This is a genomic window from Chryseobacterium vrystaatense (assembly GCF_000737765.1).
In the GTDB taxonomy this organism is placed as follows: Bacteria; Bacteroidota; Bacteroidia; order Flavobacteriales; family Weeksellaceae; genus Chryseobacterium; species Chryseobacterium vrystaatense.
The window spans coordinates 57,672-115,342 of record NZ_JPRI01000005.1; the positions used below are offsets into that span (position 1 = coordinate 57,672).

The following is a 57,671-nucleotide window of genomic DNA, read 5'->3' on the forward strand; positions in this document are numbered from 1 at the left end:
TATGAAAACCTCACAATATAGTGAGGTTTGTAGTGGTGATATTTTAATAAATATGAGGTATTGTTGTTTTTGTATTACTTAAGTTTCCTTCTTAACTTCTCTTTTTTCAATCCATTCCAGTTGATAATATTGATAATCAGCAACGGAAGAAGACAGATGGGGATGATCATCAACGGTGTGAAACCTTTCTTGATCATCAGAATGAAAGTGGCGAAAAATAACAGGACCATGGATGCACCAAGCATGACCGTCAGGATCTTCAGTTTTTTTTCATTACTCAGCAGTTCTTCGTCAGTATATTCGGTGATCAGTTTGTTTCTCATATTATTTTTTGTTGATGACTTCAAGGGTATTGATGCTTCCGATAGGAGCTATTTTGACCTGTTTCTCATCTTTTTTGACATAAAAATAGTAAATACTGTTGATGTCAATCAGATAAATGGGAGTGCCTTCTCCCGAACCGGTGGTCAGAATATAGTTCTGTTTTAAAGTCTGGCTGTCCATCCTCTTTTTAATTTTCTGCCCCTGCCCAATTCCCAGTCCTACAAAAAGGGCAAGGAGTTCAAAACCGGCCAGCATTACAAACGGCGGGATCAGTGCCTTTCTCAGCTCCCGCTTGTCCAGTTCCGGATTCATCCTGTAATTCTTCAATAACTTCTGAACCCAGTTTTTGTGGCTGTACCTGATCAGTAAAGTCTGAAATAAAAAGAAAAGAAGGGCCACCGACAGCACAATAAGGATAAGAATAGGATTGGAGATCATATCCGAAATAGGACTGATGAGAATATCGGTAATAGAAGAATACTTTAAAATATTTACTCCCAATGGATAAAAAAGAATAGTTTCCTTTAAAAGTCCAAGTATGATTAAATAGATATACCCTAATGGAAGTAATGCTTGAATTTTTTCTAAATATTTCATTGCACTAATATATTATTTTTATCGTAATACCTCAAGTTTGTTAAGGTTTATTGAAATTAAAAAGAAGAAGTAAAAAAACTTTTGAATATCATTCTGAGGGACTTTTAATCCTGGTTTTTTGCGTAGGCAATGAAATTCCAAAAGCAAATAAAAGGGAATGTAATTTTAATAAATATCAATGAATAAAGATCTTTCGGCAATTTTCATATGTAACAAAATGGAGCACATAGTAGTCTAATAATTACATGACTATACTATGAAACAAAAACTTATACTCTTCTTTTTACTGCTTGGCCTGTTTTCTCAGGCACAAATGGTGAGCATAGGAAAACCGATGCCTCAGATTTCTTTTGATGGAACTTCAGAACTGAACTACGCGGTTGAGCTGAAAAAAGGGGAGACCTATATAGTAACAGTTCATCAAAATAAGATTGATGTAGAAGCTATTCTTTTTGATTCCACCGGAAACCGTGTGGCTTATACCGATCTTGCCGACGGCAGCAACGGATACGACAGGATTGAATTTTCACCGGGGAAAGATGATACCTACAGACTGCTGATCCGCAGTGTTGAAAATGGAAAGAAAGAAGAGGGTACAGTGCAGATGGGCATTAAAAAAATAAGTAAAAAAGATCTTGAAAAAAGAAAAAAGACAGCTGAATATCTTAAAGTGGAAAACGCAAAAGCCATTACCACGTTGGATATTTCTCATTTTTGGGAAGCTTATGATCAACTGAAATACAGCAAGACCTTACAGGACAGTATCAATACCATTCAGAATGTGTACCTGGACCGTGGAACCGATGGGCTTAAAGAATTTCAGAAAATACGGTATTTCTCCGCTGAGCTTTTTGTAGAAAGAATAAAAAAATATAAAAAGTTTTACCAGAGTGTGAGAAGCAGCACAATGCTTCCTTTGGAGATGAATGACCTGTCCGGGCTGATCCATGATTTTAAAGATAGCTATTCCAATGCCCGAAGCGCCAAAATATGTTTTGCGGTCGGACCGATGTCTACAGGAGGGACGATATCCGGAAATTATCTGCTGATTGGTATTGAGATGCTCGCAGGAAGTCAGGATTGTGATGTCTCTGAAATCACAAATGAAAACCTGAGACAGGAAATCGTGTCACGGAAAAAATTAGAGGTTCCGGATTATATCAGAGAAACTGCAATGCATGAATATGTGCATACACAACAGCGGAAAAATAGTCCGAAGGCTTGTGAATGTCCTCTTCTTGATAACATTATCCGGGAAGGAACGGCTTCATTTATTTCGGAAAAAATCATCATGAAGAAAAATGAAAGCACCGGCAGAACTTCCGTCTATGTAAGAGAAAATGAAAAAAAATTATGGGAAGAACTGAAAGCCAACCTGTGTTCCAAAGACATGAGCCGTTGGTTGTACAATGCAGCATCCAGTAAAGACCGTCCCGGAGACCTTGGCTACAGGATGGGATATCAGATGGCAGAATCTTACTATGAAAATGCTGTCGATAAGAAAGCTGCTGTGAGAGAAATGATAGAGGCCGATAATCCACTTATTTTTCTGGACAGGAGTGGATATGATCTTAAATTCAGAACAAAATAGTACAATTGCTTTTTAGAGATATTATGATGATAGCAAAACATTTTTGCCCTTCTGTTCACAGAAGTTCTGTCTGTATAAAAAATATATTCGATTAAAAAATTAATTCACTTAAAGAGATCAAAGAAAACATCTATAACCTTTAAATACAAATGAAAAGAACCATATTATTAATTTCAGGAATCGCAGGACTCTGTTTTTCTTCAATGAATAAGAGTCCCGGACCGGAGGATTCGTTTGAGAGGCAGGTGGAGAAAGTGGCAGACAGTATTAAGGTTGATGATATTGTGGTGAAAAATCTGTTTAAATATCAGATCCTGGCTCACAAAAAAGGCTTCTTCAATGCAGAATTAATCACAGAGAAAGTGTATCTGCCTCATCAGAAATTATGGGACAGCTGTTATGCCATGATCTTTGGCGAAAAAAATGCTGCACTCTTTAACACAGAAGCAGGCATGCAGAAGTGGAATCAGACCCTATACCCTCAAAATAAAGTTCAGTTTGATGAAAAAGTAAAGAAGCTTTTAAAAGTCAATCTGAACCGCACCCTGTCCTGCAATCTGAAGAAATTTAGCCGTTTGGTTCCTTATCATCCCAAAGCCGTCATCAGTATTGTTTTTACACCGCTTACGGGAATTGGTTTTGGAGGATGCAGCAGCGATCAGTTTGCACTGGAGCTGAATCATGAGAACACCGATCCTGAATACACCCTGGAAAAAGGATTGCCTCATGAGCTTAATCATCTGGTATATGAAAATTTCAGAAATAAAGATGCCGATAAAAACGCAGCACTGAGCCAAACCATTGATGAAGGCTTTGCGTGCTATTTCACCTGGGTTTTCTTCGAGGGGAAAATACAGAAATACACAGCGGTTGAAAATATGTCAAAGGAGCAATGGGAATGGTACCTTAACAATGAAAAGAAAATCTTTGCCGGCGTAAAGCCTTATTTCTCTGATGCATCAGGAAGTAATCCACTGCTGAGAAATGATCAGATAAAACTTTTCCCCACTGCGCCAAAAACGCTGAATTACTGGCTTGGTTTCAGGATCGTTGAAAAATATGTTGAAAAGCACGGACCTGATTCCTGGAAAGACATATATAAACTCACCGCTAAAGAAGTACTGGAGAAGAGCGGTTATGAAGCTTATATTTCTTCATTATAGTTGCCGGCATATATAAAAATAAAAAGAGCGGTAAAAAGACCGCCCTAACAATTTATCTAACAATATTTCTTTTAAAAATAAACGCATCCGCATCCGGTTTCCCACTCCTGACAAATACGTTGTGGTTCGTTACAGCCTCCTCCTGGATTTCCTCCTCCTCCGGTAGATCTGTAGCACGTTCCTCCGCTGCAGTAATAGGATCCGAACGTAGGCGGGCAGTTGCCGTCCATATCGCATAGAGCGTAGGCAACATCTCCACCGCTAATAAATCCCAGCTGCTTTCTAGTTAATTTCTTTAAATTTTTCATAGCAGTTCATATTTTAATTTGTTGAATACTAATATATGAAAATTTTAATACACGCAGATGTGATTTAAGTAATATTGTTCAAAATTTAAAGTTTTAATATTGAAATGATTAATAAATTACGGCAGTGAAACTTTTATAAGCAGGGTCTGTTCATAAAAACTGCGGAAAAAGAATTTTCTTTTTCCGCAGCAGGGGCCGGATATATGGAACCAGCTATTTGTTCATCATACTGAATGCACCTTCAGAACCTGCAAAGAAGTTGCTGTACATAAGGTCAGTATTTCCAACACGGATTTCATACGTGTCATCAAGAAGCCCCTGTACAAAACTGTCGGCTACCTCTGAGGCCGGAATACCATGTTCTCCTCCGATTTCTGCTGAAAAATCTGTATTGACAAGGGGAGGCATTAGCTCAAATACCTTTATGGCGGTGTCTTTAGCCAGCTCATGTCTTAGCAGCTGAGTATACGAGTGAAGAGCAGCTTTAGAATCAGAATAGGTGGGTACATGTGACCCCGGAGCAAATGCTACAATGGAAGAAACGTTGACCACCGCTGCATTATCCTGCTGTTTCAGGACGGGAAGGAGTTTTTCGGTCAGGCGGATAGGAGCAAAATAATTGGTTTCAAATTCTGCAGTAGCCTTGCGGTACGTGTCCGATGTGTCTGATAGGGTATAGGCATAGGCATGTCCCGCATTGTTGATCAGAATGTTCAGCCCTCCAAAATTTACTTTAATTTCTTCAATCAACTGATTCACATCATTTTCATTAGTAATATCTGCCTGAATGGTAAAGACATTGTCAAGCCCCGCTGCTGCTGCATCTAGTTTGTCTTTGTTTCTTCCTGCAATAATAATTTTGTTGGATACATGAAGTGCTTTCGCAATTTCTAATCCGATTCCTGAGCCTCCTCCGGTGATAAGAATGGTGTTGTTGGTAATGTTCATGACATTTTTGGTATTAAATTAATATATGTTTTATATTGTACCAGTTAGTACAAAATTGATTAAAAAATTTTAGTCCAGTATTTTAAGGTTGATTTCAAGAATGCCTGTAAGAATTTCAGGTGAGCTTTCCATTCTTCGTGTGACATGCATTCCGTTCCACAGATTGCTGAGGTGCCAGCCGATTATTTCCGGATTTTCCGTGCTGTGGATTTCTCCGCTTTGCTGAGCATTTCTTATCGTCTCCGCAAATAGAGACTGGAGTTTTTTCAGCAGCAGAGCAGTGATCTTTTTTATTTCATCATCTTTTTCGGAAAGCTGGACAAGAGCATTGCCTAAATAGCAGCCCCTTTCTTTATCACAGTCGGAACTGTGCGCCAGACCCATGAAAAATTGTTTAAGAAATTGAATTTTATCCTCAGATGCTTCAAGGCGGTCTGAGAGCTTTTGATAAAAACGGTCAGAAAACTGACTGATAGAGCGGATGTACAGTTCCTGTTTTCCTCCCTTAAAGGCAAGGTAAAAGCTACCTTTACCGATACCCATTGCACAAAGCAGTTCATCCGCAGAAGCGGTGTCATAACCTTTGTCCCTGAAAACTTCAGTAGCTTTTGCTACGGCTTCCTGTTCGTCAAATATTTTAGGTCTTCCTGCCATCGGGATTGATTTTCCGGGACAAAGGTATACAATTGTACCGTTCGGTACAAAATTAAATATTCAATATGTTTTATAGTTTCTGTCGATAATAAATGCTATTTATAAGTCAAGGGTCATAAAAACAGCGGTTTCTTCAGGATTTTCGTAGAGTCTTGTATTCAGTCCGGTAATACTGAACCCCATTCTTCTGTAAAACTGTATCGCAGGATAGTTGGTATTCTGTGTTTCAAGTTCTATAATCCGGGAGTCTGTATTTCTTGCTTCGCGGACTGCTTTTTTGATCAGCTGTGCCCCGGCGCCCTGCCTTCTTACTTTTTCGCTGATCAGAATATTCTCGATATAGAAACTGTTATTCCAGGTCCTGTGCTCACCGATGATCCAGCCCATAAGTTCTCCATTCTCAAAAGCCCCGAAAGAATGCCCTTTTTCAATGATTGCATTAAGATCATCGATGTCATCGGAACTGGTTTCCCAGATTTTGGTGTAGCTCAGAGATTTTTCCTTTAATACAAATTCAAAAGAACCGGCATATTCAACAAAAGAGACCGAGAGAATCTTCTCCGTAGTATAGCCGTTTAATCCCCAATTGAGGGTTGGGTTTTCAGTCAGTTTTTCTAATGTTTTTATTTCCATAGGAACATATTGTATGATTGATTTTATTGAATTTCTGTACAGATCTCAACCAGATAATTATCGGTGTCTTTGATATAGGCTACCTTTTGTCCCCAGGGCTTTACTGTAATGTCTTCATACAGAACAGCTCCGTTTTCAATAGCTTTCGCTACCAGTCTTTCAACATCATCAGTTGTAAATCCCAACTCAATCCCGAACGGTTTTGCTTCTGATTTAGATGATAAAAATCCTTCCTTTATGTTTGAACTGGCAAGACTTACCGAGGCAAAAGAAAGACTGGTCTCTCCGGTAAGGAGTTCCCCGTAATCTTTTTCAGGGGTAATGAATTTAATAGGGGTATCGAAGGTGTCCTGGTAAAAGTTCATCGACTTTTCCACATCTTCAACATATAAAATAACGTATTTGAATTTGATCATAACTGAGGTTTTATTTTTTATCTAAAATATATTCTTCATCTGTCATAAGCTCTGTATAAGGTCCATTCTTTGGATAATATTCCATGCCTCCAAAATGCCCGAATTGCAGCGGATACTGCTGAGCCAGAGAGCGGACTTTACTCCCAAAAGAATTGATATCCACATTTTGAACAGCATTGTTCATCTGCCTTCCGTTGGAGAAAAAAAGCATAAGATTACAAGATTCTTTAAATTGATGTTCATAATAATAGAACACCCGGATATTTTCTTCATGACATATCTTGATAAGATCATTGATCAATGGTTTTTTATGAAGCATAGGGAGATTACAGTCGATCCTTACTGAAAGATTTTCAGCATTGTCTTTTTTGAAATCCGAACCGGTGACCTGGATAAAGCGGTGTTCGATATTTTCAAAATTTTTTCTTTCTGAAATAAGAGTCCTGCTGGATTTTATTTCGAAAGGGCCGTTGAATGATACTGCACTGTTAAGAACCAGCAGTTTCTCTATTTCTGAAACCAGCTGAAAGTGGTGGTCAAAAAGTGTATAATCTCCTGTAGAAATCATCAGGTTATTTTCATTAATCTTAATGTCTACATAGGCGTGTTTGAAGTGAAAATGTAATTCCTCAATGCTTTTGATGAGATTTTCAGAATTGCTGACTGAAATTCTGGCTTCCAGTTCAGCCGGATAGTCGGCATGTCCTCCAAGTCCTTTTTGAAACTTAAAATAGCTGAATCTGTATAAAATTTCCGGAAATTTGAAATACCAGTATACTCCTAAAATCATGAGGGTAATAATTAGATCAATAATTTAGAAAGGAAATTGAAAATCAATCAGTTTTTTGAGCATCTTTCATTAAAAATTTTTGTTCCTTCAGTCTGTTCAAGATCTTTTAATTTTTTTAAAGCGGTACATGCCGTTGGTATATCATTTTTGTTCAGGCTGATGGAAGCTATATTATACAGCGCATCTACATTTGTATTATCCAGGTCAAACGCCTTGTTAAAGAGGTTTATAGCTTTATCTAATTTTTGTTCATTAAGTGCGCCAATTCCTTTTGAATAAGTTTGATCAGATAACGTTCTATTTTCTATTTTTACAGGAATGATATTATTATTACTTTTATTATCGTCTTTAAAAAAATCAACTCCTAGTGATGAACCTTCAGAACTAGTATACCTTGTTATAGAATATGGGATAAGTACTTGATCGAAGTTTTTAAAAGCTGTAATATTCCACAGGTGAAAACTTTTCTCAATCGTTGTTTTTAAAAGTTCTATACCCTTTGCATTATTTTGAGAGCCTTCTTTGATTTCTTGTTGAAAGTCAATTTTTTGTTTTTTTGGATAGATAACAATATTACCTTTTATATTGAATTTAGATGATCCTGTAATATCGTAGAAGATATTCTTTTTAAGAGTTGGCGTAAAGCTTCTGTTGGCTTCAATGATAGAGTCATTTTTTATTTTACTGAAATATTCGTCATATAATTTCGAGGTTCTTACAAACCATATTTTATTAATTTTGTCGCTATTGGTGACTCCATTGACTCTTAAAATCACCACAAGTGAATCAATAGTTAATTTTTCAATTTCGTAGAAAGCATGTTCGGAAGTTCTTATACTTTTATTTTCTATTTTAATATCATTGCACTCTTTCTGATCTTCAAATATTATATTTTTATATTCGCAAAGCTTGCTATCAGAAATCTGCCATCTTAAGATTTTTCTGGGGCTCTGTGAAAGATCTCTGCTTCCGTCCAGCATACTGAATTTTACCCTTGTCCAATTGTCATTCAATTGTAGTTTATTAATTTGGGCACTTGTTTGGGTGAGAATGAAAATAACAAAAAAAGAAATGTACTTACTCATAAATTAAGCTATTGGTTATTGCTGTAAAAGTAAGTAAATTTCAACGTAATGAATCTTTCATTTGTGATAAAGACTTTCCAAAGATGTAGAAAGTAATTTCAGCATGAGGTAAAATGATAAAAATGGAAAGAGTATTTGGTTTAATTAAATTTAAATGAAATTTCACACTCTAAAACTTTCAAAACCCCTAAATTTGTCGTCAATAAAAATTTACCAGATGCTTAGGAAAATTTCAATTGCGGCAGCGGCTTTATTGTCCGTGATTACAATCAATGCTCAGAAGAACAAAAATTCTCAATTAGAAAGACCCAAATTAGTCGTTGGATTAGTTGTAGACCAGATGAGGTGGGATTATCTGTACCGTTTTTACAGTAAATACGGAAATGATGGTTTCAAAAGGCTGCTGAATACAGGATATTCTCTGAATAATGTACATATCAGCTATGTACCAACTATTACTGCTTTGGGGCACACCTGCATCTACACAGGTTCTGTACCAGCAATCCATGGGATTGCCGGAAATGACTGGACGGATAAAGAAACCGGTAAAAATGTATACTGTACTGCAGACGAAAGCGTACAGCCGGTAGGAACAACCAATACGAAAACAGGAAGCCACTCTCCAAAAAATCTTTGGTCTACCACAGTAACCGACGAATTAAGACTGGCCACTAATTTTCAGAGTAAAGTGATCGGGGTTTCACTGAAAGACCGTGCTTCTATTCTTCCTGCAGGACATACACCCAACGGTGCTTTCTGGTTTGACGACAGTACCGGAAATTTCATTACAAGTACATGGTATATGAATGATCTGCCACAGTGGGTGAAATCTTTCAACGCGCAGAATCTGCCGGAAAAATTAGTGGCAAACGGTTGGAATACCTTACTTCCGATCAGTCAGTATACAGAAAGTTCACCAGACAACTCTTCATGGGAGGGCTTACTGGGAAGTGCCAAAACACCGGTCTTCCCTTACAGCAATTTGGCTAAAGACTATCAGACAAAAAAAGATAATATCCGCTATACGCCTTTTGGAAATACACTGACGCTTAAATTAGCTGAGGCTTCTGTGGAAGGAGAGAAATTAGGAAGTGATGATATTACCGACTTTTTAGCGATCAACCTGGCTTCTACCGATTATGCGGGGCATAAATTCGGTCCCAACTCTATTGAAGTAGAAGATGTTTATCTGAGACTTGACCAGGATTTGGCTCAGTTTTTCAGCTACCTGGATTCAAAAGTAGGAAAAGGGCAGTATACGGTTTTCCTTTCTGCTGACCACGGAGGTGCGCATTCTGTAGGATTCCTGAAAGAACATAAGATTGCTACAGGATTCTTCGGGGAAGGAATGGAAAAAGATATCAACCAGAAACTGAAAGATAAATTCGGAGTTGATAAACTGATCAATGCGGTAGATAATTATCAGATCTATTTTGACAGAAAGCTGATGCAGGATAACAAACTTGAACTGGACGATCTGAGAGATTTTACCATCAAAGAACTACAGAAAGATCCTACCGTTTTATATGCCGTATCAGTAGATGAAGTTCAGGAAGCGACCATTCCGGAACCGATCAAACAGAGAATCATCAACGGAATCAACAGACAGAGAAGTGGCGATATTCAGCTGATCTCTCACGATTCGATGCTTCCTCCTTATTCTAAAACAGGAACTACACACAGCGTATGGAATTCTTATGACTCTCACATTCCATTGATCTTTATGGGCTGGGGAATCCATCAGGGAGAAAGCAATAAGGCGTATCATATGACCGATATAGCCCCAACCGTTTCATCATTACTGAAGATTCAGTTCCCAAGCGGAAACGTAGGAAATCCGATTACGGAGGTTATCGGAAGATAATTTCAAATCATATAGTATATAAAAACATTCCTTTCGGGGAATGTTTTTTTGTGATGTATCCCTTACTCTATAGAAATTCAAATCTTGGTTTTTATTAAATATTTCGGATATGTGATCAATGTTAGGACCTCTTTACCAGAATCTTATTTTTTTCTAAATTAATTCTTACAATAGGGATATATTGTTATATTTGAAAAATTAAATATTCTATCATGAAAAAATTATCAAGAAAAGATCTTCAAATGATCAAGGGAAGTGCTGCAAATATCTCATGTTCGGTCGATCAGAGGTGTCCGTCCGGCCATTTTTGCTGTAATCATGTTTGTCTGAAAGCAAAAGAATTGGAACACTTACCGATCTGTGACGATATGTAACAGGTGTGTAATGATTATCAGCCCTGATTCTAATCATAAAATATTGTCTCATAAGTTATACAGAGCATTCTGAAAGGAATGCTTTTTTTCGGTCGTCATTATTTATTACTTGCAAACTCAAAATCTTATCAATCCTTGAATTTTTCTTTTGTACTGATTATTCTGCTTTTTGATTTTAAAAATAAGAGCAAATAGCAGTGCAATGATAAGGACGGCAGAAATCAAAATAATTACGGTAAGGTAGTGGAAACGGGTTTTCATTTTACTGCTTTTTAGCAGAGTTTCTCTGTTATGCTCGTTGATAGAGTGGTTAATGGAACTCAGTTCATTTTGCTCTCGTTGAAAACGCATTTCAAAATATTTCCTGCTGTATTTTTGATACAGATCCGGCTTTCCAATGGCCAGATAATTTTCGGACATTTCCTTATATATTCCTTCGTTGAGGGTGAGATCACCTGTGTTTTTGCTTAAATCTTCAGCTTTGATCAGTAGTTCCAATGCGGTTTCATTCTCTTTTTTTTGCTTATACATTTCTGCCATACCTTTCAAAGCAAATGCTTCCAGGCTTTTTGCTTTGTTTTTTCTGGCATATTCAGCAGATCTGATCAGTGCCTGGTGGGCTTTTTCAAGCTGATTGAGATGAAGGTAGCAGTAGCCGATGTTATAATATACAACACTCATATTGGAGTAGGTCGTTTGCTTATGCTGTATTTTTTCAAAATTCCGAATAGAAATCAGAAATTTTTCCAGAGCAATTTCAGGATTAGACTGGCTTTTATAAATCATTCCCCGGATCGCATAACTTCTGGCAGTTTCAATACGTTTTTCAGGAAGATCATCCGGAAGCTTTTTGAGATACAGGTCTGCTTCATTAAGAGTTTCAAGGCTTTTGCTGAAAAGTTCCATCTGCTGGTATTGGATAGCCGCTGAGATCAGAACACTGGTACGGATCTTCAGGTCATTCGTTTTTTCGGCGGTTTCTTTAGCTTTTAATAAATACTGAAGAGACCTGTCAAAATCTCTTTTCGCAATATGCGCGGTAGAAAGAAGCTGATAAATACTGATCTGCTGCTGAATATTCTGTTCTTGTCCCAACAGGCTTTTGGCGGTAATGATCGCATGATCCGGATTATCATAGATCTCAAGACGGGCTTTTTTCATCAATGAGTCAAAAGGAATCTTCTGCCCTGAAACCTCAAAGCAGAAGCTTAGAAAAATTCCGGTTATTATTTTTAATATCAGTTTCATGATGCGGTGCTTTTACTGATTTCCTGGATATAGGCGTTTGGAGACATTCCGGTCACAGATCGGAAGACCGTTGTAAAGGCACTGTGCGACGAAAACCCCGAATATTCTGCCAAATAACTGACCTTATAGTTAAGATAGGCAGGGTCTGTCCGAAGAAGGAGGGCAATGTGATTGATCCTTAGTTCATTGATGTAGCCGTTGAAATTCTTGCCTTTACTGCTGTTGATTACTTCCGAAAGATACTTGGTATTCACACCCATTTGGGATGACAGCATGGAAAGTGTCATGCTTTTGTCAAGATAGCGCTGTTCCTTTTCCCATTCTTCCAGCTTTTGAAGGATTTCATTTTCTTTCTCTTTTGAAATTTTATTCGGGTCCTTTTCGGTGGCTTTATGGGCAGAGGGTACTTCTTTTGAAAGACTTCCAGTCTTTGTTTTTTCCTGAATTTTCTGTTTTTCAAAAAAATCCAGTTGCTTTTTAAGATCTTTACGGGTGCTTTTAAGGATCATAAAACAAAGGAGAAGCCCGGTAATAATAATCAGGAAAACTGAAGAAATGATACTTATCTTTTTCAATTCCTTCTGAGTCCGGAACTCCAGATTTTTGCTCTGGTTGATTTCCACCAGTTTAACAATATATCGTATGCCTTCCTTCTTACTGGAGTCCAGTCTGGTCCGAAGCTCAGTATAGAGTTTGTTGTACTCATGGTATTTTTCATCGTCATGAAGCGCAAAATAATTCTTGGATAAAGATTCATAAATTTTTGCTTTCAGACTGTTGTAAGGAAGATTCTCTATTTTGGAAAGTCCTTTTTCAAGTATTTCCGATGCGGTAACATAGTCCTCCGTTAAAAAGTAATAACGGGCGAGGTTCTCATGGGTCAGTGCTTGAAGAAAATAATTTTCTGTACTCTTTTCGATAAGAACAATTGTAGATTCCAGCAGATATCTGGCTTCTTCCGGTTTATTCTGTCTCATTAAAAAAGAAGCTCTGAAAATCCTGTTCTCTATTCTCAGAATCCCGTTTTCCCTGTTACTGAAGTTGAGGTACTGATCACTTTTGCTGAGATTCTCCAAATCTTCATGATAGTTTCTGTTAATTCCAAAATTAATGGCCTGAAGCTGATAAAGCTTAGCAGTAATGACATTCATCCTCGAATGATCATCTTTCAATAATTTACGATCAGCTAAAAGGCCGGAAATAATTTGTTGTGACTGGTTGAAAAGGTCCAGATTCTGATACTGATCAGCCAGATTATAATCACCGGCAGCCTGCAGGAAATAAGAAAGATCCTCTTTTTCTTCTGAATCTTCATTCTGACTGTAAATATTGACGGACTGGATATAATCTCCTTTCATAGCATAAGCCTGAGAGATGATATTTTGCAGCACAATTCTGTGTTCCGGATTCTGGTCGCTTATGAGAAGGCTTTGAGAATAGCTGATACATTCATCAGGATTTTGATACAATTTTTGAAAGGCTTTATCAGCCAGAATAGTAAAGTCCGGGCCTGATTGTGCTCTGATCAGAACCGAACAGAGAATAATGAATAGAAGTTGAATGGTCCGGATCCAAATATTCTGGTTAAAAAATGAGTTTTTTTCGATTTTTCTTACAGCTTTCCAGTGATCTGTCCTCAAAATAAATTTTTGTTATATGGTTGTATTTTAATGATTTATATTTTTAGTTCTTTTAAATTTCATGAATTATGTAAGTCAAATTCTTTTAAAAAGGTAAATATAATATTAATATTGTTTTCACCAATTCTAAATATTAAACTTAATTAATTATGAAAAAGATTTACAGAATTTCAATGAAAACTTTATATGCTTGCTTTATGCTTGGTTTTGCATTAGCTGGTGCACAGGTTACGGTGATGGCGGTGGGGAATTACACCGTAGGAGGTATTTCTGATGGTGGTGTGGTGAGCATGCATACCAGTTCAGGTCAGATTTTTAAATGGGATGAGCTGAACGGTCTTGTTCAGATTGGGTCACTCTCTAACGGATATCCTGCTGCCGGAAGAACATTGATTACCGCTGATGGAAGTAAAATAGGATCTTCTACAACCAATTCAGGAACTGGATTCAATGAGATATCAACATATGATACCGCTTCTGCTTCCTGGACCAATCATGGAGGACTGGTTCCGACAGGCTGGGACGGTCATGTAAGTTCTACCTGGGGAATGTCTCCGGACGGAAATACCATCGTGGGATTAGGATGGCTGACTGCCGGAAATGCACATGCTGTAAAATGGGATGCCATTAATGGAGTTACAGATCTTGGAAGTACAGTTCCCGACCGAAGCTCCAGAGCAAATGCCATCAATGCAGACGGATCCGTGATTGTAGGATGGCAGGATCAGGATAATGGAACCAGAAGCGGAGCCATGTGGATCAATGGAACGGAGAGTTTTATAACAGACAGTAACGGTGATTATGTAGGCGAAGCAGGAGATGTTTCTGCAGACGGAACGGCCATCATAGGTTCTGCCATGCCTAATCCATACGTATGGAACAGCACGACGGGTCTTACTTATATTACACATCCCAATTCCTCCTTCTTCTTCAGGGGAGGAGCAACCGGAATCTCTGCTGACGGTAAAAATGTAGTCGGATTTTTCAGAGCTTTTGCAGCACCTCCAATGTCCGGAGAAGGCTTTATATGGACTGAGGCAGGTGGGCGCATAAACCTTAATGATTACGCAGTAAGTTTGGGATTAAATACACAGGGTGTTAATATGTCCCTGCCTTTGGCCATTTCCCGGGACGGAAAAAGAATTGCAGGAATAGGAACCAATGCATCCAATCAGATTGTTGCATTTTATCTGGATCTTTCTAAAATACAGCTTTCTACAAGTGAAAGCACAAAACAGCACAGCAGCCTGTCCATTTATCCCAATCCGGTAAAAGATATTCTTTATTTCAAAGGAATCAACAAGATTGAAAAAGTAGAAATATACAATATGGTCGGTCAGAAAGTAAAGACAGACCTGGTTGTGGAAGACCGAATAGATGTTTCTTCTTTATCCAAAGGAAACTATATCCTGCATATTTTCGTGAAGGGGGAAACTTCACAAAGTTTTAAATTGATCAGACAGTAAAAGTAAAATTAGACACACTTAAAAAGATCTGACTAAAAAACTCGCAGAATTTTCTGCGAGTTTTGTATATATTTTCTTTAATTGATATAGGAAGCATTAAAAGACATTGAAATGGGGCGGCAGGGCATATTAGCACCGGAGGTCGTTCCATTATTAACTGCCCGGATCATTCTTACGTCTACAGTATGATTTCCGGCAGTAAGAAATTTTACGGTATTGATGGTAAATTGGGTGTTGGCTCCAGCTGAAGATTCCTGGGTACGGAGATAGCAGTCTGTTGCGACTCCATCAATATACAGTCTTGCTTCATAAGTGGCCAGTCCACCCCCTACAGGGCTGCCTACATAATCAATTCCAAGCATAAAATTAATGAATAAAGATTTACCACCTGCGGGGATGGTAATAGATTGAGACGTTCCTGTTACTATAGTGGCAACAAGGTCATTTACATTATAATCGGTACCGGTAGTACTGTTTACAGTTGCTGTGTTGATGCTGGCTGGAGTAGGATTAGCCACTGTGATTATATTTCCTGTTGCATCTACTCCTATAGACTGTCCTGTGCCAATTGGGGAAGCAGAAGTAAGGTTTGTTAATTTTAACCCTGAGGTATTGGCTGTACCTGAAGCTATTTCAAATCTTGTGTTAGGTGTGGCAGTACCTACCCCGACATTTCCGTTACTGAGTATGGTGATTTTTTCTGTTCCGTTAGCTTTTAAAGCAAGAGGATTGGCATTGTTGGTACCTATCGTTAATCTGGTTGAGTTTCCGTAAGAATTAATCTGTGTCTGATTGGCATCATCTGCATAAATATCAAGGTTGGCAGCTCCTCCGGTCAAGGTTAAGGCTGCTCTTGTAGATCCGGTTGCAGCGATAGTTCCCAGAATTGAGCTTGTTACAAATCCGGTGCTGGTGTCTCCGTTTATAAAGAGTAAAGGATTGCCATTGGTTGTTATGGTTCTTTGTCCTGCCAATGTTCCGTTTGAATTATAGATATTCACGGGGGTGTCTATTTTTGTCCAGACCGTTCCGTTAAAATAATAATATCCTGTAGTATCTATATTCGCGGCAGTTCCGGTTAATGCTCCTGTAGCGACACTGTTTACATAAATCAACGTTGAAACGGGAACGGAAGTCATACTTTGTGCCCTTTGCCTGTCTACCCGTGGAATCAGTAGTCCATCTACGTTAGTAGTGATACCTGTCGCATTTTTTGCAGTGATATCCAGCGTCGATAAAGGTGCATTATTATTAATTCCCGTTTGTGCGATGGCAAATGAAATGCCTGCTAATACACATAGGATAGAGAGTTGAAATCTTTTCATGACGTAATTTTAAGATAATGATTAATTTTTGCAATATTTCATTGCTATACCTTATTTCGCTTAAGATTAATTTAGATAAGAGGCATTAAACGACATCGATATTGGGGTACAAAGCATATTGGCCCCTGAAGTTGTCCCATTATTGAAAGTTCGCTGCATTCTGACATCGATCGTATGATTTCCGGCAGCAAGAAACTTAATGGTACTCATGGTGAAAGATGCATTGGTGCTTATTCCCACTTCCTGCGTACGCATATAACAGTCTGTTGCCACTCCGTCTATGTATAATCTTGCTTCATAATATGCTGTTCCGCTGCCTAGCGGATTATTAGCGTAGTCTACACCAAGCATAAAATTGATAAATAAAGCTTTTCCACCCGCAGGAACAGTAATCGGCTGCGATGTTCCGGATACGATAGTTGCCGCAAGATCGTTGACATTAAAGTTAGCCTCAGAGGTACTGTTTACTGAAGAAACACTTACATTCGTAGGGCTGGGATTGGCCACAGTCACTACATTTCCACTGGCATCTACACCCAGTGCCTGCCCCGTATTTATGGGAGCGGAAGAACTAAGATTGGTAAATCTTAATCCTGAGGTATTAGCTGTTCCCGAAGCTAGTTCAAATGCTGAAGAAGGAGTAGTTGTTCCAATACCTACATTTCCATTACTCAGCAGCGTCAGTCTTTCTGTACCATTTGTTTTAAGAGCAAGAGGTGATGCATTAGTCGTTCCGATACTTAATTTTGTAGAAGTTCCTGAAGAATTTATTTGTGCAGCACTGGCATCGTCTACATAGGTGTACACTATATTTGTGCCTGCAGATAAAGTAATTGAACCTCTTGTTGGGCTACCGGCAGAAAATTTTCCTTCGGTTGCCGTGGTGGTGACTCCTACACTGGTGGTTCCGTTTGCAAAATTGACGGTATTTCCATTGGTTGTTACAGTTCGGATTCCGCCTAAAGTGCCGTCTGTAGTATAGATATTATTAATAGGGTTTAATTTTATCCAGGCAGTTCCGTTGTAATAATAATATCCCGTTGCATCTATATTGGCAGCTGTATCGGTCTGGGTTCCTGTAGCAATATTATTTACATAAATCATTGTAGAAACGGGAACACTGTTCATGTTTTGTGCTCTCTGCCTGTCTACTCTGGGTACCAGAATTCCATCTACATTTGTGGAGATACCTGTAGCATTTTTAGCAGTAATATCTAATGTGGAAAGTGGGGAAGTATTATTGATACCCATCTGTGCGGAGATGAGTGAAGAACTGAAAATAGTGAGTATAATGGAGAATGGTATTCTTTTCATGGGAATTTTTTTTAGATGATACTTCATTTTTTGAGAATAAGAAACTGTACTGGCAGCGCCTGTATATTTCAATTAATTTAAATAAGTGGCATTAAACGACATAGAAATAGGGATACAGAGCATATTGATACCAGAAGCAACTCCGTTATTAAAAGTTCTTGTCATTCTCACATCTACAGTATGATTTCCGGCGGTAAGAAATTTCACCGTATTAAAGCTGAACTGTGCACTGAATCCACCCGGGCCATATTCCTGGGTACGCATATAGCAATCTGTAGCAACACCGTCTATGTATAATCTGGCTTCATAATAGGAGGCACCACTTCCCGCAGGATTGCTTCCATAATCAATGCCCAACATAAAATTGATGAACAGAGCTTTTCCTCCTGCAGGAATAGTTACAGTCTGAGAGGTTCCCGGAACCATGGTAGCCGCAGTATCATTGACGTTGAAACTGGCACCCGTTGTGCTGTTAACAGAAGCGGTTGTTACGCTGGCGGCAGTTGGATTGGCAACCGTAATTACATTACCCACACTGTCTACCCCTAAGGTTTGTCCTGTACTAATAGGAGATGCCGAATTTAAGTTGGTAAATCTTGTACCTGAAACATTAGTTGTACCTGAAGATATTTCCAGTTTTGTATTAGGGACAGTGGTTCCTATACCAACATTTCCACTACTTAGAACGATAAATCTTTCAATATTGTTTGTTCTTAGAGCTAGAGAAGTAGCATTAGTTGAACCTACACTGAATTTAGTTGAATTTCCGGAAGAATTAATCTGCACAACACCGGTAGTATCTACATAATAATCAAAATTTGAAGATCCTCCGATGAGATTTAGCCATCCTCTTGATGAGCCGTTGGCAGATAGTGCTCCTTCGGTTGCAGAGGTGATTACCTTTACATTGTTAGCCCCATTGACGAAGGTTAAAAGATTTCCGTTGGTTGTTACAGTTCGGGGCCCCGTTAAGGTCCCGTCAGAATTATAAATGTTCACCGGAGTAACCAGTTTTGTCCAAAGGGTTCCGTTAAAATAATAATATCCTACAGCATTAATGTTAGCTGCTGTACCCGCCAGTGTTCCTGTAGCGATATTGTTTACATAAATAAGCGTCGATACTGGAATGGCAGACATCGCTTGTGCCCTTTGCCGGTCTACCCGGGGTACTAACAATCCATCGGTATTCGCAGATGTTCCTGTAGAATTCTTTGCAGTAATATCCAGTGTGGAGGCAGGTGATGGATTGTTTATACCTAGCTGTGCGGTGAGGAAGGTAGAATTCACCAATAAGAATAGAATAGAAAATTGTACTCTTTTCATAGTTTGATTTTACAAGAAGATTAATGATTGCTGTGTTGCAAATATTAATCTTTTATTTTGAAAACACACTAAAAAAGAAAGTTATATTTAATTAACCTATTGCAGTTGATGTATTTAGTTATTTTTCCTCTTCTGGCTGTTCATCGTCGTCCTCCTCGTCATCTTCGTACTGCTCCAGATAATAGGTGAAACTGAAATCTTCTCTTTCATCTTCTGCATCTTCCAGCGTTGTCAGCAGATCTTCAAAAATCTCAAGCTGATCAACTGTCATATTAACGAATTCAAGGTCAAGCGGCATCTCCAGCTCGCCCGTAATGACATCAGAAAGCGCATCCAGATTATCTCCAAAATAATCAGGAAGAGTTATTTTTTCTTTTAATTGGGCGTAAAAATCTTCGTAGTCGCCTATGTCTGTAAAATCGATATATATTGTCTTCATATAGAATTAAATTTCCAGTTTTTATTGATTAAAAAAGTTTTGCATTTCTGGCAGAAATCTTTCTCCTCGTCAGTAGGATTTCCACCTTCTGCATCTCTCATGAAACATGTTTTTTCAGGACAGTGTTTCAGTCCCTGTGTATGTCCCAGTTCATGTATGGCTATTTTAAAGAACTGCTTATCGGCATTTTTTTTATCCAGTCTGTATTTTGAAGCTACACAGGCTTTGCCAGGTCTGTAGCCAAGGCCCATGATTCCATAGTCTTTTATTTTTCCTTTGGTGACACTGATGTCTTTTGAAGTCAGACCAATAGTGACAAAACCTTCTTTTGTCCGGCTGTTTAAAAATTTAATGATAGAATCTGCGCGATAGCGGTTTCTTTCCTTATAGTAAGCATTTGCAGGAAAATCAATAGCCTCCAGAACCTGTACTTTAGGATAGATCTTTTTGATTTCTTCCGTAGTTTTTGCAGTATTTTCAGAACTGAAATCTTTGAAGGGCTGAATCAGTATGGTCATTGACTCACTGCTTTTTTCAGGCTGCTGCTGTTTTTCCGAACATGAAAATGCCAGAAATAGGAGTGCTGCCAGGCCATAAAGATTACTGCTTTTCAAAACTCTTATAATGGTTTTTAGTCAGATAAACATCGCCATTGTCTGTAAAAATGATCCGGTCTGCATTTCGGTTTCCACAGCGGTAGTTCACATCAGCTTCATAATATTTCTGATCTCCGGCAAGCCTTTTCTCACGGTTACTGAACTTGTCACCCCCTATAGCTCTTCCCGGCAGTACATCGCAGAGGTTTCCTTTTGAAGGATTCCAGCCCGACTTTCTAGCCTCGCTTTTAGTGATATAATAATCAGGAAGCCTGTGATTCTGTTTTACATAATTAATGACTGTTTTCTCTTCAGTCAGTTGGTCAATTGATTGTGATGAAGAATCGTTGTTGTTGCTTTGAGAATTGGTGGAATTGCTTCCATAGGTAGCTGCCTCTGTTTTTGCAGGTTCAGTGTTTCCCTTTTTGTCTGCAATAAAATTATTGTAGATATACATCACAGACATTCCGAAGAGAAGCCCAAGACAAATGAAAAATACTGATCTTATTTTACCGTTCATATATGCTTATAATTACTTAGAATTAGTCATTTCTCCATTCTTCGGGAATGTCGCAAACCGGTATAGGATTTATTTTATGTTGTGCTGCTTTGTGCATTCTGTCAAAAATTAAAAATACCTCTTTATCCCGGCCTTCATAATCGTCAGCTGTTTTGGTTCCATATTCCTTTTGAATTTTTTCCAGTTCGGGATACGTAGCTCCGATCTGCTGTTCATCTGTTCTTTCTGCATCCCACAAACCGTCTGTAGGAATCGCTTCCTGAATATTTTTAACCAAATTTAAAGATCTCGCCAGTGTATATACTTCAGTCTTGTAAAGATCTGCAATAGGAGAGACATCTACACCGCCGTCACCGTACTTCGTATAAAAACCGATTCCGAAATCTTCCACTTTATTTCCTGTTCCACATACCAGAAGACCGTTCAGCTGTCCGTAATAATAAAGGGTTAGCATTCTCAAACGGGATCTTGTATTGGCAAAAGCCAGTTTCTCATTTGGATACAGATCGTCTTTTACATCAAATGTTTTATAAAGCTCTTCAAAAGCAGGGGTCAGGTTCACAGACATTGCTTCTACATTAGGAAACCTTGATTTTAGATCATTCATATGCTCCCACGCACGGTCGATTTGATCAGGTTTCTGACGGATCGGCATTTCGATCAAAAGCGTTTTCAATCCTGTCATGGCTGCAAGTGTGGAAACTACTCCCGAATCTACACCTCCGGAAACCCCAATGACATATCCGTTTACTTTGGATTTTACAGCATAATCTTTTAACCACTGTACAATATGATCTGTTACTTTTTGAGTCTGCATTATTTATATTTTTTAGTCTGTTCCAAATTCCTGAGGGTATTTTACTACCCCTTTTATATTTTTTAATCCGTTTTTTATTAGTTCAACAGCCATTCTGGCAGCTTCAGAAATTTCAAACGGAAAAGAGATTCCAAAATTACTGGTTTTTTTTCGTAACCAAACTTAGGATCATTGAAATGTCTGCGAAGTACCAGCTGTCATCTGATCCTCCGATTCTCTCCTTATATTATGGTAAATATTTTTCGCGTTTGAGTTCATACCAGTTACAGATCCCGTCAGGTTCTTCAAATTCATTGGTTTTCTCAAAGCCTAATTTTGTTAAAATATGATTGGATCCGGCATTTTCAGAATGGGCAAATGCATAGATCGCATCGGCCTTCATATCAATAAATCCAAGATCGAGAGATGCTCTTGCTGCCTCCATTGCATAGCCTTTCCCCCATGATTCGGGTAAATAACGATAGCCGAGATCCAGAACGTTTTTATAACCATTGATCTCTTCAGTCAGTAATTTCAGTCCGCTCCAGCCGATTAGTAATCCGGTTTCTTTTTCAATGACGGCCAGCCTTCCGGTACCGTTTTTATCATACTGATTCCTGATCATACGGATCACTCCCAATGATTGACTTTTTTCTGTAAGTATTGGAACGCCAATATATTTCATTACTTCCGGGTTAGAATCAAGCAGAAACATCCTTTCAACATCAGTTTCTTCAAGTTTTCGTAAGATCAGTCTTTTAGTTTCTATTTTCATAGTATTAATTTATGGCTCAGTTCCGAAAATCGTAACATCGGATTTTACTCCCTTTTTTATATCTGTTTCTTTCAATTTATTTCCTGCCACATTAAGCGTTTGAAGAACAGGGTTTCCGGAAATATCAAGTTTTTGAATTTTATTATGTTCGATGTTAAGCTTTCTTAAGTTTTTGAGCAGTGTGATATTGATGGTTCTTAATTGATTTAAAGATAATGTTAATTGATTAATTTGTGGAGTTTCTTTTACTAAAAAGTTCTCCAGAAGGTTGTTGTCAAGATAGAGTGAACCCAGGCTGTTAAGAGCTTCTGCCTTAAATGAAGACATTCCACATCCGGTACAGGAAAACAGATTAAGATGGGATAAACCGGAAATAGAAATGCTGGAAATGGTATTGTCATCAAGTACAATCATTTTAGCATTCTTAAAAAGACTTACATCATCTGCAGATTTAATGCCTTTCTGAACGAGGAATAAATTAGTAACAGCATCTGCTTCCATCTGTTCAAGTGAACCGTTTTTATCAAGATCGAAATTTTCGAGCACAGCTTTTTCAAAGTTTTGATCTTTAAAATTGAGTTTTTGGGTGCAGAAAGGAGAAAATCCTGAAATAATCAGGCTAAGGGTTGCAAATATTTTAATTTTCATCATCCATTGTGTTTTTAATCCCTTATTTTTGTACACTTAAATTTCATGTAAAAATAATGAAGATTTTTAGAATTATTGCCCTTTCTTCCATTTTAGTTCTTGCTTTGGATTCATGTAAAAAAGAATCTGAAAATCAATGGAAAGTAGAAGTAAAAGAGACCGCCGAAAAAGTTGAAATGACGGATATTTCCAAAGAATTTTATAATCCTGCGATGCCTTTGGATCAGTTTAAGGCTAAGTTTCCGTGGTTTCAGGGAACGGTTTCTGACGCAGATTTTGGAAAAAGAAGAGCAGATGCAGAAGAAATTAAGCTCTACAAAGAAGCAGCCGGCAAAATAGATCAGGCCAAGCTTCAGAAAGAACTTCAGGATCTCTTTTCTCACATCAAATATTATTTCCCGCAGTTCAAAAACCCTAAAGTCTATTTGTTTTCTTCTGCATTGCAGATGGTTCAGGATCCTATTTTTTATGACTCAAAAGGAAACCTTCTGTTTATCGATATTACCGGATTTATGGGAGATGGCAATGCCAATTATAAAGGACTTGAGCTGTATTTTCAGAAGTCGATGAACCCGCAGAATATTGTTCCCAAAGTTTCTCAGATCTTTGCTGAAAGCATTGTGACAGAATCTCCTGATCACCAGAAATTCATTGACAAGGTTATTCTGAATGGTAAAATCATGATACTGCAGGATGCTTTTCTTCCCGATACACCTGATTATCTGAAAATGAACTATACCAAAAAGCAGTATGAGTGGGCTGTAGCCAATGAGTCTAATATCTGGAATTATTTCGTGGAAAGTAATCTGATCTTCGGAGATGATCCCAGACTGGTCGAACGTTTCATTTCTCCCGGACCATTTTCAAAATTCTATACAGAAATTGATAACGAGTCTTCACCTCAGATTGGAATCTTTACAGGATGGCAGATCTGCAAGGCATATTTCAAACAAAAACCTGAAACCAAACTGGTAGAGTTCCTAAAGCTCGATGCTACCAAAATCTTCAATGAAGCGGTGTATAAGCCGAAAAAACCGTAACAGTCAAAATAAATGATAACCTTCAAGTCAATTTGAAGGTTATTTTTTTTAATTTATTTTTAAAAACATACTACTTTGTATTGCATATTACTGTTTAATTTATATATTTGCTCTCAACGAAATACACGAATCGAATATGGAAAATATTATTCAGATCCAAAATTTAAACTTTGAATTTTCAAGGAACAAACCTGTTCTTAAAAATATTAATCTTTCTGTTCCAAAGGGAAGTATTTTTGGATTTCTTGGCGCTAATGGCGCCGGAAAGTCTACGACCATGAAAATGCTGATCGGAAGTATCCCGGATGAATCCAATGCCATCACAATATTTGATAAAAACTTATCGGAACTTTATCCGGAAGGGTTTCATAAAATAGGAAGTCTTATAGATACCGCAGCTTTTTATGACCATCTTTCCGGATGGGAAAATCTTCTTATTATTTCCAGACTCAGAAAGCTTCCGGAATCCGAATGCGAAAGAGTACTGCATCTGGTAGATCTTTGGGAAAGCAGACACATGAAGATGAAAAGATATTCTCTCGGCATGAAACAGCGGCTTTCCATAGCAATGACCCTTTTGGGAAAACCTGATTTGCTGATTCTTGATGAACCGGTAAATGGTCTTGATCCAAACGGAATGCTGGAAATACGTGAACTTTTGATCAAGCTTAACAGAGAAGAGGGAGTGACTGTATTTATTTCTAGCCACCTCCTTCAGGAAATTGAAAAAATGATCACCCACCTCGCTATTATTTCCCATGGTGAAATCCGTTTTACAGGAAGTATAAAAGATTTGAATGAACTGTACCGATACGACCATATCAGAATCGGACTCAGTGATGCATCGCGATTTATTGACCATATTCCTGAAAACTATGCTCCCAAAATGATTGATTCAGATACCATAGAGATCACAGCAGAATCCAAGGAGCATATAGCTGTTCTTGTTAAAAACCTGGTTCTGAGCGATGCTCAAATTTTCGAAATTAAAACCAGTGCAGGTCTTGAAGACTGGTTTATGGAAATCACTAAAAACTAAAACACAGATGAAAAAATTAATGATTGCCATCAACATAGAATGGCTGAAAATAAAAGGGCTTGGACTGTCATATATTGCAATTATCCTGGGTGCGCTGATTCCTTTGATCAGTTATGTACCGGGTTTTTTCAAATCGGAGATTGTTGTGGAAGGAAGTCTTCCGTATTCGATCTTTGAAGGGGCAATAGGAGGAGATGCCATTAAGTCTTTTACCTTTTTTATCCTGCTTTTGTTTCTTATTATTGCCTCCAACAGAATAGCTCAGACCGATCATAAAAACAATGGCTGGCAGCTGATGGAAACACAGCCTGTGAGCAGATTCGATATTTATTTTTCCAAATATATAGTGTTGCTGCTTCTGAGCTTTATGGGTGTGATTTCCTATTTTGGATTCAATATAGTTTTAGCACTTGCAGATTATTATATCCATCCGGATCCGGCTAAACTAATGACTTTTGATGCACTTTGGATGATCCAGACTTTTGTAAAGATTTGTGTGACGATTTTAGGAATTGCTGCTTTACAGCTTTGTGTTTCTGTAGTATTTCAGGGCTTTATCTGGTCATTCCTCATTGGTATGCTTGGGCTGGCATCCAATATTACTTCCGTAGTGCAGGGACAGTCTTATTTTTTCAACCCTTACAGTTCGCTGTATGCTTTCTGGAAATCTCCGGAAGTGAGAAATCTGAATCATTTTATCTCTTACTCAGAATATATGAGTCTTTTTTGGATGGTAGTTTTTCTTACGTTGGGGTATTTCTGGTACAGTAAAAAAGGATTTAAAAATGCATTCCTGAAAACTAAGAAACAGATTATATTTTCAGCCGTTTCAGTAATCATTGCCGCCGGATTTCTTTATCTGTTTCAAAAGCCAAAACCATATCAAAGCGACGGGAACGGCATTGTGATCAAAGGGAAACTGGAAACTGATCTTAAAATCGATTCAGTAAAGATCTATTCCAAAGATTTTCACAAAAAGATCGGGGCTGTCGCTGTTAAGAATAAGATGTTCAGCTGGGTAACAACGCAGGCACTACCTCTGGACGAATATGTACTGGAAATTGGGAACAAAAAACTGGATATCGTCATGGGAAGCGGTGACTGGTTCAATTTTGAGATTAAACTTAACGGAGCCAATATGGAATCTTATGTGAAATCCAACCGAAAAGCAGATCAGGCCTATAAAAATAAAGAAAGTTCTTTTGGATATGAATTTGTCTATACCCTTGAAAAACAAAATTATAATAACGATCCGAAGAAATTTTACGAGTTGGCGGAATCTGACTGGAAGGAGAATAAAAAGATTTTAAATGTCTTTGCAGACCCTGAGAATAATGCTCTTTCCGAAGATTACAAAATGTACAGAAGACAGCTGATGGCCATAGAATATCTGAATGAGATCAATAATTACAGAAAAATGACCTCATGGAACAATCCGAAATTTGCGGCTCCGCCATCTTTTATAAGAGAGCTTGATGAAAATATTCAGAAACCAGGACCTCTTTTAAGCAAGAATGACAATTATCTTCAGTATAAACTGGATAAGTTGCTGTCAGATAAGGATCTGACCTCGAATCAGGACAGTATTCTTTTCGTAAAGATTGATCAGATGCCGAAAGGAATCTCCAAAGATCAGCTGCTTGCGAAACATTTGGCAAAAACGATTGAACTTCAGACAGACAGTTTGACAAGAAATAAACTTTTTGCAGCAGAAATTGTAAAAGTAAATAACGGGGACTATAAAGAATTGCTGTATGCAAAGATTGAGCAGATCAACAGGTCTCAGAAAGGCTCTGTATTTCCTGATCTTGCATTTCTCAATGATCAGGGGAAAACAGTTCATCTTTCAAAGTATAAAGGAAAATATGTGGTCATTGATCTTTGGGCAACGTGGTGCGGTCCGTGTAAACAGATCCGCCCTGTATTTGAAACCAGAAGTTATCAGTACAGATATGATGACCATATCCAGTTTATTTCTATAAGTCTTGATGAGGATCAGTCTAAATGGCAGAACTATCTCAAAACAAAAACGTCCAATGTTCCTCAGTTTTGGCTGACCAATGCAGAACAGTTTATGACTAAATATAAGATACAGTCTATCCCGAGATTTATCATTGTAGATCCGCAAGGCAGGATATTTAATTTTAATACGCCTTTTCCTGATGAAGATAATTTCGTAGAAATTTTAGATAAGCTTAAGAAGTATTAACTTTGCGGAAAAATTTTAGATTGATATGAGAAAAACTCAGATTACAATAGATGTAGAGTTGGATGAGAACCACATTCCTGAAAGTATAACATGGAATGCCCAGGATGGAGGTGTTGAGAAAGAAGAAACGAAAGCAACGATGATCTCTGTTTGGGACGACAAAACGATGGAAGCTTTAAGAATTGATCTCTGGACAAAAGAAATGCCGGTAGATCAGATGAAGATGTTCATTCATCAGATTTTGGTATCTTTAGGAAGTACTTATCAAAGAGCAACCGGAGAAGAGGATGTTGCAGAGTGGCTGGAGCAGATTGCTGACGAATTTGCTATAAAATCAGCCATCAGATCGTAATACCAAAACTCCACACCAATCACAAAATTATATGAAAAAAGCACTTTTACTCGTTAGCACAGCGGTATTGTTGATCACATGCAGTAAAAAAACGGAAACCAAAGAAACAAAAAACACTGACTCTGTTGTAACAGCAGAAAAGCTTCCGGCTTCTGATAATACTGAAGTTTCCGGAACGGAGAAAGTTTCTGAAAATACCAGTTTGGATATCGCTTTATTCAAAGAAAAAGACATTCCTGCTGTGATGCTAAAAGGAAGTGCCCATCCCAACGATATAGAAGGAGAATCTATCATGGAGCTTGTTCCCGGTATGGATGATTTCATTAATGGAAACGGCTCAGATATTGCTTATATAGATCATTCCCTGAAAAAAATCATTCTCAGAATTAACGGAAAATTTGAAGAACTGAACGAAACCGGTAAGAACCGATATGAAAACAGTGAATATCTGGTTTCATATACCACCGTTGTTGCGGACAAACTTCCGGAAGAGATAGAAGCTGCCGGCTATGCTTATAACGGAAAGCTGGAAGTGAAAAGAAAATCTGACAACGTTTCAAAGAGCCTTGATTTTTTTATGGCAGGGATATAATAAAAATAAATATTATGAATTTTAATACAAAAGTAATTCACGGAGGGCAGCACCACGAGTCTGCAACAGGTTCTGTAAATGTTCCTGTATTTTTAACTTCTACATTTGCACAAAAAAGTCCCGGAGTACATTCAGGATACGAATATTCAAGAGCTGCAAACCCTACAAGACAGGCTCTGGAAGATTCTTTGGCAAGCATTGAGAACGGGGCAAGAGGTCTTGCTTTCGGTTCCGGACTGGCAGCCATTGACTGTGTCCTGAAACTGTTGAATCCTGGTGATGAGGTAGTTGCAGTAGATGACCTTTATGGTGGTACTTACAGAATGTTTACAAGACTTTTTGAAAAATATCAGCTGAAATTTACGTTTGTGAATTTTGATGATGTTTCTAAAATTGCTGATGTCATTACTGATAAAACAAAACTGATCTGGGTAGAAACTCCTACAAATCCTTTGATGAAACTCGTAGACATCAAAGCTGTAGTGGAAATGGCAAAAGGGAAAGACATTTTAGTAGCTGTTGATAATACTTTTGCGACACCTTATATCCAGAGACCAATTGATCTTGGAGCAGATATTGTCATGCATTCAGCGACCAAATACTTAGGCGGACACTCAGATGTTATTGCCGGAGCACTGATTGCTAAAGATGCTGAACTTGGAGAAAAACTTCATTTTATTCAGTTTGCAAGCGGTGGTATTTTGGGACCTCACGACTCTTATCTTGTTTTAAGAGGGATCAAAACTTTAGCATTAAGAATGCAGCGCCACTCAGACAATGGATTGGCTGTAGCAAAATATCTTGAAAGCCATCCGGCGGTGGATAGAGTAATTTATCCTGGACTGGAATCTCATCCACAGTACGAACTTGCCAAATCTCAGATGAAAGAATCAGGAGGAATGGTTTCATTCACTTTCAAATCAGGTAAAAAAGAAGATGCTGTTAAGTTCCTTGAGAAAGTAAGAGTTTTCACTTTGGCAGAATCTTTAGGTGGAGTAGAGTCTTTAGCCAATCATCCAGCATTGATGACGCACGCTTCTATTCCTGCAGAAAAACGTGAGGAACTGGGTATTACAGATGATCTTGTACGTTTAAGCGTTGGGATCGAAGATGCAGAAGATCTTATTGCAGATCTTGAGAAAGCCTTTTCTTAACACTTTAAAATAAAAATATAATGAGAAAGATTCAATTCTTTTTAATCTTAAGTTTTATCAGTCAGATGGTATACTCACAGGTAAAAACGACCGATGAACTGTATAAAACGGCCAAAAAGCTGGACAGTCTGATTTTTGATATAGGATTTAATAAATGTGATCTTTCTCATTATAAATCTATCGTCAGTAATGACCTGGAGTTTTACCATGATAAAGGAGGAATCACTTCCGGAGAGAAAGCTTTTACAGCTTCTATTAAAAATAATATCTGTGGTGGACCCAACAAAATAAAAAGGGACCTTGTTCCCAACAGTATCAAGGTGTATCCATTATTTAACAATAATGTCTTATATGCTTTTATAGAAGAAGGTGAACATGATTTCTTTGAATTTTCGAATGGAAAATGGAATCAGGGGAGCCGGGCGAAATTTACTATTTTGTGGACCCTCGAGGATAAGCAATGGAAAATGAAAAGGGTACTAAGCTACGATCATCATTTATAATTGATATGAAAAATACCAGAAAAGCGACTGTTGAAGACCTGGATCAATTGGCGGAATTATTTGACCAATACAGAGTTTTTTATCATAAAGAATCTGATATCCGGTCTGCTGAAAATTTCCTTAGAGAAAGAGTAGAAAACGGGGATTCTGAAATTTTTGTGGCAGAAGAAAACGAAAAACTGACAGGTTTTGTTCAGTTATATCCTATTTTCTCTTCTACAAGAATGCAGCGCTACTGGCTGTTGAATGATCTCTACGTCAACGAAAATCACAGAGGGAAAGGCTACTCTAAAGAATTAATCGAAGAAGCCAAAGAGCTGTGCAGATCATCAAATGCCTGTGGAGTTCTTTTGGAAACAGGAAAAAGCAATGATATTGGAAACAAGCTATATCCAGCCTGTGGCTTCGAACGGTATGATTCCGTAAATTTCTACGAATGGACGAACAAAGGAAATTAAAAATGAAGAATTAAAAATATGATTGATCAATAATCAATGGCTTAATGGTCTTTCTAAAAGATGGTCAATGATTTTTCATTCATCATTCTTCACTTTTCATCTATGACTAATAACTTATAACTCAAAAACAAATGTCTGATTTTCAAAAATATGTTCAAAGATATCTTGACCAGATTCCTTCTGAGGACTGGATTCAGGAATTAAAAATATCAGGAGATAAAACGATAGAAGTTTACTCCGGTCTTACAGACGGTCAATCTCTTTTTGCTTATGCGGAAGGAAAATGGACGTTAAAAGAACTTCTCCTTCATCTGTCTGATACCGAAAGGATATTTCAGTACAGAATTCTGGCTTTTGCCAGAGGAGATAAAGCTCAATTACCAGGTTTCGATGAAGAAGAGTATGCCGCTGCATCTTTTGCCAATCACAGATCGTTAGAATCGCTGTTGGAAGAATATAAGCTGGTAAGAAAGTCTTCCCAAATTTTAATTGAAACCCTTCAACCATCTGTTTTAAAAAACATCGGCACAGCTAATGGAAATCAGCTTGCTGTGGAAACAATTGGTAAACTGATTGTGGGACATAATTATCATCACCTGACTATCATTAAAGAGAGGTATCTATTAGGACTGAAATAAGGTTTTTATTGATGGAGTCAAGAAGAACTTCCTATGTTAACCTAAAGACGAATATATTCAATAGAAGTGGGCTTTAGCACATTTAAATAATAATTTCATAGACAAACCCATCAAATAAATCCAATCCGAAAACAAAATATTTATAAGCTGTTTTTTTGGCTGGACATTCCTATTTTTTTACCTTTATGCGCGGGTTTTACGCCCCAATATATTATGGAAAACATTATCGAAATATTAAAATCCGGCGGAACGATTCTTTACCCCACTGATACTATTTGGGGAATAGGATGTGATGCTACGAATATAGAGGCTGTCAATAAAATATTTGACATAAAAAAAAGGGAAAAAAATAAATCAATGATCATTTTGGTGGAGTCTGAAAAGAGACTGCAGGATTTGGTAGATGTTCCGGAAATGGCTTGGGAAATTATGGACCTTAGCGAAAAACCGGTAACTATTGTTTATGAAAATCCCCGAGGACTTCCGAAGGAACTTCTTGCTGAAGATGGAAGCATAGGAATCAGGCTGATAAAAACTGATTTCTGCAGAAAACTGATTACAAAACTGAACAGACCTCTGGTTTCCACCTCTGCCAATTTCAGTGGCGATAAGAGCCCGTTAAAGTTTTCTGATATTTCCCCGGAAATGATTAAAATGGTAGATTACGCTGTAGAAGAAGACAGAGATAAGGTTTCAAAATATTCAGGTTCTTCAGTGATAAAAATATGGAGTGATAACAGGATTAAGGTTCTTCGTGAATAAAATCCGGGAATAAATCCTTTCTTTTAAAATCTTGTCAATGTATATCGGCAGGATTTCTTTTTTTTAATTTCTATCTTTGCATTCTTCAACTGATAAAAAGACATGCCATGAACCACCAAAGTTTTGCTGAAGAATGGATCCGTGCCTGGAACTCCCATGATCTTGAAGATATACTGTCTCATTACGCAGAGGATATAGAGGTGACAACACCCATGATTATGCTGGCTGCGGGAGGAAAAGAAAGCACATTGAAAGGAAAAGAAGCTGTACGGGAATATTGGAAAAAAGCACTGGAAAAATTTCCTGATCTGCATTTTGAACTGATAAGATCAACTGCAGGTGTAGATTCTGTGGCTTTGTTTTATAAATCTATAATGGATAAATTTGCTGTGGAAGTCATGTTTTTCGATGATGAAGAAAAAATTAATAAAATGTATGCCCATTACGATTAATGGAGTGAATGCATTGCCAGAAAAAAGACGATCTATTTATTAACGATGAAAATTAATCTTACCCAAAATAAAAATTTAAAACTATTCAAGATCATTGCTGATGCCGCGGAAAAAAATAACCAGTCGGTATACATTGTCGGTGGATATGTCCGTGATCTTCTGATGAAAAGGACTGCATCTACAGACATTGATTTTGTGACAGAGCAGAGCGGTATTGAGCTTGCAGAAACTGTTGCAAAGGATATTGATCCTAAATTAAAAGTCTCGGTTTTCAAAACTTACGGAACAGCCATGATCAAATATAAAGATCTTGAGCTGGAATTTGTAGGTGCGAGAAAGGAAAGTTATAAAGAAAACAGCCGGAAACCTGAAGTGGAAGGCGGAACACTGGAAGATGACCAGAAGAGAAGAGATTTTACCATCAATGCAATGGCGATTTCTTTAAATAAGGCCAATTTTGGTGAGCTTATAGACCCTTTTAATGGGGTTGAAGACCTTGAAAAAGAAATTTTAAGAACACCTTTGGAACCGGCTCAAACCTATTCTGATGATCCGTTAAGGATGATGAGGGCAGTTCGCTTTGCTTCTACATTAAATTTTGTGATTGAAGAGAAATCCCTGAACGCCATAAAACAGGAAGCAGAAAGAATCAAGATCGTTTCTATGGAAAGGATTATGGTGGAATTCAACAAGATCATGATGTCTGAGAAACCTTCTGTGGGATTGGGCTTAATGGAAGAAACAGGTCTTTTAAAACTGATTATTCCTGAGTTAATAGAACTTAAAGGAGTAGAAGAGGTAGAAGGGCAGACCCATAAAGATAATTTCTACCATACGCTGGAAGTAGTGGACAATATTTCTGAAAATACAGATAACCTTTGGCTGCGTTGGTCAGCATTGCTTCATGATGTAGGTAAAGCTCCTACCAAAAAATTTGTGGAAGGAACAGGCTGGACGTTTCATGGGCATGAGTTTTTAGGTTCAAAGATGGTGAAGACCCTTTTTCATAGACTGAAACAGCCGCTGGGAAGCGATATGAAGTATGTTCAGAAAATGGTGAAACTTTCATCACGCCCGATTGCTTTGATTACAGATGATGCTTCAGACTCAGCATTGAGAAGACTTTTATTTGATGCCGGAGAAAATCTGGAAGATCTTTTTACCCTTTGCAAAGCAGATATTACCACCAAGAACTCCAAAAAGCAGGACCGCTTCAAAAAGAATTTTGAATATGTAGCGGTAAAGATTAAAGAAGTGGAGGAGAAAGATCAGGTGCGTAATTTTCAGCCACCGATCAGTGGAGAGGAAATTATGCAGATGTTTAATCTTAAGCCCGGAAAAGAAATAGGAATCCTGAAAGAAAAAGTAAAAGAAGCCATTCTGGAAGGTGAAATCCTTAATGATAAAGAAGAAGCTGAAAAATTTGTGATTGCCGAAGCTGCTAAATTAGGCCTTCAGGTTAATTAAATTTATTTCTTAAAAATTCTTAATTTTTTATTAATAAAATAACAGAACTACACGCTGCTGAATTGATTTTGTAATTACATTTGTAAAAACATTTCAATTCAACAGCGTTTTATTTTAAACATTTTACTAGTGAAAAAGATTCTCCTGTTCCTGCCGCTTATTCTGCTTTTATTTTCTTGTGAGAATAAAGTTGAATCTGTTGAAAAATCATTCTATTACTGGAAATCCGACAATGATCCATATTATAGTGATAAAGAGAAAAAAATTCTGAAAGACCAGGATGTAAAAAAGCTGTATGTAAAGTTTTTTGAAGTGGATTATCATGAAGAGGTTGGAAATCTTCCGGTTTCAAAAACCAATTTCAATATTTATTCTTATTGTAATGAAAATGATTCTCTTCGTTACAACGTTGTTCCTACCGTTTATATCAAAAATATCGTTTTTCAGAAAAGTACCGGAAAAGAACTGGACAAGCTGGCGGACAATATCAGCTACCTTATAGATAAATATACAAACGAAAAACTAGATTCCATAAAGGTCTCAGAAATACAGATTGACTGTGACTGGACGGCTTCTACGAAGGATAATTATTTTTACTTCCTTAAAAAGTTAAAACCCATTGCCAAAAAACAGATCTCTGCGACACTTCGCCTCTATCCCTATAAATATCCCGATAAAATGGGAGTTCCTCCCGTAGATAAGGTCACACTGATGTGCTACAACCTTATCAACCCGCTGGAGAATCAGTCAAAGAACTCCATTCTGGATCTCAAAGAACTGGAAAGCTATCTGATTCCAAAGAAAAAATATCCACTTCATATGGATGTTGCACTGCCTGTTTATTCATGGATGCAGATTTATCAGAACAATAATTTTACAGGCGTTATCTATGACGGAAACGGATTGAAGAAAAACCTTAAGAAAATAAAACCGCTCTGGTATGAAGTAATCAAAGATACAGCCGTGAATTACAGCACTTATCTGAGGCGGGGAGATAAAATAAAATATGAAGAAATGAATGCCGATAAGATCAATAAAGCAATTGCGTTGATTAAGAAAAATACCCGTCTTGATAAGAATATTACAGTAACCCTTTTCCACTTGGATGAAAACGTATTAAATAATTACAGCCATGAAGAAATTAGCAGTTTTTACAGCGATTTTACTAAGTAATATCATCTGGGCCTGTGGATTCTACCCTTATGGAGAAAGTGTCAGATTTTCTTTTCTGAATCCTGATAATTTTCCTTACAGAAATTATGCTTCATTCTACTATTCATCTTTAAGCTTCAGTCAAAGTGATATAAGCGGACCTTCCGGACAGGATAACGAAAAACTCTGGAATCAATACTGCAAAGGCAATATCGATCTGGATGATATTAATAGAGTTCTTGAGGAATATAGCTATTCGGATATTAAGCCGGATATACAAAATACCTTTCTTACTTATCTCTACAACCAGAAAGATACTGAGGCTATCGCGTATTTAAAGTTTGCAAAAAACTGTGAATATTTCAATACATGGCAGGATGATCCCTGGGAAAGAAATGAAAGTACAGTCATTGTAAAGAGAAATAATTTGCTTCATAAAGCTGTTTCACTTATCGAAAGAGCTGTACATAAAGACATCAAAAAAAGATATGCTTTTCTGGCACTTAGGCTGGCTTTTTATCAAAAAGATTTTCATACTGTTAATACGGTTTATGACCGTTATTTTAATGTAAAAAAAACAGAAAATATTGTAGATATATGGGCGCTCTATTTTAAAGCAATCGCTGAAAAAAATAAAGCATTGGCCAATCTTTATTTTGCAAAAGTATTTGCTAAGTGCCCTGAAAAACGTTTTGTAGCATGGCAGTATTTTTCTTCGAAAATACCGGAAACCGAAGTGTTGAAGTATGCAGAAAATGCCTCGGAAAGAGCCGCCGTCCTCTTACTGTACGGAATCTACAATCCCGAAAGAAATCTTGAAAACCTGAAAAAGATGTACGCAGAAGACAAAGGATCTGAAGGTCTGGAATTTCTGCTTTTGAGAGAGATGGGTAAGCTTGAAGACTGGATATTTACACCATATTATACATTGTTTGACCCTTCTACAAGAGAATTAAGCTATTGGAGTGGTGATATTTCGGAGAATAAATCAGTACAGCAGGTATTGGAGAGATCAGAAACCGATAGGATATATGCGCGAAAAGTTCTTGATTTTATTAATACGGTTGATTTTTCAAAAGTAAAAACCCCCGAAGTATGGAAGTTTGCCAAAGCGGAATTATTATGGATGACCAGAAATTATTCAGGAAGTATTGATCAAATTACAGGGCTTAAAAAAATATTGCCGTCAGAGAGTCCTATACATAAAGATCTTGACAAGCTGAAGGTTCTGAATATTTTTGCTGCACAGAAGCATGGAAATGCAGTGATTCCAGAAATTACTAAAGAAACCATTATAAAAAATAAAACAGATCAACCGTTTATTTTTGCTTTGGGCAGAGAACTTGAATATCTTGGGAATACAGATGATGCAGCACTTTTATATGTTTCTCTGGAAGGATCCAACCGGGAGGGGAGTAGTATTTTTTATAAATCTGTAAAAAACAGAAATAAGACCTATGGAGATTTTTTTTCAGATTACTTTGAATATTTTGATGCAGTTTATACACCAGAACAACTGAAAAGCTTTATAAGCAAAATTCAGCGTCTAAAGACAGATGGCGATCCGTTTTACCGCAATTACCATCAGCTGAAATCCGCTCAGATCAATATGCTGTACGATCTGCTGGGAACAAAATATATAAGAGAAAATCAGCTTGAACCTGCACTTGAAATTTTCAGTAAACTGGGTGAAGGTTATTTTGATGCACAGTACAATGTATGGCAGAGAGAAGATAAAGAATACTACACCCGGGCAGGAAAGGTTTTTTACAAAAATCCTTTCTATCACTTGAGGTACACTCCTGATTTTATGGAAGAAAAGGATAAAATCAAACTGAGTAAGATCACCATTACCCAAAAACTGATTGAGTATATAGGCAAGGCAGATGATCCAAAGGAAAAAGACCGGGATTATTATTACTTTTTGGTGGCCAACTGCTATTACAATATGACCCAGTACGGAAATGCATGGATGATGAAACGCTATGCCCTGAGTTCTTCCGGAAATTTTTCTATCCGTGATGATAATGAAGAATTCAAAGCGGTAAATAAAGCTAATTTCTACTACGGAAAAGCACTGGCGAATGCCAAAACCCAAAAATTCAGGGCGCTTTGTCTAAGAATGCAGGGAAGATGTGAAAATTACAGGCTCGATTATGAGAAAGATAAAAACATAGATTATTTAATCCACTCTGACAGTTATGAAGAAGACAGGCTTCAGAAAAACAGATATTATAAAGATTTGGGGAATAAATATAAAGATCAGTATTCTGATCTCATGAGCGGGTGTGATTTTTTTGCATCCTATTTTAAGGCAAGGAGATAAAAAAAATCAGGCCGCTTCGAAGAAGCGGCCTGATAAAAAAACACAAATGATGAAAAAATAAAAATATTTTTAACACTTCAAAAAGAAGTTTTAATTATTGATTTAAGAATGTCCCATTGGAACCTCTTCCAGCTGGAAAAGAAATAATTTTGCTTCCATCCATAGCAGAGTAAACAGTGATTTCACTATCCTGAGTAAATCCTTTAATATCTGAAGCGAAAATTCTTCCGTCTATTACACTGAATCCATAAAGAGTAAGGTAAGGTCCGCCATCAGCTGCAGTCAGCAATGGAGAAGTCGGTGCTGTAGGGCTGTTCATCTTCATAGAATATACTTTGTTTCCTGAACTGAAATAAAAATAACCATTCTCGATCTGAAGGTTGGTCGCGTTAGGTATTCCCGTTAAAACTTTAGTATCTGCAGGAATTAGAACTCCGGTGCTTGAGACCTTATAGATGTAAGAATCCGTTGCTGTTCCGGTAATAGTATAAACGTTAGAGTCATAAGAGATCATTCTGTTGATATCTCCCGGCATTGTGATCTCAGATTGAATAGTGTTGGTACCTGTGTTGATATAGGTAATTTTATTTCCATAACCTCCTGAAGCATTCTGAACAAAAACATTACCTCCGGCTTCAACGATTTTTTCAGCTGGTCCGTTCATCTCAATTTTCTTCACGAATGAAAAATCAGATGCCTTGTAAACGGTTACGTATTTGTTAGTGTTGAAATCGTAGTTCGTTACATACAGATTTCCGTTAGCAACAGTCATACTTCTCGGCTGAAAAATCTGATCTGTAATTTCACCTACTTTTTTAAAATTGTTACGGTTTACAACGACAATTTTGTTAGAATTATTCATCACAAGAAAAGCGTTGTTTCCACTAAACGCGATCATCTGCAGAACATCTCCAAGAACAGCATTGTTGTTGTTGGCTGCGTAAATATTTTCCTGCTTATAAGCAAGATTTCTTGTTACAAAAGTTACACTTGCATTCTTATCGTTAAATTTCCCTTCATTAGAAATGAAATATCCGTTTCCATAAGAAATTTCAGGAGTGATCATCTCATTGTCATTATCGCTAAGACATGAAATATTAAACAATAATGCAAATGCAAAAAACAAAGTTAACAGTCTAGTTATTTTCATATATATCTAATTTTAATTTTAAAAATTTATTGAAGCGTAGACACTGTAGTTTCTTTTCGGCAGAGGATAGAAAGATACAGTTCTGTAATAAGTATCCGTTATATTATTTACTTTAAAACCTAAAGTGTAATTTTTTAGTAAAGTTGCAGAAACCCCGGCATTCAAAACAAAATAAGGATCAATAGCTTCTGCTCTCTTTTCATCAGTTGTCGTGTAGGTGAGCCCATTTATAAGTCCCTGAGCAAAAAAATTAAGAAAACGGTATCCATAATCTACGTGCGCTGACCCTCTGTGCAAAGGAACGTAAGCTTGCTGTTTGTTCGTTTCCCTATTGACAGACTTGCTGTAATAGTATCCTGCACCCAATTTCAGTCTGTTATGGTCTCCCCAGTTCTTGGCAAAGGTCAGCTGGCTTTCCAAACCATAAGACTCTGATTTTTTAACATTAAACGCTTTCCAGTACGATGGGGTAGCCGGCAGCCATACAATAAGATCTACAACATCTATATAGTAAGGTGTTACTCTAAGTTTAAAACCTCCCACACTAAACTCCTGTGTCAGATCTGCCTGAATGGAAGTTTCAGGTTTCAGATCACGGTTTCCTCCCGGCTCATAATAAATATCATTAAAGGATGGATATCTGAAGTTTTTGGATACATTTAAACTTACATTATACCAGTTGGCCGCTTTCCATTTTCCGGAAAAAGAAAAGAGGAGCGGAGAATTAACATCCTCTACAAAATCTTTTTTCACACCTCCTTCAAAACGGAGATCTTTGGTAGCATAATACCTCAATAAACCTGAAATGGAACCTACATTTCTGCTTACATTCCCAATTCCGGACAAGTAACCTTCTCCTTGATTGACCTGAAATTCACCAATCACATTGACATTCAGTTTAGGTACAATGAAATAATTAAAATCATTTTTAAAAATATAATTTTTTCCCGTTGCACCACTGGATTTTGGAGCATTGATATTTCCGTAATACTGGAAATTTTCTTCTGTATAGGCTGCTTTTAAGCTGTTTGAAAGTTTTGAGGTGTTGATGTCCCATGAAATTAGGCTCCTGGCACTCTGTGTCTTGTACTTAGTTTTTGTTTCTGTACTCTCATAAATCGGAAAATGCTGTGATGAGTCATAAAACTGACTTTGCCACGATATCTTCTGATTGGGAGCTACTTTATAAGAAACACCTACGTTGAATGTCGTGTTATAATAGTTTCCGTTGAAGTTGGTATATTGTAGATCGTTCACCTTATACTCATTACCGCTTACCGAATAATTTCCGGATACTTTAACACTTAGTTTATCATTGCTGTATGAGCCTTTGATGAAATTGTTATAAGTCTCAAAAGATGCTGCTTCCGAAAAGATAGAAGCATGAGCGCCCTGATTGAATTCCAGTTCATTATTAAGGTGAATACTCCCCCCGATAGCCCCGCTGCCATATATCACACTTCCTCCTCCTGCTTTTACATCGATTTGGTCATATCCGAATAACGCGATATTATTAATGTCTGCCTGACCTAAGAACATAGAATTGATATTGATCCCATTCCAGACAAAAGCAGTCTGTTGAGCAGTTGTCCCTCTGAACGAAGGCGAGGAAACTCCTCCTCGGCCATTCTCTTTGATAAAAACCGGAGACTGGAAACGAAGCAGCTCAGAAAGATTGGATGAATTTTTTTTAACGTCTTGAGGTGTAATACTGCTGACATGGTGAAAAAGTTTCACCTTACTCATTTGATTGTCGAAAATGTAAATGGTATCGATAGCCTTCTCCTGTCCTAAAAGAAAGCTGCCGTAAGACGAACAAAGCAGTAATAAAGATCTTTTTATATCCATACTATTTTGCTTTTCCTCCGAAAGCAATTTGTTTTTAGTTATTATTTTGGCAGGTCTCCTGACTTTCGCTTTCTGCACCTTCCCGTAAAAACAGTGGTATGTTGCAGAAATTCTAATTGCGATTTACAGTTGCGGGGACAGTTTGGGGATTTCACCCAATTCCCTATTATTTCCAATGAGCTGGAAACCAAAATTTTTGCAAAGATAACTATTTAAATGTATTGCACAAAAGCGGCAAAATCTTAAAAGGCAAAAAAATAAATTTTGCTTCGTAAGACCCCTGTATGAAATATTCTTATAACGTTTCAAACCTGATCATTCACTTACGGAGCAAAATTCAATATGGTCAAAAAGGTAAATGGGTGTTTACTTTTTTTTATTTAAAGAAATGTAGAATCAAAATAGAATGGCAGCAAATCTTTAATGGAATGTACCTTTACCACTTCATCATTCATACTGGAAAAATAGAGATCTATATTTTCGTTCTGTTTTGTTTCGTATTCAATTAAACTTTGTCTGCAAGCTCCACATGGTGGAATTGGTGGGTTTTTCTCGTGAAATTCTTTAGGACCTCCTACCACAAAAATCTTTTTCACTTTGACATCCGGAAAATTGGCGGCTACCCAGAAAAGAGTGGTTCTTTCTGCGCATAGCCCTGATGGATAGGCAGCATTTTCCTGATTGTTACCAGAGAAAATTTCACCGTTCTCAAGCAAAACCGAACAGCCTACAAGAAAATTTGAATAGGGGGCGTAAGCGTTTTCACGAGCTTGTTTTGCTCTGTCAAATAGGGCTTGTTCTATAGTATTCAGTTCACTGCTGTTTTTAAAATGCTCGTAACTGATCTGTATGTCTTTTTTCATATATTAGTCCTACTAAAAAGGGGGCTAAATTTACTTCTTTTTCATCAGTTGGACAATGTTTTTTTTATTCATCATAAATTTGAAATTCAAAAAAGTAAAATGTTATATACATCAATAAAATTCAGAAATATAGAGTTAAAAAACAGATGGGTAATGTCTCCCATGTGTATGTATTCATGTGAGGATGGAATGGCTAATGATTTTCATTTCGTCCACTACGGAAGCAGATCTCAGGGTGGAACAGGGTTAATCATGGTTGAGGCTACAGGTGTAGAACCAAGAGGAAGGATTACCAACCACTGTATGGGAATCTGGAATGATCAGCAGGCAGAAGAACTGGAGAAAATTGTTGATTTTGTCCACTCCCGCTCAGAAAGCAAGATCGGAATCCAGCTTGCACATGCAGGACGAAAAGGCTCTACCTGGAACAATCTGCAGATTCCCCTTGAAGAAGGTTGGGAAACCCTAGCACCAAGTGCCCTTCCTTATCATCCATCTGAGAGAATTCCGCACGTTCTTACCATTGAAGAAATCAGAGAACAGGTAAAGAATTTTAAAGAAGCTGCAAAAAGAGCCGTAAAAGCAGGTTTTGACATTATAGAAATTCATGGAGCACATGGCTATCTGATCCATCAGTTTTTATCACCACTGTCGAATATCCGAACAGATGAATATGGCGGGAGCTTTGAAAACAGGATTCGGTTTCTGCTTGAGATCGTGGATGGAATAAATGAAGAACTGGACGGTGATACAGCTCTTTTTGTGAGGATTTCCGGAACCGAATATGCTGAAAACGGATGGGGTCTTAACGAAAGTGTAGAATTGGCTAAAGTTTTAAAAGAGCATGCTGTAGATCTGGTGGATGTTTCCAGTGGAGGAAATATTCATGGGGCGAAAATATCCGTATTTGATGGATATCAGGTTCCTTTTTCATCTCAGGTGAGAAGAGAAGCAGGAGTAAAAACGGGAGCGGTAGGATTAATTACCACACCTGATCAGGCAGAAGAGATTCTTCAAAAAGGAGATGCAGACCTCATATTTGTGGCAAGAGAAATATTAAGAAACCCTTATATTGCAGTTCAGGGGTCATTCGAGATGAAAGAAGACTGTTTCTTCCCTCATCAGTATACCAGAGCGAAAATTTCATCATAGATCAAAAATGAAGATTGAAGACTTTATGCTGAGTTGTCCCAGTAAGAAATTTTTGGGAGTAGAGTGTCTGGGGTGTGGAGCTCAGAGGGCTATCCTGCTTGTACTGGAAGGTAAGTTCTCAGAAGCTTTCCATTTGTATCCTGCGGTCTACACACTGTTGATATTTCTTTTTACATTAGGCCTGAATTTTATAGATAAAAAAAGGAAGTATACCCATATCCTGCTGATTATGGGCGCTGTAAATCTTGTGATCATGATTTTGTCATATTATTATAAACATTTTTACATGCATTTCCATGAATAAAGGATCAGAATGGGACAATATTTTTTTATGCGTCATAGAAGGCGTTCGCAAAAAGTCGTAGAATTACTACAAAATATAAATATCCTCCATAAAAACTTTTTAAATTAGAGGATGAGCTCTATCTTTGTTAGACAAACTTTGTGATTTTATATAATCATAAATCATTAAAATGTAAGAATATGGCAGGAAATTCAAGAGGAATCTTAAAATTCAATGGAGGTGAAGGACAAAAACTTTTAAAACTAAACTACAGCGTATCAAGATCTACAGATGTTTCTGGTCGCGTGGCATCTGATCCATCGAATGCTTTGATAAAAGTAACCGTTGAAGCTACAGAAAAATCAGATATTCTGGAAAGCTTGCTGAACGGCAGATATAAACCCACAAGCGGAGAAATTACTTTTAATAAATCCCATGAAGAAGGAACACTCATCACCCTGAAGTGGGAAAACGGATATGTGATTCAACATGAAATGGATTTTGACGCTATTGATACCAACAGCATGTTGGTAAGCTTCGTGATAAGTGCAGAAAGCATATCATACGGAAACTCACTATATGAAGGATTCTGGCCATTAAGCTAAGTCCCGAGTAGTATAAAATACAAAGAGACTGTCCCTCAAGACAGTCTTTTTTTACCTATTGTGAATGCTGTTTTCAGGCAGGGAATATTTGTTTGTTTTTAAAAATTCCCGATTTGATGAATAATATACACATTTTAACACAAATCACTTTATAAAATATGTCTACTATACCTGAACAACCAAAAGGACCTACTTTCCGCCCGGCACAGAATGCCGATGGAATATCAGAAAATCATCATGCAGGCATCAATCGTCTGGTAAAACTTTCCTTAGTTATAGAAGGGAAAATTATCAAATTTTATAAGCATTTTAAACTTAAACAAAGTACCCAGCGTCATCATGAATTTACCCTTACACTGGCGCATGATACTTTGGGAGACCGCCAGACCCATTCACTGGAAGATGCGAATAAATTTCTTGGGAAACGTCTGACGGCAGTCATTGCCTACAAAGATATAGACAACAGCCCGGAAAGAACCTTTGTGGGAATCATTACAGGAGTAGGATTCAGCCAGGAAAAAATGAGCCTTGGAAATATTGTTCTTACCGGATCCAGTCCTACTATTCTTCTGGACGGAGCATCCCATATTCAGAGCTTCGGAGGAAATCAACCGGTGAATATTGGTATTATTGCCGAAGAAGTGATCAAACAGGGAATCGATAAAGGTCGTTTTGATATCCGGGTTGATGCTAATAACTTTTCCCAGATCATTTACAGCAGTCAGTACGATGAAACCCATTATAATTATTTGGCAAGAATGGCGGAAGCCTATGGCGAGCAGTTCTTTTATGATGGTGAAGTTTTGCATTTCGGAAAACTTCCACCTCAGAACAAGCCTATTATCCTAACCTACGGAAGCAGTGCCAATGATATTAAAGTTGAATTGAAAGCAGTGCATACAAAGCCGCAGTTTTATGGATACAACAGCAATAAAAATGAAAAACTCACTTCCGGCTCTACACCCATTCAGCATGTAAGCGATATTGCAAAAACAGCTTACGAACATAATAATAATATTTATAAAACCCCTGCGCTTCAGATAGCACCTATCAAAGCATCCACACACCTCGATGTTGAATATTCGCAGAAAAGCGCTTCCGGAAGTGAGGCTGTGAATGTTTTTTCAATCTCAGGAAATACCACAGTTCCTTTCCTTCATCCGGGATGTGTAGCGGATGTTCAAATGCGTAAACAGGATTCTAATGAGACTTCGTATTTTACAAGAATTATGATTACCGAAGCCGAGCATGAGATCGATACCATAGGACACTATAAAGGAAGCTTTGTCGGAATAGCAGCAGATACAGGATTTCTTCCCAGACCTGAATATAAAATCCCTAAGGCTGAGCCACAGACGGCAATCGTTATATCCAATACAGATCCGGCCGGGCAAGGAAGGATACAGGTGCAGTTTGACTGGCAGACAAGTGATACAACGCATTTTATAAGGATGATGAGCCCCGATGCAGGAGGTACAGATCAGATCACACAGAATAGAGGATATGTAGCCATTCCCGAAGTGGGAGATCAGGTGATGGTGAGTTTTGTGCACAGCCATCCGGACAGACCGTTCGTGATGGGAGGAATGTTCCATGGAGGAATAGCTTTGGGAGGCGGGGTTAATAATCACCTGAAGTCTATTCAGACCAGAAGCGGAATCCGGATTTTAATGAATGATGAAGAAGGAAGCGTAAAGATTATGGACCCAAGTGGAAATATTTACTTTATGGATGGTGCTGGAAATATCAACATGAAAGCTCCCAAAAATTTCACACTCAATGCCGGTGATAATATCAATATCACTGCGGGAAAAGAAATTTCTATCAGCGCCGGAGAAGGAATTAACAGTACTGCTAATGACAGCATTATTTCTACCGCCGGAAAAGACATTGTTCAGACAGCCTCTGGTGATATCAGGGAATCCTCGGATACAAGGACAGAAATGGTGGAAAAGGAATTCAAAAGACAGTCCGAAACATCCAATGAAATAGCGGGAGAAATATCCATGTTCAGCGAATTGGAAAATATGACCATGCAGAGCGGTAAGATCGTGGAATTCAACAGTGCTGAAAAATCAAAACTTTTCTAATATGGCTATCATCAAAACAGCTAAGAATATACAGATAAAAGTCACAGACTCTTATCACCTGAATGTAGGTAAAAAGGTTGAAAAAATAGCACAGAAAATTAATGTGGAAGCACAAAAGAGCAACCTTATTCTGGCAAGTAATAAGAAAATAATGTCTCATGGGAATAAGTAAATTAAGAGTTCTGATTCTTTTTGTTGTTTGCAGTTTCTCGTTAATAAGTTGTCAAAATAAAAAAATGGAAGAAAAATATAAGTGGAAAGGAACATTGTCCGCTCCTAAAGAATATCAGATGCAGGCTTATTACGGACAGATCATTGCTGATGATTATCAATTTCCGTTTAGTGATATCTGGGGGAATATCAATCAGGGATGGGGGAATGACGGAGGCTCCGGAGGTGGAGCAGACAAGCTGGTTGGCGTCCCTCACACCTTAGAATTCACCTGGTATTCTCTCGTAGAAGATAAATTTTATGCCGGACACTGGGAACTGGATAAAGAAAAGATAGCCCGGCTTTTTAAGGAAGGATTTTCACAGACCTATTTTGATTCCGTCAAAAAAGGAACTTATGATACTTTTATTGTAGGACTGGCTCCAAAAGGAAGATTGGTACTATGGCTGTCTGGTGCCGGTCATCAGGTGGAAGTAGGATCCTTTCAGGGAAAAGAAATAAAGATTACAAAGGAGGAAGCTTATGATAAATTTAAATACGTATTTGAGCCCAGTTACAGGGAAGATATGTTGAAAGATAAAGCGAGTGGAGGGTTAACGGATGATGCAGTATATAAAAAGATAAAGGAAGAGGGGTATCCAGACCCGGGAATTTATGATAGTTTCAGAGAAAAGTTTAATTGGGGCCCTAAAGTTATTCTTCCGGCGGGAAGTACACTTGAACGAAGAAATTTTAAAATGTGCAATGGTGAAGAAGAAGGAACATTGGAAGATAATTCTGATCCGGTTGTGCCCAATAAAAAAAGAGCAGTGCCCTATCTTTTCTATTTCCAGTGGAAAGATAAAGACGGAAAAAAATATAGTTCTCAAATAGTCTTCACAGGAAATAATCAATATATCATGGAGGCCAATAAGATCTATAATGGGACCTTCCTGCCGCTGGATTTTGATAAAACAGAAATATATAAACTGTTTAAAGAAAAACTGGATAAGGAGGCTCCGATTGATCTTGTTGTTGATGTAAGTAATAATCAAGATGTAAAAGTATATGCTGAACAGGACAAAAAGCAATATCCGATAACGCAAATGGATAAATACGTTAAACTAAAGAAATAAAAAGCAATGGCAAATATCACTTTTGGAAGCTATTCACCACCCAAAGAAGAGGTTGATGAAGCTGTAGACATTGTTTTTGGCGTTTTTTTCGATGGTACTCTTAATAATAAAGTGAATACCAAAGAAAGAGAAAACAATACGCAGATCTATAAGAAAAACGGTATTAAGACATGGACTAAAAAACAGCTGAGCGAAAAAGAAGATACCAGTTATGATAACGATTGGAGCAATGTGGCCCGTATGTCCGAATGCAGCGAAAAAGGATATCAGATTTACATAGAAGGTATAGGAACCGAAGATTATCAGGAAGATTCCAGTGATGGCTTCGCTTTTGGAAGCGGGGAGTCAGGGATCCGTAGTAAAGTACGTAAAGGATGTGAAGAAATTGTAGCAGGGATAAAGAAAAAACTGGGCAATAAAGATACTGTTGGAGTACTTACGCTTGACGTTTTCGGCTTCAGCAGAGGAGCGGCAGCGGCACGTAATTTTGTTTATGAAATCAGCAAACAAAAGTATAAAGCCAAAAGCACAACCTACAGTAAGCGAAATGTAAATGTTACTATTTATCGTGATGATGACGGAAAAGATGTACCCCTGAAAGAGCTGCCTCCAAAAGGACATTTGGGACTAAAACTGGGTGAAGCAGGAATTAAAGTGGAAAGAATTGTGGTCCGCTTTTTAGGAATATATGATACCGTGTCTTCTCATCATCCCAATTTCTCTGTAAAACCAAATTTCAGCAACGATATTGAAGAACTGCATCTGGATGACATTACTTCTGCAAAAAATATAATCCATTTTATTGCAGCTGATGAGCATAGGGAAAATTTTGACCTCACAAATGTTGCTTATGATAAAGATGCGAAGGGGAAAAAACAGGTCCCTGTATATTTTGGAATAGAAAAAACATTTCCCGGAGTGCATTCTGATATTGGTGGAAGCTACCTTTCAGAAAGAGAATGGGTAAGAGAAATAGAAACAGACTGGACCAATAAAAATGATCTCAAACCATTGGAAGACAGACTTGTCGCAGAAGGATGGTACAAGAGAGATCAACTTTCCTATATAGGGGGGAATATGTATTGGGCATTGACCGGAAAGCGACAGCTTTTACAGACCTACAGCTTTATTCCATTGAAGTTTATGACCGAAAAAGCCAATACTGCAAAGTGTACTCAAATATCGCTTTCAAAAGTGAATAAGGCTTACGATTTTTCCAAAGATGCTTTACTGGTCCGTGTTGAAACTAAACTGAGAAATTATGTATTTGGAAACGGAGCACCCTATGACTTTAAATGGTTTACGGATATAGATAAAAAATATAGAGGAAATGAGAAGAACCCCAACTACTTAAAAGAAGTTGATGAACAGAAGGATCTTAGAACATTAAGAAATAAATACCTGCATTGGTCTGCAGACCGATATGCGATAGGAATGGATCCTAGATCAGACAGAAAAAGAGTGATACACTAATGATCGTGTTGGGTATTGCCCTGTTGGTCATTGATGTACTGAATATTAAATAAAATAATCGACGGAGAATAGAGTAGCCGGATCATTTTTATGCAGAAATTTAACATACATACCGTTCAGAAAGGAGAGAACTTGAAAAGTATAGCCTCACTGTACAGCCTGGATACAGATGCTTTAAAGTTATTTCACAATAACCACTGCAATGTCAAAGACATGATCCTGATTGATCTTACGGCTCAAAAGGAATTATTTCTTCCCAGAACCGCAGTGACGGACAAAAGCAGATTGGTAAAATTCGCAGGAAAAAACACTATTGTTTTCCAACCCGAAAAATCAATGTACAGGTATGGAGTGGCTATTACTATGGAGAACAGCGATCATAAAAATGAACTGAAATATGAAACTTCAGTACGATGGCTGAAGACAGAAAATAAACTTCACTTTTTTGAAATAGACAGAACTTCCAGTCTTTATCTCAACGAAGAAGAAGTGAATGAGATTGCAGACCTTCTGGCCTATAAAACCTCTAAGGTTTTGTATCCATTACAGATCAGTGTAGATGAACAGGGGAAATTGAATACAGTAGAAAATCTTGAGGTATTTAAGCAAAGATGGAACGCCGTAAAAGATGAGGTTTACAAAGAGTTTGAAGGAGAAACAGTGGACAGCTACTGTGAAAAAATAGAAAAAGTAATAAATGAACCTGATGCGATCATTCTTTATCTTAAAAATGATTACTTCATCCGAACTCTATTTTTCGGAATTTATCAGAGCTTCGGGCAAAATTACCAAACAGAAATATCGGAAAGTTTCCCTGTTGTGAATAATCCGGTAGAACCGAAATATGAAATAAAATTAGAAATCGATCCACTGAAAGATGAATACAATCTCGTTTACATTGATGGAGAAGGAAGATTAAATGATGAAAGAAGTGTGTATGATTTCATTAATGGGGCACCCTTTTCATTCATCATTGAAGACAGCCCGGTAATGAATCATGGAGGAAACTTCAGATTGGCATATTATCTGAACGGAGAAACTTTGCTGTCAGAATCATTGTACTTAGAATGTGATATAGACCTTGAAAAGAAAAAGAAAATATCAGTAGTCATTGCGGCTCTGACAGACTAATTGAAAAAAAAACGTAACAACATGAAAATTAAAACCAATCATAAACTTTCCCTACTTGTTTTTATACTAAGCTTTAGCCTGTATTTCGGGCAGAAAGCTGAATTTAATATCCCGAAAGATATAGAGACCTTACAAAACTCGATTTTTCATTTCCAGAATGACTTCACAAAAGATGAAGCCAAAGACGCAGCTGCATCTGACAGCGATTTCTCAACGACTGTTGATCTCTACAATCTGAAGTACGATGCTGGCAGCAAAAATCCTTATCTGGATTTAGCTTTAAAAAGTGGCTCAAAACCCAAGCAGTTTATTCAGCAGGCAGTTTGGAAGGTTAATTTGAAAAAGATCTCTTCAAAAAGTACCAAAGCCACCATTTTTCTTGAGCAGATAATTCCTGACAGCTGGTCAAAAAAAGAAGTAGATACAAAACTTAGCAAATCCACAGGTAAATTAGAGAAAGAGATCAAAGAGTTTCTTTTAAAATATAAACCAGAAGCGCCTTCAAATGATGTGGAAGAAACAGACAGCGTATACGTTGCAGATGCTTCAACACAAGCCTATTCAACCACTGAACCCCTACCTTCTGAAGCAGTAAAGCCACAAAAGAAAACAGTCTCTAAAAAATTACAGAACCTGTTCAGCAAGAAACAGTTTATAGCATTGCCTGCTGCATCAGATACTTTCACCAAACTTTTACAGGTAAAACCTACTCAATTGGAATGTAAAGACTGTAAAAATGAAAAATATTCCAACTGGGATTTTGATGATTTTAATATGATTTATGCTCATATGAATAGCGGAGAAGAGTATTATGCCATTCAGTATTATGGGGAGAATATTGTTTCAGGATTGCCGCATGGCCTGGCATTTAATGATAGTTCACCCTCTGAATGTAAGCAGAAATTTGCCAGATACAATGCTCAGCTTTATCAGACAACAGTAGATACAGATGAAAACTCATCAAAAGCATTAACAGTCGTTACTTTCAAGATGAATACCTCTTTTGTCCGTCTTGAATTTGGGAATGAATATTTAACACGACTAGTAATATCCAATAAAGAATTTTAAACATGGCAGAAAAACATATTGTAGTGCAGGGTGCTATGTGCAAATGCCAGTTCGGACAGGTTCCGGACAAACTTAAAGTGCTCTCACACCAGAAAGAATACGCTAATGATAAAGATGCCTCCAAAAAGCTTATCGTGACAACGAAGGAGCTGGGTGCTGCCACATTCGAGAAAAATACATTTGGGAACTGTGTAAAAATGGGCGTTCCACCACCTCCATGCAAAATTATGGTTACCGAGTGGAAAGATTATTATGAAAAAGTACAGCTCAGTAACGGAGGGTATATTGTTTTGGAAACAAGTAAAGCCATCTGTGCTGTTGCGGGAACACCCTGTATTGAAATTATAGACCACGGACAGAGAACGGAAGGCAGTCCGCAGAATTTTAAAAATGCAGATAAAGATGTGCAGCAGCAGATCAATCCTCTGGTGGATGCAAAGGAAATGTATAATGAGCAACCTGCTTATGGTGGGCAGGATGGTGTAATCTAAACGACAGAGAAATGGCTAAAGGTGTAAAAAAAATACAGATTACAAAAGGACTTTATTATCCCGATATGTCGGTTAAAGGTCAGAGGGTTACTCTGAAACCTGATCAATGGGTTTATTTTGGCGTTGAAGAATGGCTGCCCGACACTACCGCTGAAGATAAGAAGAAGGAGATTATCTGGATGAGGCAAACCAATGACAAAAAAATTATCATTAACCAGGCACCTTCAAAAGGGGGATATAAATTTTTGATATCCAAACAGTTTTGTGGGAGCTACCACTATTATATCGAAGCCAGCCTATCCGGCAAAAGAGATCCGAAAAACAATACGGGGCTCTATGTAAAAGGCTGGTGTGAACCTAAAATTGTAAGCAGTAAGTGGACCACTCAGCGGGGAAGCAAAGTCAGTATTAAAAATCAGAATAAAGTCAATTATATTTCCTACGGTCACATTGTCTATCTTAACCTGATAACGGAAGGGCTCAATGGAAATAACGTCATTATTGAAGTTTGGAATCAGCAGTATGCCAGAGAAGATAAGCCGATCCATGTGTATACCAACGTACAGGTCATAGACGGGGAAGTCAATCTGAAGATAGAGAATACCTATTCATGGATGGCTCATGTAGAAAATATACAGAATGTAGAAGAATTTTATATTAAAGTAAAAGATTCAGCATCTAAAAAATATATCAAAGACGACCGGGGTGATGACCTTCATGCGATTTATCTGAACGTTAAAAATAAGGTCGTTACCACCAATGCCAATGTCAGCAAAAACCAAACCCCTACAAAGGTTTATAAACCGGATGTAAGTGCTGTAAGGTATGAACCCTGTAAATTTGAAGTGATCAATATTACAGAGCCAGAGGTAAAAGACGGTAAAGCAGAAAACACAACAGCTTTGCTCTTTAATAATGGTGACGGGCTGAAACAGCTTAAAACTGGTCCTTTGCAGGAGCATATTCAGAGAACTATCTTTTACAAATTTGATTCTACGGTCATTGACAAAGATGGGGAAGCCATACTCAATAATGTACTGAAATTTCTTCTGGAGCATAAAGACTCCACCATCAACCTGAGTGGTTATGCCTGTGTCATAGGAAAAGAGAATTATAATAAAGGACTTTCCCAGAAAAGATCAGATATTGTAAAGAAATTTTTTGCCGACGGAGGGCTCGACCCGCAGAGAATTATTTCTACAGGAAAAGGAGAAGTGGACCCTACCGATGATAAAATGGGAAGGGATAACATCAAGTACAAAGATGAAAAAGAATATGAAAATAACAGAAGAGTAGATATTTCTTTCGTATTCAATGCTCATGATGCACAAACCATTATGTACGAATTGGTGGCTCCCAGTATTTCTGACAAGAAAGAACTTACAGTGGATGTCATAGGTTTTGATACCAAGATCTGTTTCCGCGACAGCAAGCATAAGCATAAAAAAGAAATTTATGTAGTGGATGTAGGACAGGCGATCGATGCAGGGGATACAAAAAAAGTCTTTACGACACCCTCTTTCAATTATTCAGTATATTCCGATCTGTCTCAGTTCACTGCACTTCCTGTAAGATATTTATGGCCGGCCGGTACCAATCCAAACCAGTTTCATCTTCATGTGCACAGCTGCAGGTATTACAGCAACGAAAAAAGGACTACAGTATTGATGAAAGTCTATCCGGACATCAAATGGACACTAAGCTTTACACTCAATCTTACCAATGACCTCAGTGTAACATGGATGAACATGGATCCGCATGAGCATAAAGAACTGCAGAAAAGAGCCGGTAAAATGGGGGCCGAAAAAAGATGGAAGCAGAAAGATGCTTCGTTGGGATTCAGCCTTAAAGCAAAATGGAATAACGATAAACAGGAAGACGAATTTAAATACGAATACGAAACCAAGTTTAAAAAGATATACGATACTTTTGCTTCTATTGGAGCCGTATCAGATGGAATTACCAGCCAGGCTAAAGGAAAGGTACGGTCGATTTCACCAAAAGGGATTCCGGTAAGTTTTGCCGTTAAACCTCCCAATTTAGAGCTGTCCGGTAACTGGCTTTTAAAACATCCGAAAGACAATAATAAGATCCTCGGCACAGAAGTGGCTATAGGATTAAAAGCTAGTCCACTGATCGGGTTAGAAATGACCGTGGATCTCTTGGGGGCGCTTGTATTTGGAATTTCAGGGGCAGTCAGCGGAGGTACTGCAGCACCGGGAGTTACAAGACTGTATCAGGAAATTCAGGGAAAACTGAAATCCGGAATTGATGTAGGCAATGATAATGCAGGTTTTAAAGCTTCGGTTGATATCTTTATGGACCTTATCATTTCAAGTATTATAGAAGTGGAATCTGAATTTAAGTTTAATACTGCCGGAAAACTGAAAGATTCTGATTTTAAAATTTCAGCTAAAAGTAAACTTAAAGTAGAATTAAAAGTAGGTGTTAAAATTCAGGGTGAGGTTTCATTAGCCATCATCAAAGCGGAAGCTTACTTTGAGGCATCCGCATCAGGAAGTGCTTCAGTAACTTTTGGACATGGAATCAACTATGACGAAAAGGGACTTTATTACCGGCCGGCCTTAGGGTTTGACGGACTTGATGCTCAGTATCTTGTCACCATAAGCGTTGGTCTGGCTATTAAAATTGCAAAAAATAAACATAAAGTAGAAGAAAGCAGAAACGGAAAATATGAAATTGCAAAAGGTGAATATAAAAATGTAATCCCTCCTTTTGACGTCATAAAGGAATTAGAATCGTACTTTGGAATGGATGCAAACATTCCGATAATTAAAAATGATTAATACTATACAATGAAGAATCTTATTTTATTATTTAGCTTTTTAGCTATTGTATCATGCAATGGGCAAACCGATCTGGAAACTTTAAAGTTTGATGAAAAAGTACCGGAAAATATGGTGAAAGGAGAGAAGGAAACAGAAGCCACTTATGGTTTGTTATCCTACAGACAGGCCGACATTCAAAATTATAAGCTGGGTTCAGCTACTTTTTCTGCATATACAGTTCCAAATGGATATGACTATTCAAACAATAATCTCGCAGTTTTTGTAAACACCTACCAGAATAACAATTATCTGGGATTTGTCCTGAATCTGGCCAAAGAAGATGAAGGAAAAAAGACCATTGGCTACCTCACCAAAACATATGGAAGTCCGGAAAAAAGACAGACTGATAAAACAGGACTCGCTTATTTTTGGGATGCAGCATCCAAAAATAAATGGATATTTGTAACGCAAACTCAGGAATCAACACGGGAAAATGCGAAATATACCAGCACCAAACTGGTTGTGGTAAAGAAGGGAACGAAAGTAGATAATTCTTCTGACGCCGGTGTTTTCTCAATCCTCGACAGTTTTAACCTTGCCTATCCAAAAAAATAAAAAATGAAGCCTTATTACGAAATAGACTTTAGTGCGGTCATGTGTTCTTTTCAGATCAAAATAAATGATGTGGAACTGATCTCAATGAGTATAGAAGGGGAGACCAGATCAGACTTTCCGGTTAATCATCTTATCTTAGAAAGTGGTAAACAAACCATTGAAGTTAAGGGATTACCCATGACCGGCCAAAAAGAAATGCATGATGATTCCTACATCAGATACAGGGTCAATATGTATGATATGGCTTCAGGAGAATATGTTTTTGTCAGGCAGTTTGAAGAATATTTTACCAAAAAGCCGGACAAAAATATTCCCTTTATAGGTCATCAAAGCACATTCAGTGCTGAGGTACCCTATACGTTGGATGCATGGCAGAAAGGAAAGGATCTGAAAAATGTAAAATTTGACGTTAAAGAAAAGCTGATCAAAAAGTATAATGAAATGATCAGGCTGATCAGCGCAGGTAATTATAACGCATTTATTTCTCAATATCAGAAAAGAGAAACCAATAATGCTTTAGCCATGTACCTGGGGCAACAACAGGCCGAAAGCAGAATGGGAGGTGTGATTTCCGATATGAAGAACGGATTTAAAGTACAGGAGCTTACAGATGATGTCTATGTAGAGTATTCAGCATACGGAAAGCTTGCCGCTCTGAAACGGACCGACATGATGTCTGCCTTACGTCTTGAAAATGCCAAAACCGAAGAGGAATTGGTTTTACCGATAACATTTTATATTCCAGAGGGGAAAGATGAATTCGAGGCGATTTAAAACATCTTCTGATATTTAGAATGATATAAAGCTGCTTTCAAATACCTTTTGGATCAGCTTTTTTTCTTATCTGTAAACGGGTATTGATAAAACAAATATTAGGGTAATAATTTTTTCCTGATTATTGATCAAAAAATATAATTTTGTTTTTTATATTAAATAGATATTAAATGAAACAAATTTTAATTATTTTAGGTTGTTTTTTAGCTCTAAGCTGTAATTCTCAAAAAAAGAAAGATGCCAGACTTATTGGTAAGTGGGACGGCTCTCTTAAAGATTTAAAAACCGGAAGCTCCATGGAAAAGATTGTTTTGGAATTTACTAAAGACGGTAAATTTCTTCAGCATATGGGAGAAGGAAAAATGCAGAACACCATAGAATCAAGTTTTGAAATACAAAATGATAAAATAATAAGCGTAGATAAAGGCACCACAGAAAAAAACGAATGTACCTACACCATTAAAGATGATACTTTGACCATTCTGTATGAGGGGATTGAGAATAAATACATCAAAACTAAATAGAATGTAAATAGTTTAGGTAAGACTGACTAAGACGAATGGCAAAGCCTTTCTCTGCCTTACGTCCCAGATTTTTAGCTTGAATTGGAGAAACAACTGTACCCATGAATCATCATAGATTAAGAAAAATATCATTTAACGATGAGGGATTCACCTTGGATATTCCAATTTTAGATGAGACTCATTTTATCTCCTGGAATTCAATAGATACCATTATTTATGGCCCGGAAATCCTGTATAAAGATCATTCAGAATTTATTATATACCTCAATCGGCCCCCTGTAATAAGATTAAAAGAAAATGCCTGGTGGCTGAACCGATGGACGTTCCGGATAAAAAATAAGAAAAAAAGAAAAATCAGAATATCTGATGAATGGAATAGAGATTTTTCTGTCTTTATAATTAATATAAGCCGGTATCTTGAAAATGTAAAGAACGTTGATCTTGACAGAGACAGAAGGAAAGGTATTTTAATCAATAGAACTGAAACCCGAAAAGCAAACAGCATTGAAATAAAAGAACACTGGAAACCTGAAAAAACAACAGACTTTAAATGGGAGATGGTTTTTGACAGATATAACAAAACCGTTGAAGATATTTATCATAGAGATAAAGGGATTTAGAGGTTTCTGTAATGAAAAAATAAAGTTGAAAACCCACATTTACTGTATTTCATTTTTAATGGGAAAAACGTATTTTTGAAAATTGAGAGCATCAATACCATCATAAAAAAGGGAGCTCAGTACATAAAAAAAATGGAGAACAAAAGTAAAATTTCAAAGACAGGTTATATAATAATAGGAGTTATGTTATTCTGTTTTCTCTATTTTATTCTATGGCTCATCTTCAAAGAAAAAATGCCTCTGCATTCCTTTCTTTATGAAATTTCTAAAAATTATGACAGCTATGCAGAACGCGCCTTTGTTATTCTGCCTCTGGTATTTTTTATTGCAGTAGCTTTACTTTTGCTCAGGCCAACTTCAGCTAAACGTTTCCTGAGACTTCAGGCTGCACTTCCTACTTCAAAAATACAGTCTCTGGCTAAGGGATTGGTAGAGGTGGAAGGAACGCTGATCATGGAGCAGCCGCTTATATCACCCGTAGACCGTGAAGAATGCATAGGATATTATTATACCATTGAAGACATCGATAAAGATTCTGACGGAAGAAATTCATACTCCACAATCCATAGAGAAACCCGGTGCAGTCCTTTTCAGATTAAGGATGATACAGGGATCATAGAAGTAGTACCCGAAGGAATTGAGCTGATACTTTTAGATCAAACCAATGTCAGCAGCACTGGAAGTAAACGTTACACAGAAACTCTCCTGAAAAACGGACAGAAAGTACTTCTTGTAGGGTATGCAGATGCCGATAACGGAAGTCCCTTTATCAGAAAAGATAATCATTACAGAGTCCTTGGAATAACTTCTTCTACAGGGATTTCCATGTGGAACAAATACCAGCCGTTGTTACGGTCATTCATGTTTACCTGTGCAGCAATTCTTATCATCATTATATACATCCTTATACAATAATGAACCAGACTACCGCGATTGCTTTGACTGTTCTGCTGACCATAGCCGTGATCAGCTTTCTGATCAACCTCTATAACAAGTTGGTCATGATGAAATTCAATGCAGAAAAGGCCTACAGCAATATAGATGTCGTTCTCAAACAAAGAGCTGATGAAATTCCTAATCTTGTAAGGGTAGCCCAACACTTCATGAATTATGAAAAAGAAATTCTTACCCACCTTACAGAGCTCAGAGCCTCATACAACAGCGCTTCCGGTTCCAATCACAAAGCTGGTCTTGCCAATGAAACCTCAAGAGCGCTGAAATCATTCTTTGCCGTATCAGAAAACTATCCTGAACTTAAATCCAATACTAACTTTCTGGAACTTCAGAAACGAATTTCGGAACTGGAAAACAGAATAGCAGACCGCAGAGAATTCTTCAACGACAGCGTCAATCTTTATAATATTGGAATTCACGAATTTCCCAACGTTATCTTTGCCAAAATGTTCGGCTACAAAGACAAAACGCTGCTGGAAATTTCCAACTCAGAAAAGCAGTATCATGAAATTCAGTTTTAATACCTTCTTCGGATTTGAGCAGGACCTTATCGCTCATCCGGAAGCAGCCATATTCGGTGCTATGTTTGTACCATTATTACTCATGATTCCAATAGCATTGATAGGATGGATTTTCAGAAAGCTTAAACTGAATATGTATATCATTCACGCATTGCTGTATACCCTGATGTTTACATTTGTACTCGGATCCGTTGCAATGCTGATCCTTTTCTTTATAACGGATAAAAACGGAATTAAATTAGGCTACTGCTGGCTGGCCATTCTTATAGGAATGTTCACATTTAGTATCGTTAATACCAATACCATTACCAAAATGTTCACCGATTGGTCAAAAATCATCAAAGAAAAAGACCAATCACACAGATAAACATTCAATAATACGGACTTTATTTTTATTGGTCAGCAGTATTGTGAAATCTGGTTTCAAAAAATAAAAAAGGCCGGCTCATGAAT

The 57,671-nt window shown here is 37.5% G+C and carries 59 protein-coding genes and 1 riboswitch; of the genes, 36 read left to right on the forward strand and 23 right to left on the reverse strand.

Translation table 11 applies throughout. From position 1 onward, the window contains the following. Positions 1-74: 74 nt before the first annotated feature. Together IW16_RS14385 and IW16_RS14390 are read right to left on the reverse strand one after the other, a co-directional pair. Positions 75-323, reverse strand: a complete 249-nt coding sequence (locus tag IW16_RS14385) for a hypothetical protein (protein WP_034745521.1) — start codon at positions 321-323, stop codon at positions 75-77. A gap of 1 nt (position 324) precedes the next feature. Continuing rightward, positions 325-921, reverse strand: coding sequence for a hypothetical protein (locus IW16_RS14390; RefSeq protein WP_034745524.1), 597 nt, complete (start codon positions 919-921; stop codon positions 325-327). 256 nt (positions 922-1,177) lie between these two features. On the opposite strand from IW16_RS14390, the gene IW16_RS14395 reads away from it, so the two are divergent. Continuing rightward, positions 1,178-2,512: a gliding motility protein GldB-related protein gene (locus IW16_RS14395; RefSeq protein ID WP_034745528.1), complete on the forward strand. Its 1,335-nt coding sequence runs from the start codon at positions 1,178-1,180 to the stop codon at positions 2,510-2,512. Positions 2,513-2,661: 149 nt separating this feature from the next. Next, complete coding sequence (locus IW16_RS14400) at positions 2,662-3,675, forward strand: DUF2268 domain-containing putative Zn-dependent protease (RefSeq protein WP_034745531.1); 1,014 nt, start codon at positions 2,662-2,664, stop codon at positions 3,673-3,675. A 71-nt stretch (positions 3,676-3,746) separates the two neighbouring features. On the opposite strand, the gene IW16_RS14405 is transcribed toward IW16_RS14400, so the two are convergent. The 7 genes from IW16_RS14405 to IW16_RS14435 form a co-directional block, all read right to left on the reverse strand. Further along, the gene (locus IW16_RS14405; protein ID WP_073175187.1) at positions 3,747-3,983 is read right to left on the reverse strand and encodes a bacteriocin-like protein; all 237 of its coding nucleotides are present in this window, start codon (positions 3,981-3,983) and stop codon (positions 3,747-3,749) included. 213 nt (positions 3,984-4,196) lie between these two features. After that, positions 4,197-4,931, reverse strand: a complete 735-nt coding sequence (locus IW16_RS14410) for an SDR family oxidoreductase (RefSeq protein ID WP_034745537.1) — start codon at positions 4,929-4,931, stop codon at positions 4,197-4,199. A gap of 69 nt (positions 4,932-5,000) precedes the next feature. Beyond that, positions 5,001-5,585, reverse strand: a complete 585-nt coding sequence (locus IW16_RS14415; protein ID WP_051890299.1) for a TetR/AcrR family transcriptional regulator — start codon at positions 5,583-5,585, stop codon at positions 5,001-5,003. 99 nt (positions 5,586-5,684) lie between these two features. Beyond that, entirely contained in the window at positions 5,685-6,218 is a 534-nt protein-coding gene (locus tag IW16_RS14420; protein ID WP_034745543.1) for a GNAT family N-acetyltransferase, read from the reverse strand. A gap of 23 nt (positions 6,219-6,241) precedes the next feature. Next, positions 6,242-6,634, reverse strand: a complete 393-nt coding sequence (locus IW16_RS14425; protein ID WP_034745546.1) for a VOC family protein — start codon at positions 6,632-6,634, stop codon at positions 6,242-6,244. Positions 6,635-6,644: 10 nt separating this feature from the next. Continuing rightward, the gene (locus IW16_RS14430; protein WP_034745549.1) at positions 6,645-7,424 is read right to left on the reverse strand and encodes a hypothetical protein; all 780 of its coding nucleotides are present in this window, start codon (positions 7,422-7,424) and stop codon (positions 6,645-6,647) included. Between the two features lie 47 nt (positions 7,425-7,471). Next, on the reverse strand, positions 7,472-8,509 hold the full coding sequence (locus IW16_RS14435) for a tetratricopeptide repeat protein (RefSeq protein ID WP_034745552.1): 1,038 nt from the start codon (positions 8,507-8,509) through the stop codon (positions 7,472-7,474). A 217-nt stretch (positions 8,510-8,726) separates the two neighbouring features. On the opposite strand from IW16_RS14435, the gene pafA reads away from it, so the two are divergent. Next, on the forward strand, positions 8,727-10,373 hold the full coding sequence (gene pafA / locus IW16_RS14440) for an alkaline phosphatase PafA (RefSeq protein WP_034745555.1): 1,647 nt from the start codon (positions 8,727-8,729) through the stop codon (positions 10,371-10,373). Between the two features lie 491 nt (positions 10,374-10,864). Here pafA and IW16_RS14445 read toward each other — a convergent pair whose 3' ends face one another. Further along, positions 10,865-11,995 (reverse strand): tetratricopeptide repeat protein, encoded by a 1,131-nt coding sequence (locus IW16_RS14445; RefSeq protein ID WP_034745558.1) that lies wholly within the window; start codon positions 11,993-11,995, stop codon positions 10,865-10,867. Beyond that, positions 11,992-13,635, reverse strand: a complete 1,644-nt coding sequence (locus IW16_RS14450; protein ID WP_034745561.1) for a response regulator transcription factor — start codon at positions 13,633-13,635, stop codon at positions 11,992-11,994. Before IW16_RS14450 ends, IW16_RS14445 begins: the two co-directional genes overlap by 4 nt. Positions 13,636-13,784: 149 nt before the next feature. On the opposite strand from IW16_RS14450, the gene IW16_RS14455 reads away from it, so the two are divergent. Further along, positions 13,785-15,101: a T9SS type A sorting domain-containing protein gene (locus IW16_RS14455; protein ID WP_034745564.1), complete on the forward strand. Its 1,317-nt coding sequence runs from the start codon at positions 13,785-13,787 to the stop codon at positions 15,099-15,101. Positions 15,102-15,178: 77 nt separating this feature from the next. On the opposite strand, the gene IW16_RS27275 is transcribed toward IW16_RS14455, so the two are convergent. The 9 genes from IW16_RS27275 to IW16_RS14500 all read right to left on the reverse strand — a co-directional run bounded on the left by IW16_RS27275 (position 15,179) and on the right by IW16_RS14500 (position 22,840). Then, a complete protein-coding gene (locus IW16_RS27275) occupies positions 15,179-16,426 on the reverse strand; it encodes a hypothetical protein (RefSeq protein ID WP_051890302.1) in 1,248 nt (415 codons plus the stop codon). A gap of 66 nt (positions 16,427-16,492) precedes the next feature. Then, positions 16,493-17,740, reverse strand: coding sequence for a hypothetical protein (locus IW16_RS25745; RefSeq protein WP_131327902.1), 1,248 nt, complete (start codon positions 17,738-17,740; stop codon positions 16,493-16,495). 72 nt (positions 17,741-17,812) lie between these two features. Then, on the reverse strand, positions 17,813-19,063 hold the full coding sequence (locus tag IW16_RS25750; RefSeq protein WP_051890306.1) for a hypothetical protein: 1,251 nt from the start codon (positions 19,061-19,063) through the stop codon (positions 17,813-17,815). Between the two features lie 118 nt (positions 19,064-19,181). Next, a complete protein-coding gene (locus IW16_RS14475; protein WP_034745567.1) occupies positions 19,182-19,502 on the reverse strand; it encodes a barstar family protein in 321 nt (106 codons plus the stop codon). Beyond that, on the reverse strand, positions 19,499-20,116 hold the full coding sequence (locus tag IW16_RS14480) for a matrixin family metalloprotease (protein ID WP_034745571.1): 618 nt from the start codon (positions 20,114-20,116) through the stop codon (positions 19,499-19,501). Before IW16_RS14480 ends, IW16_RS14475 begins: the two co-directional genes overlap by 4 nt. After that, the gene (locus tag IW16_RS14485) at positions 20,103-20,618 is read right to left on the reverse strand and encodes a ribonuclease domain-containing protein (RefSeq protein ID WP_034745574.1); all 516 of its coding nucleotides are present in this window, start codon (positions 20,616-20,618) and stop codon (positions 20,103-20,105) included. Before IW16_RS14485 ends, IW16_RS14480 begins: the two co-directional genes overlap by 14 nt. A gap of 22 nt (positions 20,619-20,640) precedes the next feature. Then, complete coding sequence (nadE, locus tag IW16_RS14490) at positions 20,641-21,435, reverse strand: NAD(+) synthase (protein ID WP_034745577.1); 795 nt, start codon at positions 21,433-21,435, stop codon at positions 20,641-20,643. Between the two features lie 226 nt (positions 21,436-21,661). Continuing rightward, a complete protein-coding gene (locus IW16_RS14495; RefSeq protein ID WP_034745580.1) occupies positions 21,662-22,189 on the reverse strand; it encodes a GNAT family N-acetyltransferase in 528 nt (175 codons plus the stop codon). 9 nt (positions 22,190-22,198) lie between these two features. After that, positions 22,199-22,840 (reverse strand): leucine-rich repeat domain-containing protein, encoded by a 642-nt coding sequence (locus IW16_RS14500; RefSeq protein ID WP_034746285.1) that lies wholly within the window; start codon positions 22,838-22,840, stop codon positions 22,199-22,201. A 53-nt stretch (positions 22,841-22,893) separates the two neighbouring features. On the opposite strand from IW16_RS14500, the gene gldB reads away from it, so the two are divergent. From gldB to IW16_RS14570, 14 genes are all read left to right on the forward strand, one after another. Beyond that, positions 22,894-23,877 carry a gliding motility lipoprotein GldB gene (gene gldB, locus IW16_RS14505; RefSeq protein ID WP_084694558.1) on the forward strand — a complete coding sequence of 328 codons (984 nt, stop codon included), beginning with the start codon at positions 22,894-22,896 and terminating at the stop codon, positions 23,875-23,877. A gap of 136 nt (positions 23,878-24,013) precedes the next feature. Further along, positions 24,014-24,916: an ABC transporter ATP-binding protein gene (locus IW16_RS14510; RefSeq protein WP_034745583.1), complete on the forward strand. Its 903-nt coding sequence runs from the start codon at positions 24,014-24,016 to the stop codon at positions 24,914-24,916. Between the two features lie 7 nt (positions 24,917-24,923). Further along, on the forward strand, positions 24,924-27,125 hold the full coding sequence (locus IW16_RS14515) for a thioredoxin-like domain-containing protein (protein WP_034746291.1): 2,202 nt from the start codon (positions 24,924-24,926) through the stop codon (positions 27,123-27,125). A gap of 25 nt (positions 27,126-27,150) precedes the next feature. Beyond that, positions 27,151-27,477: a gliding motility protein GldC gene (gene gldC / locus IW16_RS14520; RefSeq protein WP_034745586.1), complete on the forward strand. Its 327-nt coding sequence runs from the start codon at positions 27,151-27,153 to the stop codon at positions 27,475-27,477. A gap of 31 nt (positions 27,478-27,508) precedes the next feature. After that, positions 27,509-28,069, forward strand: coding sequence for a hypothetical protein (locus IW16_RS14525; protein WP_034745590.1), 561 nt, complete (start codon positions 27,509-27,511; stop codon positions 28,067-28,069). 14 nt (positions 28,070-28,083) lie between these two features. Then, positions 28,084-29,223 (forward strand): cystathionine gamma-synthase, encoded by a 1,140-nt coding sequence (locus IW16_RS14530; protein ID WP_034745593.1) that lies wholly within the window; start codon positions 28,084-28,086, stop codon positions 29,221-29,223. A 20-nt stretch (positions 29,224-29,243) separates the two neighbouring features. Then, a complete protein-coding gene (locus IW16_RS14535) occupies positions 29,244-29,726 on the forward strand; it encodes a nuclear transport factor 2 family protein (protein ID WP_034745596.1) in 483 nt (160 codons plus the stop codon). A 5-nt stretch (positions 29,727-29,731) separates the two neighbouring features. After that, a complete protein-coding gene (locus IW16_RS14540; protein ID WP_034745599.1) occupies positions 29,732-30,184 on the forward strand; it encodes a GNAT family N-acetyltransferase in 453 nt (150 codons plus the stop codon). Between the two features lie 131 nt (positions 30,185-30,315). Continuing rightward, complete coding sequence (locus tag IW16_RS14545) at positions 30,316-30,822, forward strand: DinB family protein (protein WP_034745602.1); 507 nt, start codon at positions 30,316-30,318, stop codon at positions 30,820-30,822. 213 nt (positions 30,823-31,035) lie between these two features. Then, a complete protein-coding gene (locus IW16_RS14550) occupies positions 31,036-31,584 on the forward strand; it encodes an L-threonylcarbamoyladenylate synthase (protein WP_034745605.1) in 549 nt (182 codons plus the stop codon). Between the two features lie 107 nt (positions 31,585-31,691). Further along, entirely contained in the window at positions 31,692-32,036 is a 345-nt protein-coding gene (locus IW16_RS14555) for a nuclear transport factor 2 family protein (RefSeq protein ID WP_034745608.1), read from the forward strand. Between the two features lie 45 nt (positions 32,037-32,081). Further along, positions 32,082-33,503: a CCA tRNA nucleotidyltransferase gene (locus tag IW16_RS14560; RefSeq protein WP_034745613.1), complete on the forward strand. Its 1,422-nt coding sequence runs from the start codon at positions 32,082-32,084 to the stop codon at positions 33,501-33,503. A gap of 129 nt (positions 33,504-33,632) precedes the next feature. Then, a complete protein-coding gene (locus IW16_RS14565) occupies positions 33,633-34,676 on the forward strand; it encodes a hypothetical protein (RefSeq protein ID WP_051890313.1) in 1,044 nt (347 codons plus the stop codon). Further along, positions 34,636-36,981, forward strand: coding sequence for a hypothetical protein (locus IW16_RS14570; protein WP_034745616.1), 2,346 nt, complete (start codon positions 34,636-34,638; stop codon positions 36,979-36,981). The genes IW16_RS14565 and IW16_RS14570 overlap by 41 nt, the downstream gene beginning before the upstream one ends. Positions 36,982-37,075: 94 nt before the next feature. Here the strand turns inward: IW16_RS14570 and IW16_RS14575 are convergent, their stop codons facing one another. The 3 genes from IW16_RS14575 to IW16_RS14585 all read right to left on the reverse strand — a co-directional run bounded on the left by IW16_RS14575 (position 37,076) and on the right by IW16_RS14585 (position 40,842). After that, the gene (locus IW16_RS14575) at positions 37,076-38,131 is read right to left on the reverse strand and encodes a YncE family protein (RefSeq protein ID WP_034745619.1); all 1,056 of its coding nucleotides are present in this window, start codon (positions 38,129-38,131) and stop codon (positions 37,076-37,078) included. 18 nt (positions 38,132-38,149) lie between these two features. Further along, the gene (locus IW16_RS14580) at positions 38,150-39,979 is read right to left on the reverse strand and encodes a TonB-dependent receptor plug domain-containing protein (protein ID WP_051890337.1); all 1,830 of its coding nucleotides are present in this window, start codon (positions 39,977-39,979) and stop codon (positions 38,150-38,152) included. A gap of 31 nt (positions 39,980-40,010) precedes the next feature. Next, positions 40,011-40,186: riboswitch (cobalamin riboswitch) on the reverse strand. Between the two features lie 173 nt (positions 40,187-40,359). Continuing rightward, positions 40,360-40,842, reverse strand: coding sequence for a cytidine deaminase (locus IW16_RS14585; protein ID WP_034745621.1), 483 nt, complete (start codon positions 40,840-40,842; stop codon positions 40,360-40,362). A gap of 99 nt (positions 40,843-40,941) precedes the next feature. On the opposite strand from IW16_RS14585, the gene namA reads away from it, so the two are divergent. The 18 genes from namA (at position 40,942) to IW16_RS26660 (ending at position 57,585) form a co-directional block, all read left to right on the forward strand. Beyond that, entirely contained in the window at positions 40,942-41,994 is a 1,053-nt protein-coding gene (gene namA, locus IW16_RS14590; RefSeq protein WP_034745624.1) for an NADPH dehydrogenase NamA, read from the forward strand. Between the two features lie 7 nt (positions 41,995-42,001). Then, a complete protein-coding gene (locus IW16_RS14595) occupies positions 42,002-42,298 on the forward strand; it encodes a DUF2752 domain-containing protein (protein WP_034745627.1) in 297 nt (98 codons plus the stop codon). 179 nt (positions 42,299-42,477) lie between these two features. After that, on the forward strand, positions 42,478-42,882 hold the full coding sequence (gene tssD, locus IW16_RS14600) for a type VI secretion system tube protein TssD (protein WP_034745629.1): 405 nt from the start codon (positions 42,478-42,480) through the stop codon (positions 42,880-42,882). A 158-nt stretch (positions 42,883-43,040) separates the two neighbouring features. Further along, positions 43,041-44,972: a type VI secretion system Vgr family protein gene (locus tag IW16_RS14605; RefSeq protein ID WP_034745631.1), complete on the forward strand. Its 1,932-nt coding sequence runs from the start codon at positions 43,041-43,043 to the stop codon at positions 44,970-44,972. A 1-nt stretch (position 44,973) separates the two neighbouring features. After that, complete coding sequence (locus tag IW16_RS26655; protein WP_165571984.1) at positions 44,974-45,144, forward strand: hypothetical protein; 171 nt, start codon at positions 44,974-44,976, stop codon at positions 45,142-45,144. 64 nt (positions 45,145-45,208) lie between these two features. After that, on the forward strand, positions 45,209-46,258 hold the full coding sequence (locus IW16_RS14610; RefSeq protein ID WP_034745633.1) for a DUF2931 family protein: 1,050 nt from the start codon (positions 45,209-45,211) through the stop codon (positions 46,256-46,258). Between the two features lie 6 nt (positions 46,259-46,264). After that, positions 46,265-47,731: a T6SS phospholipase effector Tle1-like catalytic domain-containing protein gene (locus IW16_RS25755; RefSeq protein ID WP_051890317.1), complete on the forward strand. Its 1,467-nt coding sequence runs from the start codon at positions 46,265-46,267 to the stop codon at positions 47,729-47,731. A 90-nt stretch (positions 47,732-47,821) separates the two neighbouring features. Continuing rightward, positions 47,822-48,862 carry a hypothetical protein gene (locus tag IW16_RS14620; protein ID WP_034745636.1) on the forward strand — a complete coding sequence of 347 codons (1,041 nt, stop codon included), beginning with the start codon at positions 47,822-47,824 and terminating at the stop codon, positions 48,860-48,862. Between the two features lie 21 nt (positions 48,863-48,883). Beyond that, entirely contained in the window at positions 48,884-49,930 is a 1,047-nt protein-coding gene (locus IW16_RS14625; RefSeq protein WP_034745639.1) for a hypothetical protein, read from the forward strand. Between the two features lie 2 nt (positions 49,931-49,932). After that, a complete protein-coding gene (locus tag IW16_RS14630) occupies positions 49,933-50,421 on the forward strand; it encodes a DUF4280 domain-containing protein (RefSeq protein WP_034745642.1) in 489 nt (162 codons plus the stop codon). An 11-nt stretch (positions 50,422-50,432) separates the two neighbouring features. After that, positions 50,433-53,228 (forward strand): OmpA family protein, encoded by a 2,796-nt coding sequence (locus tag IW16_RS14635; RefSeq protein ID WP_034745645.1) that lies wholly within the window; start codon positions 50,433-50,435, stop codon positions 53,226-53,228. A 9-nt stretch (positions 53,229-53,237) separates the two neighbouring features. Continuing rightward, entirely contained in the window at positions 53,238-53,825 is a 588-nt protein-coding gene (locus IW16_RS14640; protein ID WP_034745648.1) for a hypothetical protein, read from the forward strand. Between the two features lie 3 nt (positions 53,826-53,828). Continuing rightward, on the forward strand, positions 53,829-54,599 hold the full coding sequence (locus IW16_RS14645; protein WP_034745651.1) for a hypothetical protein: 771 nt from the start codon (positions 53,829-53,831) through the stop codon (positions 54,597-54,599). A gap of 170 nt (positions 54,600-54,769) precedes the next feature. Continuing rightward, complete coding sequence (locus tag IW16_RS14650) at positions 54,770-55,123, forward strand: hypothetical protein (protein ID WP_034745654.1); 354 nt, start codon at positions 54,770-54,772, stop codon at positions 55,121-55,123. A 101-nt stretch (positions 55,124-55,224) separates the two neighbouring features. Next, positions 55,225-55,743 carry a hypothetical protein gene (locus IW16_RS14655; protein WP_034745657.1) on the forward strand — a complete coding sequence of 173 codons (519 nt, stop codon included), beginning with the start codon at positions 55,225-55,227 and terminating at the stop codon, positions 55,741-55,743. Between the two features lie 132 nt (positions 55,744-55,875). Then, positions 55,876-56,658 carry a GIDE domain-containing protein gene (locus IW16_RS25760; RefSeq protein ID WP_131327903.1) on the forward strand — a complete coding sequence of 261 codons (783 nt, stop codon included), beginning with the start codon at positions 55,876-55,878 and terminating at the stop codon, positions 56,656-56,658. Next, positions 56,658-57,218: a LemA family protein gene (locus IW16_RS14665; protein ID WP_034745660.1), complete on the forward strand. Its 561-nt coding sequence runs from the start codon at positions 56,658-56,660 to the stop codon at positions 57,216-57,218. Before IW16_RS25760 ends, IW16_RS14665 begins: the two co-directional genes overlap by 1 nt. Beyond that, the gene (locus IW16_RS26660) at positions 57,202-57,585 is read left to right on the forward strand and encodes a hypothetical protein (RefSeq protein WP_034745663.1); all 384 of its coding nucleotides are present in this window, start codon (positions 57,202-57,204) and stop codon (positions 57,583-57,585) included. The genes IW16_RS14665 and IW16_RS26660 overlap by 17 nt, the downstream gene beginning before the upstream one ends. The last annotated feature ends 86 nt before the right edge of the window (positions 57,586-57,671 follow it).

Excerpts from the sequence above, each read along its gene's own strand:
- IW16_RS14650 (WP_034745654.1), top strand. The coding sequence starts at position 54,770 with ATGAAACAAATTTTAATTATTTTAGGTTGTTTTTTAGCTCTAAGCTGT.
- namA (WP_034745624.1), top strand. The coding sequence starts at position 40,942 with ATGTTATATACATCAATAAAATTCAGAAATATAGAGTTAAAAAACAGA.
- IW16_RS14515 (WP_034746291.1), top strand. The coding sequence starts at position 24,924 with ATGAAAAAATTAATGATTGCCATCAACATAGAATGGCTGAAAATAAAA.
- IW16_RS14610 (WP_034745633.1), top strand. The coding sequence starts at position 45,209 with ATGGAAGAAAAATATAAGTGGAAAGGAACATTGTCCGCTCCTAAAGAA.
- nadE (WP_034745577.1), bottom strand. The coding sequence starts at position 21,435 with ATGCAGACTCAAAAAGTAACAGATCATATTGTACAGTGGTTAAAAGAT.
- IW16_RS14475 (WP_034745567.1), bottom strand. The coding sequence starts at position 19,502 with ATGAAGACAATATATATCGATTTTACAGACATAGGCGACTACGAAGAT.
- IW16_RS14415 (WP_051890299.1), bottom strand. The coding sequence starts at position 5,585 with ATGGCAGGAAGACCTAAAATATTTGACGAACAGGAAGCCGTAGCAAAA.
- IW16_RS14430 (WP_034745549.1), bottom strand. The coding sequence starts at position 7,424 with ATGATTTTAGGAGTATACTGGTATTTCAAATTTCCGGAAATTTTATAC.
- IW16_RS14635 (WP_034745645.1), top strand. The coding sequence starts at position 50,433 with ATGGCTAAAGGTGTAAAAAAAATACAGATTACAAAAGGACTTTATTAT.
- IW16_RS14445 (WP_034745558.1), bottom strand. The coding sequence starts at position 11,995 with ATGAAACTGATATTAAAAATAATAACCGGAATTTTTCTAAGCTTCTGC.
- IW16_RS14570 (WP_034745616.1), top strand. The coding sequence starts at position 34,636 with ATGAAGAAATTAGCAGTTTTTACAGCGATTTTACTAAGTAATATCATC.
- IW16_RS14420 (WP_034745543.1), bottom strand. The coding sequence starts at position 6,218 with ATGGAAATAAAAACATTAGAAAAACTGACTGAAAACCCAACCCTCAAT.
- IW16_RS14455 (WP_034745564.1), top strand. The coding sequence starts at position 13,785 with ATGAAAAAGATTTACAGAATTTCAATGAAAACTTTATATGCTTGCTTT.
- IW16_RS14645 (WP_034745651.1), top strand. The coding sequence starts at position 53,829 with ATGAAGCCTTATTACGAAATAGACTTTAGTGCGGTCATGTGTTCTTTT.
- IW16_RS14665 (WP_034745660.1), top strand. The coding sequence starts at position 56,658 with ATGAACCAGACTACCGCGATTGCTTTGACTGTTCTGCTGACCATAGCC.
- IW16_RS14655 (WP_034745657.1), top strand. The coding sequence starts at position 55,225 with ATGAATCATCATAGATTAAGAAAAATATCATTTAACGATGAGGGATTC.
- IW16_RS14605 (WP_034745631.1), top strand. The coding sequence starts at position 43,041 with ATGTCTACTATACCTGAACAACCAAAAGGACCTACTTTCCGCCCGGCA.
- IW16_RS14405 (WP_073175187.1), bottom strand. The coding sequence starts at position 3,983 with ATGAAAAATTTAAAGAAATTAACTAGAAAGCAGCTGGGATTTATTAGC.
- pafA (WP_034745555.1), top strand. The coding sequence starts at position 8,727 with ATGCTTAGGAAAATTTCAATTGCGGCAGCGGCTTTATTGTCCGTGATT.
- IW16_RS14595 (WP_034745627.1), top strand. The coding sequence starts at position 42,002 with ATGAAGATTGAAGACTTTATGCTGAGTTGTCCCAGTAAGAAATTTTTG.
- IW16_RS14485 (WP_034745574.1), bottom strand. The coding sequence starts at position 20,618 with ATGAACGGTAAAATAAGATCAGTATTTTTCATTTGTCTTGGGCTTCTC.
- IW16_RS14585 (WP_034745621.1), bottom strand. The coding sequence starts at position 40,842 with ATGAAAAAAGACATACAGATCAGTTACGAGCATTTTAAAAACAGCAGT.
- gldC (WP_034745586.1), top strand. The coding sequence starts at position 27,151 with ATGAGAAAAACTCAGATTACAATAGATGTAGAGTTGGATGAGAACCAC.
- IW16_RS14510 (WP_034745583.1), top strand. The coding sequence starts at position 24,014 with ATGGAAAATATTATTCAGATCCAAAATTTAAACTTTGAATTTTCAAGG.
- IW16_RS14390 (WP_034745524.1), bottom strand. The coding sequence starts at position 921 with ATGAAATATTTAGAAAAAATTCAAGCATTACTTCCATTAGGGTATATC.
- IW16_RS14400 (WP_034745531.1), top strand. The coding sequence starts at position 2,662 with ATGAAAAGAACCATATTATTAATTTCAGGAATCGCAGGACTCTGTTTT.
- IW16_RS14625 (WP_034745639.1), top strand. The coding sequence starts at position 48,884 with ATGAAAATTAAAACCAATCATAAACTTTCCCTACTTGTTTTTATACTA.
- IW16_RS27275 (WP_051890302.1), bottom strand. The coding sequence starts at position 16,426 with ATGAAAAGATTTCAACTCTCTATCCTATGTGTATTAGCAGGCATTTCA.
- IW16_RS25750 (WP_051890306.1), bottom strand. The coding sequence starts at position 19,063 with ATGAAAAGAGTACAATTTTCTATTCTATTCTTATTGGTGAATTCTACC.
- IW16_RS14435 (WP_034745552.1), bottom strand. The coding sequence starts at position 8,509 with ATGAGTAAGTACATTTCTTTTTTTGTTATTTTCATTCTCACCCAAACA.
- IW16_RS14630 (WP_034745642.1), top strand. The coding sequence starts at position 49,933 with ATGGCAGAAAAACATATTGTAGTGCAGGGTGCTATGTGCAAATGCCAG.
- tssD (WP_034745629.1), top strand. The coding sequence starts at position 42,478 with ATGGCAGGAAATTCAAGAGGAATCTTAAAATTCAATGGAGGTGAAGGA.
- IW16_RS14580 (WP_051890337.1), bottom strand. The coding sequence starts at position 39,979 with ATGGATATAAAAAGATCTTTATTACTGCTTTGTTCGTCTTACGGCAGC.
- IW16_RS25755 (WP_051890317.1), top strand. The coding sequence starts at position 46,265 with ATGGCAAATATCACTTTTGGAAGCTATTCACCACCCAAAGAAGAGGTT.
- IW16_RS14495 (WP_034745580.1), bottom strand. The coding sequence starts at position 22,189 with ATGAAAATAGAAACTAAAAGACTGATCTTACGAAAACTTGAAGAAACT.
- IW16_RS14550 (WP_034745605.1), top strand. The coding sequence starts at position 31,036 with ATGGAAAACATTATCGAAATATTAAAATCCGGCGGAACGATTCTTTAC.
- IW16_RS25760 (WP_131327903.1), top strand. The coding sequence starts at position 55,876 with ATGGAGAACAAAAGTAAAATTTCAAAGACAGGTTATATAATAATAGGA.
- IW16_RS14560 (WP_034745613.1), top strand. The coding sequence starts at position 32,082 with ATGAAAATTAATCTTACCCAAAATAAAAATTTAAAACTATTCAAGATC.
- IW16_RS25745 (WP_131327902.1), bottom strand. The coding sequence starts at position 17,740 with ATGAAAAGAATACCATTCTCCATTATACTCACTATTTTCAGTTCTTCA.
- IW16_RS14620 (WP_034745636.1), top strand. The coding sequence starts at position 47,822 with ATGCAGAAATTTAACATACATACCGTTCAGAAAGGAGAGAACTTGAAA.
- IW16_RS14640 (WP_034745648.1), top strand. The coding sequence starts at position 53,238 with ATGAAGAATCTTATTTTATTATTTAGCTTTTTAGCTATTGTATCATGC.
- IW16_RS14535 (WP_034745596.1), top strand. The coding sequence starts at position 29,244 with ATGAGAAAGATTCAATTCTTTTTAATCTTAAGTTTTATCAGTCAGATG.
- IW16_RS26660 (WP_034745663.1), top strand. The coding sequence starts at position 57,202 with ATGAAATTCAGTTTTAATACCTTCTTCGGATTTGAGCAGGACCTTATC.
- IW16_RS14500 (WP_034746285.1), bottom strand. The coding sequence starts at position 22,840 with ATGATGAAAATTAAAATATTTGCAACCCTTAGCCTGATTATTTCAGGA.
- IW16_RS14385 (WP_034745521.1), bottom strand. The coding sequence starts at position 323 with ATGAGAAACAAACTGATCACCGAATATACTGACGAAGAACTGCTGAGT.
- IW16_RS14410 (WP_034745537.1), bottom strand. The coding sequence starts at position 4,931 with ATGAACATTACCAACAACACCATTCTTATCACCGGAGGAGGCTCAGGA.
- IW16_RS14555 (WP_034745608.1), top strand. The coding sequence starts at position 31,692 with ATGAACCACCAAAGTTTTGCTGAAGAATGGATCCGTGCCTGGAACTCC.
- IW16_RS14540 (WP_034745599.1), top strand. The coding sequence starts at position 29,732 with ATGAAAAATACCAGAAAAGCGACTGTTGAAGACCTGGATCAATTGGCG.
- IW16_RS14395 (WP_034745528.1), top strand. The coding sequence starts at position 1,178 with ATGAAACAAAAACTTATACTCTTCTTTTTACTGCTTGGCCTGTTTTCT.
- IW16_RS26655 (WP_165571984.1), top strand. The coding sequence starts at position 44,974 with ATGGCTATCATCAAAACAGCTAAGAATATACAGATAAAAGTCACAGAC.
- gldB (WP_084694558.1), top strand. The coding sequence starts at position 22,894 with ATGAAGATTTTTAGAATTATTGCCCTTTCTTCCATTTTAGTTCTTGCT.
- IW16_RS14525 (WP_034745590.1), top strand. The coding sequence starts at position 27,509 with ATGAAAAAAGCACTTTTACTCGTTAGCACAGCGGTATTGTTGATCACA.
- IW16_RS14575 (WP_034745619.1), bottom strand. The coding sequence starts at position 38,131 with ATGAAAATAACTAGACTGTTAACTTTGTTTTTTGCATTTGCATTATTG.
- IW16_RS14530 (WP_034745593.1), top strand. The coding sequence starts at position 28,084 with ATGAATTTTAATACAAAAGTAATTCACGGAGGGCAGCACCACGAGTCT.
- IW16_RS14545 (WP_034745602.1), top strand. The coding sequence starts at position 30,316 with ATGTCTGATTTTCAAAAATATGTTCAAAGATATCTTGACCAGATTCCT.
- IW16_RS14425 (WP_034745546.1), bottom strand. The coding sequence starts at position 6,634 with ATGATCAAATTCAAATACGTTATTTTATATGTTGAAGATGTGGAAAAG.